54 protein-coding genes (1 of these 54 cut by a window edge) are annotated in these 55198 nt (G+C 72.4%); 24 read left to right on the top strand and 30 right to left on the bottom strand.

Annotation, left to right across the window (positions count from 1 at the left end; genetic code table 11):
• A protein-coding gene (locus BGO15_RS12970) for a sugar phosphate isomerase/epimerase family protein (protein ID WP_056206381.1) crosses the window boundary here: on the top strand, positions 1 to 621 show its 3' portion. 234 nt of this gene lie to the left of the window's left edge; only the last 621 of its 855 coding nucleotides appear in the window; its start codon lies beyond the left edge, outside the window; its stop codon occupies positions 619 to 621.
• Positions 618 to 2366 carry an FAD-dependent oxidoreductase gene (locus BGO15_RS12965; protein WP_056518863.1) on the top strand — a complete coding sequence of 583 codons (1749 nt, stop codon included), beginning with the start codon at positions 618 to 620 and terminating at the stop codon, positions 2364 to 2366. Before BGO15_RS12970 ends, BGO15_RS12965 begins: the two co-directional genes overlap by 4 nt.
• Here BGO15_RS12965 and BGO15_RS12960 read toward each other — a convergent pair.
• Positions 2288 to 2779 carry a VOC family protein gene (locus tag BGO15_RS12960; RefSeq protein ID WP_056206374.1) on the bottom strand — a complete coding sequence of 164 codons (492 nt, stop codon included), beginning with the start codon at positions 2777 to 2779 and terminating at the stop codon, positions 2288 to 2290. The two genes, BGO15_RS12965 and BGO15_RS12960, sit on opposite strands and share 79 nt — an antisense overlap.
• Before the next feature lie 130 nt (positions 2780 to 2909).
• On the opposite strand from BGO15_RS12960, the gene BGO15_RS12955 reads away from it, so the two are divergent.
• The 3 genes from BGO15_RS12955 (at position 2910) to BGO15_RS12945 (ending at position 6321) form a co-directional block, all read left to right on the top strand.
• On the top strand, positions 2910 to 3821 hold the full coding sequence (locus tag BGO15_RS12955) for a LysR substrate-binding domain-containing protein (protein WP_056206372.1): 912 nt from the start codon (positions 2910 to 2912) through the stop codon (positions 3819 to 3821).
• Positions 3822 to 3980: 159 nt separating this feature from the next.
• Positions 3981 to 5366, top strand: a complete 1386-nt coding sequence (locus BGO15_RS12950) for an MFS transporter (protein WP_056206370.1) — start codon at positions 3981 to 3983, stop codon at positions 5364 to 5366.
• Positions 5367 to 5439: 73 nt separating this feature from the next.
• Entirely contained in the window at positions 5440 to 6321 is an 882-nt protein-coding gene (locus BGO15_RS12945) for a shikimate dehydrogenase (RefSeq protein ID WP_056518865.1), read from the top strand.
• A 44-nt stretch (positions 6322 to 6365) separates the two neighbouring features.
• On the opposite strand, the gene BGO15_RS12940 is transcribed toward BGO15_RS12945, so the two are convergent.
• Complete coding sequence (locus BGO15_RS12940) at positions 6366 to 7103, bottom strand: SDR family NAD(P)-dependent oxidoreductase (RefSeq protein WP_200930826.1); 738 nt, start codon at positions 7101 to 7103, stop codon at positions 6366 to 6368.
• Positions 7104 to 7249: 146 nt separating this feature from the next.
• Here BGO15_RS12940 and BGO15_RS12935 point away from each other — a divergent pair, with 146 nt between their 5' ends.
• The 4 genes from BGO15_RS12935 to BGO15_RS12920 are packed head-to-tail and all read left to right on the top strand — an operon-like array spanning position 7250 to position 11275.
• On the top strand, positions 7250 to 7546 hold the full coding sequence (locus BGO15_RS12935; protein WP_056518867.1) for a YciI family protein: 297 nt from the start codon (positions 7250 to 7252) through the stop codon (positions 7544 to 7546).
• Complete coding sequence (locus BGO15_RS12930; protein WP_056518868.1) at positions 7543 to 8592, top strand: alcohol dehydrogenase catalytic domain-containing protein; 1050 nt, start codon at positions 7543 to 7545, stop codon at positions 8590 to 8592. The genes BGO15_RS12935 and BGO15_RS12930 overlap by 4 nt, the downstream gene beginning before the upstream one ends.
• Complete coding sequence (locus BGO15_RS12925; protein ID WP_056206363.1) at positions 8589 to 10238, top strand: FAD-dependent oxidoreductase; 1650 nt, start codon at positions 8589 to 8591, stop codon at positions 10236 to 10238. The genes BGO15_RS12930 and BGO15_RS12925 overlap by 4 nt, the downstream gene beginning before the upstream one ends.
• Positions 10235 to 11275, top strand: coding sequence for a Gfo/Idh/MocA family protein (locus tag BGO15_RS12920; protein ID WP_056206360.1), 1041 nt, complete (start codon positions 10235 to 10237; stop codon positions 11273 to 11275). The genes BGO15_RS12925 and BGO15_RS12920 overlap by 4 nt, the downstream gene beginning before the upstream one ends.
• 4 nt (positions 11276 to 11279) lie before the next feature.
• Here BGO15_RS12920 and pcaC read toward each other — a convergent pair whose 3' ends face one another.
• The 7 genes from pcaC to BGO15_RS12885 all read right to left on the bottom strand — a co-directional run bounded on the left by pcaC (position 11280) and on the right by BGO15_RS12885 (position 17013).
• Positions 11280 to 11669, bottom strand: coding sequence for a 4-carboxymuconolactone decarboxylase (pcaC, locus tag BGO15_RS12915; RefSeq protein ID WP_056206358.1), 390 nt, complete (start codon positions 11667 to 11669; stop codon positions 11280 to 11282).
• Positions 11666 to 12454: an alpha/beta fold hydrolase gene (locus BGO15_RS12910; RefSeq protein ID WP_056206356.1), complete on the bottom strand. Its 789-nt coding sequence runs from the start codon at positions 12452 to 12454 to the stop codon at positions 11666 to 11668. The genes pcaC and BGO15_RS12910 overlap by 4 nt, the downstream gene beginning before the upstream one ends.
• Positions 12451 to 13785: a lyase family protein gene (locus BGO15_RS12905; protein WP_235557387.1), complete on the bottom strand. Its 1335-nt coding sequence runs from the start codon at positions 13783 to 13785 to the stop codon at positions 12451 to 12453. Before BGO15_RS12905 ends, BGO15_RS12910 begins: the two co-directional genes overlap by 4 nt.
• Entirely contained in the window at positions 13775 to 14335 is a 561-nt protein-coding gene (gene pcaG / locus BGO15_RS12900; RefSeq protein WP_056518873.1) for a protocatechuate 3,4-dioxygenase subunit alpha, read from the bottom strand. The genes BGO15_RS12905 and pcaG overlap by 11 nt, the downstream gene beginning before the upstream one ends.
• Positions 14335 to 15147 (bottom strand): protocatechuate 3,4-dioxygenase subunit beta, encoded by an 813-nt coding sequence (gene pcaH, locus BGO15_RS12895; RefSeq protein WP_056206352.1) that lies wholly within the window; start codon positions 15145 to 15147, stop codon positions 14335 to 14337. Before pcaH ends, pcaG begins: the two co-directional genes overlap by 1 nt.
• Before the next feature lie 83 nt (positions 15148 to 15230).
• Positions 15231 to 15989, bottom strand: a complete 759-nt coding sequence (locus BGO15_RS12890; protein ID WP_056518875.1) for an IclR family transcriptional regulator — start codon at positions 15987 to 15989, stop codon at positions 15231 to 15233.
• Between the two features lie 4 nt (positions 15990 to 15993).
• Positions 15994 to 17013: an acyl-CoA thioesterase gene (locus BGO15_RS12885; RefSeq protein WP_056518877.1), complete on the bottom strand. Its 1020-nt coding sequence runs from the start codon at positions 17011 to 17013 to the stop codon at positions 15994 to 15996.
• 104 nt (positions 17014 to 17117) lie between these two features.
• Here BGO15_RS12885 and purU point away from each other — a divergent pair, with 104 nt between their 5' ends.
• Positions 17118 to 18002 carry a formyltetrahydrofolate deformylase gene (purU, locus tag BGO15_RS12880; protein WP_045246362.1) on the top strand — a complete coding sequence of 295 codons (885 nt, stop codon included), beginning with the start codon at positions 17118 to 17120 and terminating at the stop codon, positions 18000 to 18002.
• Between the two features lie 40 nt (positions 18003 to 18042).
• Here purU and BGO15_RS12875 read toward each other — a convergent pair whose 3' ends face one another.
• Together BGO15_RS12875 and BGO15_RS12870 are read right to left on the bottom strand one after the other, a co-directional pair.
• Positions 18043 to 18963 carry a serine hydrolase gene (locus BGO15_RS12875; RefSeq protein WP_045246363.1) on the bottom strand — a complete coding sequence of 307 codons (921 nt, stop codon included), beginning with the start codon at positions 18961 to 18963 and terminating at the stop codon, positions 18043 to 18045.
• Positions 18964 to 19048: 85 nt separating this feature from the next.
• Complete coding sequence (locus tag BGO15_RS12870; protein WP_056518878.1) at positions 19049 to 21013, bottom strand: M13 family metallopeptidase; 1965 nt, start codon at positions 21011 to 21013, stop codon at positions 19049 to 19051.
• A gap of 132 nt (positions 21014 to 21145) precedes the next feature.
• On the opposite strand from BGO15_RS12870, the gene BGO15_RS12865 reads away from it, so the two are divergent.
• A complete protein-coding gene (locus BGO15_RS12865) occupies positions 21146 to 21706 on the top strand; it encodes a cysteine hydrolase family protein (protein ID WP_056518881.1) in 561 nt (186 codons plus the stop codon).
• Between the two features lie 39 nt (positions 21707 to 21745).
• Entirely contained in the window at positions 21746 to 23071 is a 1326-nt protein-coding gene (locus tag BGO15_RS12860) for an MATE family efflux transporter (RefSeq protein WP_056206346.1), read from the top strand.
• A gap of 37 nt (positions 23072 to 23108) precedes the next feature.
• Here BGO15_RS12860 and BGO15_RS12855 read toward each other — a convergent pair whose 3' ends face one another.
• Both BGO15_RS12855 and BGO15_RS12850 read right to left on the bottom strand, forming a co-directional pair.
• Positions 23109 to 24548: an MFS transporter gene (locus BGO15_RS12855; protein WP_056518883.1), complete on the bottom strand. Its 1440-nt coding sequence runs from the start codon at positions 24546 to 24548 to the stop codon at positions 23109 to 23111.
• A gap of 73 nt (positions 24549 to 24621) precedes the next feature.
• Positions 24622 to 25263: a TrmH family RNA methyltransferase gene (locus BGO15_RS12850; protein WP_056206345.1), complete on the bottom strand. Its 642-nt coding sequence runs from the start codon at positions 25261 to 25263 to the stop codon at positions 24622 to 24624.
• Between the two features lie 71 nt (positions 25264 to 25334).
• Between BGO15_RS12850 and BGO15_RS12845 the strand changes: the two genes are divergently transcribed.
• Complete coding sequence (locus tag BGO15_RS12845) at positions 25335 to 26642, top strand: Nramp family divalent metal transporter (protein WP_171006115.1); 1308 nt, start codon at positions 25335 to 25337, stop codon at positions 26640 to 26642.
• Between the two features lie 10 nt (positions 26643 to 26652).
• On the top strand, positions 26653 to 27312 hold the full coding sequence (locus BGO15_RS12840) for a metal-dependent transcriptional regulator (RefSeq protein ID WP_056206340.1): 660 nt from the start codon (positions 26653 to 26655) through the stop codon (positions 27310 to 27312).
• A gap of 54 nt (positions 27313 to 27366) precedes the next feature.
• Here BGO15_RS12840 and BGO15_RS12835 read toward each other — a convergent pair whose 3' ends face one another.
• Positions 27367 to 28326, bottom strand: a complete 960-nt coding sequence (locus BGO15_RS12835) for an SDR family NAD(P)-dependent oxidoreductase (RefSeq protein ID WP_045246371.1) — start codon at positions 28324 to 28326, stop codon at positions 27367 to 27369.
• Positions 28327 to 28390: 64 nt separating this feature from the next.
• Between BGO15_RS12835 and BGO15_RS12830 the strand changes: the two genes are divergently transcribed.
• The gene (locus tag BGO15_RS12830) at positions 28391 to 29200 is read left to right on the top strand and encodes an HAD-IIA family hydrolase (protein WP_045246372.1); all 810 of its coding nucleotides are present in this window, start codon (positions 28391 to 28393) and stop codon (positions 29198 to 29200) included.
• Between the two features lie 60 nt (positions 29201 to 29260).
• Here BGO15_RS12830 and BGO15_RS14830 read toward each other — a convergent pair whose 3' ends face one another.
• From BGO15_RS14830 to pyrE, 7 genes are all read right to left on the bottom strand, one after another.
• Complete coding sequence (locus tag BGO15_RS14830) at positions 29261 to 29413, bottom strand: DUF8730 family Cys-rich protein (RefSeq protein ID WP_048809382.1); 153 nt, start codon at positions 29411 to 29413, stop codon at positions 29261 to 29263.
• Between the two features lie 48 nt (positions 29414 to 29461).
• Positions 29462 to 29731 carry a metal-sensitive transcriptional regulator gene (locus BGO15_RS12825; protein ID WP_045246373.1) on the bottom strand — a complete coding sequence of 90 codons (270 nt, stop codon included), beginning with the start codon at positions 29729 to 29731 and terminating at the stop codon, positions 29462 to 29464.
• Positions 29721 to 30017, bottom strand: coding sequence for a YgaP family membrane protein (locus tag BGO15_RS12820; protein ID WP_056206336.1), 297 nt, complete (start codon positions 30015 to 30017; stop codon positions 29721 to 29723). The genes BGO15_RS12825 and BGO15_RS12820 overlap by 11 nt, the downstream gene beginning before the upstream one ends.
• Positions 30010 to 31722, bottom strand: a complete 1713-nt coding sequence (locus BGO15_RS12815) for an FAD-dependent oxidoreductase (protein WP_056518886.1) — start codon at positions 31720 to 31722, stop codon at positions 30010 to 30012. The genes BGO15_RS12820 and BGO15_RS12815 overlap by 8 nt, the downstream gene beginning before the upstream one ends.
• Positions 31715 to 31840, bottom strand: coding sequence for a DUF8730 family Cys-rich protein (locus tag BGO15_RS14825; RefSeq protein WP_489433926.1), 126 nt, complete (start codon positions 31838 to 31840; stop codon positions 31715 to 31717). Before BGO15_RS14825 ends, BGO15_RS12815 begins: the two co-directional genes overlap by 8 nt.
• 119 nt (positions 31841 to 31959) lie before the next feature.
• A complete protein-coding gene (locus BGO15_RS12810; RefSeq protein WP_056206334.1) occupies positions 31960 to 32865 on the bottom strand; it encodes an ROK family protein in 906 nt (301 codons plus the stop codon).
• A 17-nt stretch (positions 32866 to 32882) separates the two neighbouring features.
• On the bottom strand, positions 32883 to 33461 hold the full coding sequence (gene pyrE / locus BGO15_RS12805; RefSeq protein ID WP_056206332.1) for an orotate phosphoribosyltransferase: 579 nt from the start codon (positions 33459 to 33461) through the stop codon (positions 32883 to 32885).
• A 95-nt stretch (positions 33462 to 33556) separates the two neighbouring features.
• Between pyrE and BGO15_RS12800 the strand changes: the two genes are divergently transcribed.
• Positions 33557 to 34396 (top strand): exodeoxyribonuclease III, encoded by an 840-nt coding sequence (locus BGO15_RS12800; protein ID WP_045246378.1) that lies wholly within the window; start codon positions 33557 to 33559, stop codon positions 34394 to 34396.
• A gap of 58 nt (positions 34397 to 34454) precedes the next feature.
• On the opposite strand, the gene BGO15_RS12795 is transcribed toward BGO15_RS12800, so the two are convergent.
• Positions 34455 to 34895 (bottom strand): VOC family protein, encoded by a 441-nt coding sequence (locus tag BGO15_RS12795; RefSeq protein ID WP_137877765.1) that lies wholly within the window; start codon positions 34893 to 34895, stop codon positions 34455 to 34457.
• Positions 34896 to 35032: 137 nt separating this feature from the next.
• Here BGO15_RS12795 and BGO15_RS12790 point away from each other — a divergent pair, with 137 nt between their 5' ends.
• The 4 genes from BGO15_RS12790 (at position 35033) to BGO15_RS12775 (ending at position 39128) form a co-directional block, all read left to right on the top strand.
• A complete protein-coding gene (locus tag BGO15_RS12790) occupies positions 35033 to 36298 on the top strand; it encodes a sensor histidine kinase (RefSeq protein ID WP_056206331.1) in 1266 nt (421 codons plus the stop codon).
• Between the two features lie 35 nt (positions 36299 to 36333).
• Positions 36334 to 37014 (top strand): response regulator, encoded by a 681-nt coding sequence (locus BGO15_RS12785; RefSeq protein ID WP_056206432.1) that lies wholly within the window; start codon positions 36334 to 36336, stop codon positions 37012 to 37014.
• Positions 37015 to 37122: 108 nt separating this feature from the next.
• Positions 37123 to 38007, top strand: a complete 885-nt coding sequence (locus tag BGO15_RS12780) for an ABC transporter ATP-binding protein (protein WP_056518889.1) — start codon at positions 37123 to 37125, stop codon at positions 38005 to 38007.
• Positions 38004 to 39128: an ABC transporter permease gene (locus tag BGO15_RS12775; protein ID WP_056518891.1), complete on the top strand. Its 1125-nt coding sequence runs from the start codon at positions 38004 to 38006 to the stop codon at positions 39126 to 39128. The genes BGO15_RS12780 and BGO15_RS12775 overlap by 4 nt, the downstream gene beginning before the upstream one ends.
• A gap of 3 nt (positions 39129 to 39131) precedes the next feature.
• On the opposite strand, the gene BGO15_RS12770 is transcribed toward BGO15_RS12775, so the two are convergent.
• A complete protein-coding gene (locus BGO15_RS12770) occupies positions 39132 to 40898 on the bottom strand; it encodes a glycoside hydrolase family 15 protein (protein WP_056518894.1) in 1767 nt (588 codons plus the stop codon).
• 75 nt (positions 40899 to 40973) lie between these two features.
• On the opposite strand from BGO15_RS12770, the gene BGO15_RS12765 reads away from it, so the two are divergent.
• Positions 40974 to 42341: a glucose-6-phosphate dehydrogenase gene (locus BGO15_RS12765; RefSeq protein WP_056518903.1), complete on the top strand. Its 1368-nt coding sequence runs from the start codon at positions 40974 to 40976 to the stop codon at positions 42339 to 42341.
• A gap of 502 nt (positions 42342 to 42843) precedes the next feature.
• Here BGO15_RS12765 and BGO15_RS12760 read toward each other — a convergent pair.
• Together BGO15_RS12760 and rraA are read right to left on the bottom strand one after the other, a co-directional pair.
• Positions 42844 to 43224, bottom strand: coding sequence for a VOC family protein (locus BGO15_RS12760; protein ID WP_056206618.1), 381 nt, complete (start codon positions 43222 to 43224; stop codon positions 42844 to 42846).
• Between the two features lie 90 nt (positions 43225 to 43314).
• Positions 43315 to 43782, bottom strand: coding sequence for a ribonuclease E activity regulator RraA (gene rraA / locus BGO15_RS12755; protein WP_056206621.1), 468 nt, complete (start codon positions 43780 to 43782; stop codon positions 43315 to 43317).
• A 176-nt stretch (positions 43783 to 43958) separates the two neighbouring features.
• Here rraA and BGO15_RS12750 point away from each other — a divergent pair, with 176 nt between their 5' ends.
• On the top strand, positions 43959 to 44540 hold the full coding sequence (locus tag BGO15_RS12750; RefSeq protein WP_045246690.1) for a nitroreductase family protein: 582 nt from the start codon (positions 43959 to 43961) through the stop codon (positions 44538 to 44540).
• 75 nt (positions 44541 to 44615) lie between these two features.
• Here BGO15_RS12750 and BGO15_RS12745 read toward each other — a convergent pair whose 3' ends face one another.
• Complete coding sequence (locus BGO15_RS12745) at positions 44616 to 46814, bottom strand: ATP-dependent Clp protease ATP-binding subunit (protein ID WP_082486290.1); 2199 nt, start codon at positions 46812 to 46814, stop codon at positions 44616 to 44618.
• A 159-nt stretch (positions 46815 to 46973) separates the two neighbouring features.
• Between BGO15_RS12745 and BGO15_RS12740 the strand changes: the two genes are divergently transcribed.
• Entirely contained in the window at positions 46974 to 48002 is a 1029-nt protein-coding gene (locus tag BGO15_RS12740) for an agmatine deiminase family protein (RefSeq protein WP_162237842.1), read from the top strand.
• Positions 47999 to 49702: an amidase gene (locus BGO15_RS12735; RefSeq protein ID WP_056518948.1), complete on the top strand. Its 1704-nt coding sequence runs from the start codon at positions 47999 to 48001 to the stop codon at positions 49700 to 49702. Before BGO15_RS12740 ends, BGO15_RS12735 begins: the two co-directional genes overlap by 4 nt.
• A gap of 60 nt (positions 49703 to 49762) precedes the next feature.
• Here BGO15_RS12735 and BGO15_RS12730 read toward each other — a convergent pair whose 3' ends face one another.
• The 4 genes from BGO15_RS12730 to BGO15_RS12715 are packed head-to-tail and all read right to left on the bottom strand — an operon-like array spanning position 49763 to position 54973.
• Positions 49763 to 50395 carry a DUF1989 domain-containing protein gene (locus tag BGO15_RS12730; protein WP_056206624.1) on the bottom strand — a complete coding sequence of 211 codons (633 nt, stop codon included), beginning with the start codon at positions 50393 to 50395 and terminating at the stop codon, positions 49763 to 49765.
• A 35-nt stretch (positions 50396 to 50430) separates the two neighbouring features.
• Positions 50431 to 51969 (bottom strand): hydantoinase B/oxoprolinase family protein, encoded by a 1539-nt coding sequence (locus BGO15_RS12725; protein ID WP_056518950.1) that lies wholly within the window; start codon positions 51967 to 51969, stop codon positions 50431 to 50433.
• An 11-nt stretch (positions 51970 to 51980) separates the two neighbouring features.
• Complete coding sequence (locus BGO15_RS12720; RefSeq protein ID WP_056206628.1) at positions 51981 to 52883, bottom strand: hypothetical protein; 903 nt, start codon at positions 52881 to 52883, stop codon at positions 51981 to 51983.
• The gene (locus tag BGO15_RS12715; RefSeq protein ID WP_056518951.1) at positions 52880 to 54973 is read right to left on the bottom strand and encodes a hydantoinase/oxoprolinase family protein; all 2094 of its coding nucleotides are present in this window, start codon (positions 54971 to 54973) and stop codon (positions 52880 to 52882) included. Before BGO15_RS12715 ends, BGO15_RS12720 begins: the two co-directional genes overlap by 4 nt.
• Positions 54974 to 55198: the final 225 nt, after the last annotated feature.

The following is a 55198-nucleotide window of genomic DNA, read 5'->3' as shown; positions in this document are numbered from 1 at the left end:
GCCGAGGTGACCGCCGATGACTGGCTGCCCGTGCTCGAATCGGGGGCCGCCCTCGGCGCCACCGGCCTCACCGTCGCCGGCGCGGACCCCGATCGCGGACGCCTCACCGACACGCTCGCGCGTCTGACGGCGGATGCCGCGGCCCACGGCATCCGCCCCCTGATCGAGCCGATCAGCTACCAGCCGCTGTCGTCGATCCCGGATGCCGCGGCCCTCGCCCGCGCGACCGGCGCCGCCGTGCTCATCGACCCCCTGCACCTGCAGCGGGGTCCGAGCAGCGTCGACGACGTCGCCGCGCTCGAGCCGTCGCTGCTGCCGGTCGCCCAGCTGTGCGACGGGGCCGCCCTCCCGCCGGGGCCGACCGTCGAGGACCGTCTCACCGAGGCCCGCCGCGCCCGCCGCGTCATCGGTCAGGGCGACTTCCCCCTCGACCGGCTCATCGCGGCGCTGCCCGCGCACATCCCGCTGAGCGTGGAGGTGCCCGACGCGGCACTGCAGGCGCAGCTCACCCCCCGCGAATGGGCCGTGCTCAACGCGCGGGCCCTGCGCGAACTGCTCGCACGCGCCGACGCGCGCGCCGCGGCATCCGACCCCCGACACGAGAGCGAGATCACCCGATGAGCACCACCGACACCTGGGACGAGACCGTCGATCTGCTGGTCGTCGGCGCGGGAGCGGGCGGCCTCGCCGCCGCGCTGACCGGCGCCGACCACGGCCTCGACGTGCTCGTCGCCGAACGCACCGAGTTCCTCGGCGGCACCACGGCGTACTCGGCGGGCACCTGCTGGATGCCCGACCACCGCCATCAGCGCGCCCTCGGCCTCACCGGTGAGCGCGAGGCGGCGAGCCGCTACCTCGACACGCTCGTCGGCGACAAGGCCCCCCGCGAGCTGCGCGAGGCCTACCTCGAGCGCGGTCCCGAGATGATCGACTACCTCGACCGGCTCGGTGTGCGGTTCTACCACTCGACGACGGTGGTCGACTATCACCCCGAGATCGAGGGCGCCGGCATCGGGCGGGCGCTCGAGCCCGAGGTGTTCGACGCCCGCGTGCTCGGCCCCGAGGGGCTGCGGCGGGTGCGTCGCCCCGTGCCGGAGTTCGCCCTGTTCGGCGGCACCCTGATGGTGCGCCGCGCGGAGGTGGGACAGCTGCTGCGTCTGTTCGAGTGGTCGCCGAAGGCGGCGGCGCTCGCGCTGCGTCTCGGCGTGCGGTGGTTCTTCGACCTGTGGCGGTTCCCGCGCGGCACCCGGCTCGCGATGGGCAACGCGCTCGTCGCCCGGCTCTCGCACGAGCTCACCCGGCGCGGCGGGCGGCTGAGCTTCGACACCTCGGTGCGGGAGCTCGTGGTCGAGGATGGCCGCGTCGTGGGCGCCGTGCTCGCCGCGGGCGGCGTCGAGCGGCGGGTGCGCGCCCGTCGCGGCGTCGTGCTCGCCGGCGGCGGCTTCTCGGCCGGGGGCGCCTGGCGTGCCGAGCGGATGCCGCATCCCACCCCCCAATTCACCCGCGCCTCCGAGGGATCCACCGGGTCGACGCTCGAGGTCGGGGTCGCCGCCGGCGGCACCCTCGGACCCGACCACGGCGACAACACGTTCTGGTTCCCGAGCTCGATCGGCGTGCGCCGCGACGGGTCGCGGGTCGTGTTCCCCCACATCTGGGACCGCGCGAAGCCCGGCATCGTCGCCGTCGGACGCAGCGGCACGCGGTTCGTCGACGAATCGGTCTCGTACCACCGCTTCACCCGGGCGATGTACGCGTCGCTCGGCGCCCAGGATGCGATCCCGGCCTGGCTCGTGATCGATGCGCGCGCCCTGCACGCGTACGGGCTCGGGATGATCCGCCCGCACACCCCGCGGCGGGTGCTCGACCGCTACGTGCGCCAGGGCTACATCCATCGCGCGGACTCGATCGCGGCGCTCGCCGCCCGCATCGGGGTCGACCCGTCGGGGCTCGAGGCGACGGTCGCCGCCAACAACCGCTTCGCCCAGACCGGCGTCGACGAGGAGTTCCACAAGGGCGAGAGCAGCTTCGGCCGCCAGTACGGCGACCCGACGCACACGCCGAACGTGAACCTCGGTCCGATCGCGCAGGCGCCGTACTACGCACTCCCGCTCGTGCCGACGCCGCTCGGCACGGCGCTGGGCCTGCGCACCGACACCCGCGCCCACGTGCTCGACGCCGACGATGCCCCGATCATGGGGCTCTACGCCGTCGGCAACGACGCGGACTCGGTCATGGCCGCCGAGTACCCGGGCGCCGGCTGCCAGGTCGGCGCCGGCCTCACGTTCGGCTACGTCGCCGGGCGGGATGCCGCGGGGCTCGACAGCGTCTCGACGAAGAACCCGAGCGCGGCGGTGGTGTCGAAGTAGGCGTAGCGCACCCCGTTGCCTCGCACCGACGATCCCTCCTGGCGCACCGCGATCCCGCGCTGCGCCAGGGCGTCGACGACGGCGGCGTGGTCGTCGACGGCGAAGCGCACGTGGTGGAGCCCCGGGCCGCGCTCGTCGAGGAACTCCTGCCAGATGTCGTCGCCGCCACGAGGCGAGAGGAACTCGAGCTCGAGTCCGAACAGGTGGTAGAAGAGCGCCCCGACGCGCGTGTCGGTCGCGCGGCCGCGGTGCGTGGCATCCGGATAGTGGTTCTCCGACCGCGAGGTCGGCTCGACACCGAACACGAGGCGCATGCCCGCCTCGACGGCGTCGAGGTCGGCCACGACGATGCCGACCTGGTCGAGTGCGGAGGCGAGGTCTGCGAGAGCGGGCGGGGTGGGGGATGAGGACATCGGCGTCTCCGGGGATCGTGTGGACTCTGCGCATTGACTATGTGTTGCAGAGTCATAAAGATGTGATCATTGAATTGTCGTGAGGATATAACTCTCGCGACCCCGCCGCACTCCCCCGAAACGAGGAACCGTGGAAGCACGCTGGCTCGAGGCCTTCGTCGCCGTCGCCGAGGAACTGCACTTCGGCCGCGCCGCGCAACGGCTGCACATCGCGCAGTCTCCGCTCAGCCAGACGATCCGCCGGCTGGAATCGAGCATCGGCACCAGCCTGTTCGACCGCAACACGCGCAGCGTCTCGCTCACCCCCGCGGGACGGGCGCTCCTCCCCCTCGCCTACCGGGTGCTGCAGGACATCACCCTGGCGACCGCCGCCGCCCGCGCCGCTTCCGGGCGGGTACACGGCAGCGTGCGCATCGGGTTCTCCGGCGCGTTCAACCACATGACGCTCCCCGTGCTCGCCCGCGCCATCCGCCGCGAGCTGCCCGATGTCGACCTGCAGCTGGTCAGCCGCGTGCGCACCGGCGACGGCATCGCGAAGCTGCGCAACGGCACGCTCGACATCGCCTTCGTGGGCCTTCCCCTCGGCACCGGCGGCGACATCGACTTCCGGCTCATCGCCCGCAGCGAGATGGGCGCCGTGCTGCCGGTCGACCACCCGCTCGCCGACGAGCCCGAGATCGCGGTGCGCCAGCTCGCCGACGACGACTTCCTCTCGATGCCCATGGACGGCTCCTCGACCATGGCCGAGGGCCTCGTGCGCTGCTGCACCGCCGCGGGGTTCCGTCCCCGGGTGACCCAGGAGGTCACCGACCCGTACATGATGCTGACCTTCGTGGCCACCGGCATGGGGGTCACGATCGCCGCCGAGGACCTCGCGTCGATCATGCCCCGCGGCGCCCGCTGGGTGCGGCTCAGTGACGCCCCCTCCTACATGCACCACGGCATCGCGTGGGTGCCGTCGGAGCAGACCGCGGCGGTCTCCGCGGTGCTCGAGCTGTCCCAGCGCATCCTGCCGACGCCCCTGATCCCGGCCGGGACGTGACATCCGAATTGTGCCGAACGGGCGCACAGTCATTGACCTTTTCGATCGTGGACGCGCAAGATCGCCGGTGTCAGGCTGACACGCATCGATCGCAACCGCGGTCGATTGTCAATGACGACGGCACCTGATTCCGGCGTCACCCGAATCGAAAGCGCAGACATGTCAGCGAAGACAGTTCCGCCTCAGCCCCCCAAGAACAACGCCCGCATCGCCGCCGTCTCCGGCTTCGTCGGGAGCGCCCTCGAGTACTACGACTTCTTCATCTACGCCTCCGCCGCGGCGCTCATCTTCCCCCACATCTTCTTCCCCTCCGGCCAGCCCGGCGTCACCACCCTGCTCTCGTTCGCCACGGTCGGCGTCGCCTACGTCGCCCGCCCGTTCGGCGCGATCCTCTGGGGCCACATCGGCGACCGTTTCGGCCGCAAGCGCGCCCTCCTCGCGTGCCTCGTGATCATGGGCGTCGCGACCTTCCTGGTCGGCTGCATGCCCACCTGGGATGCCATCGGCATCGCCGCGCCGATCATCATCGTGGTGCTGCGCCTCATCCAGGGCATCTCCGCCGGCGGTGAGTCGCCCGGGTCGAGCTCGCTCACCCTCGAGCATGCCCCCGACCGCCGTCGCGCGTTCTTCACCAGCTGGACCATGGGCGGGATCATGTTCGGCATCGTGATCTCGAGCCTCGTGTTCATCCCGATCGCGGCCCTTCCCGAAGACGCCCTGCTCAGCTGGGGCTGGCGCATCCCGTTCTGGGCGTCGGCGATCGTCACGGTCGTGGCGATCATCCTGCGGCGCATGCTCGACGAGCCCGAGATCTTCGAGGACATCAAGAAGTCCGACGAGGTGTCGGCGGTGCCGATCGCGTCGCTGTTCGGTCACAACGGGCTCACTGTCGTGCGCATCACCCTGATGTCGCTGTTCACCGTGATCAACACGATGTTCAACGTGTTCCTTCTCGCGTACGGCACGACCGTCGGCGGGATGCCACGCGAGTCGCTGCTGTGGGTCATCACTGTCGCGAACTTCACCGCCGTGGTCGTCGGCCCGTTCGTGGGCATGCTCGCCGACCGCATCGGCCGCAAGCCCGTCTTCCTCACCGGGCTCGTGCTGCAGTCGCTCACGATCTACGCGCTGCTCGCCGCGGTCGACGCCGGCAACCTCGCCCTCACCTGGGTGCTCGGCGTGTTCCTCATCGGCGTCGCGTACACGCTCTCGAACGCGGTCTACCCGGCCTACTTCCCCGAGCAGTTCCCGGCCCGCGTGCGCTACACCGGCATGGCGGTGAGCCTGATGCTCGGTCTCGTGCTCGCCGGCTTCACGCCGACGATCGCCCAGGGCTTCGTGACCGGTGAGGGCAACACGCAGAACTGGCCCGCTGTCGCCTGGTTCACCATCGCGATCGTCGTGATCTCGGGCATCGCGACACTGTTCGCCCCCGAGACCGCGCGCACGCCCACGGCGAAGCTCGGACTCACGCGGGCCGAGCTCAAGGAGGCCGAGGCGGCCCAGGCGCAGCCCGCGACCGAGCGGGTCTCCGCATCGGCGTGACCGACACACCACGCCGGAAGGGATCGGATGCGCGGCATCCGGTCCCTTTCGGCACGACCGAGAGGACGTCACCATGACGACACCGGCCCCCTCCTACCTCGTCGGCCTCATCGGCGCCGGCATCGGATCGTCGGTCACCCCGGCGCTGCACGAGTCCGAGGCGGATGCCGCGGGCCTGCGCTACCTCTATCGCACGATCGACATCGACGTGCTCGGCTACGGCGTCGACGCCACGGTGGAGCTCATCCGCCGGGCCGGCGACCTCGGATACGACGCGCTGAACATCACCCATCCGTGCAAGCTCGCGGCGATCGACGCCCTCGACGAGGTGTCGCCCGACGTCGCACTGCTCGGCTCGGTGAACACGGTGCTGTTCCGGGACGGACGCGCGATCGGGCACAACACCGACCACTCCGGGTTCGCGCGGGGGCTGCGCGACGGGCTCGCCGGTCGCCCGCGTGACGCCGTGCTGCTGGTCGGGGCAGGCGGCGCCGGCGCCGCGATCGCGTACGCGCTGCTGAGCGCGGGCGTGCGCCGCCTCGAGATCGCGGATGCCGCCCCCACCCGCACGGGAGCGGTGATGCGCGCGCTCGCACCGGCCTTCCCCGACGCCGAGCTGCGCGCGCTCGCGCTCGACGAGGTCGCCGACGCCGCCGCCCGGGTCGACGGACTGGTGAACGCGACCCCGGTGGGGATGGTCGGTCACGACGGCATCCCGGTGGATGCCGCGCTGCTCCGCCCGCCGCTGTGGGTCGCCGACGCGGTCTACCGTCCGGTGCGCACGCAGCTGATCGCCGCGGCCGATGACGCGGGCTGCGCGGTGCTCGACGGTGGGCGGATGGTGGTCAACCAAGCGGCCGACACGTTCCGGCTGATCACGGGCATCGAGCCCGACCGGGAGCGCATGCGCGCCGTCTTCCTCGACCGGCTGGGGGCCGCGACGCTCGCCGGATGAGGCGGGCGCACGGGTGGGCGGCGCGATCCGCCCACCCGTGAGGGTCAGAAGTCGGCGCGGCCGCCGGACAGGTCGAATGCCGTGCCGGTGGTGAAGCTGCACGCATCGCTCGAGATCCACATGACGGTCGAGGCGACCTCGTCGATCTGCAGGAAGCGCCCCATCGGGATGAGCGCCCGCGTCCGTTCGATGAAGGCCGGCGGGAGTTGCGCGAACAGGTCGGTCTGCACCATGACGGGCGTGACCGCGTTGACGGTGACGCCGTCGTGGATGAGCTCGCGGGCGAGCGACTTCGTCAGCCCGACGACGCCGTGCTTCGCGGCCGAGTAGGCGGCGAGCTCGGGGTTTCCCTCCTTGCCCGCGATCGACGCGACGAACACGATCCGGCCCCACTGCTGCGCACGCATCGCGGGCGCGACGGCGCGGGCGGCGAGGAACGTGCCCGTGAGGTCGATCTCCAGCACCCGGCGCCACGCCTCCGGGTCGTAGTCCCACACGGGCGCGACGGGCCCGGTGATGCCGGCGCAGGCGACCAGCACGTCGATGCGGCCCGCCAGCGCGAGGGTCTCCTCCGCCGCAGCGGCGACGGAGGCGGCATCCGTCACGTCGACCCGCAGCGCGAGGGCGGGGGTCCAGCCGTCGACGGCCGTGGGATCGAGGTCCCAGACGACCACGCGGGCGCCCGCCGCGGCGAAGCGGGCACCGATACCGGCGCCGATGCCGCGGGCGCCGCCGGTGATGACGACCACAGCGTCGTCGAAGTCGAAAGTCACATGAGTCACGCCTGCACGTTAGTGCCGCCACTGCGGAGAATTACCCGCCTGGGGCTACATGAACATAGACGGATTTGGTCGTTCCCTGTCTTGATCATCCCTCGCATACTGGCCACCGGCGCACGCGCGCCGATCGTTCTGACGAAGGAGTCCCGATGGCGACGTTCGCGGTCACTTACGACTACGCGACCGACAGCGACCAGGTGCGCGACGCGCACCGACCCGAGCACGTGGCGTTCCTGCGCGGGCTGCACGAGGAGGGCGCGCTGTACATGAGCGGCCCCCTCGCGCAGGACCCGCCCCGGGCCCTGCTCATCTTCGAGGCGCCCGACGCCGACGCCCTCGCGGCCCGGCTCGACGCCGACCCGTTCCACCGGGTCGGCGCGATCGGCGTGCGCACCATCACGCCGTGGAACGTGTTCTTCGACCCGCGCGCGGCGGTGGTCGCATGACCATGCGCGTCGCCCGCACCGTCGCCCGCGAGCAGCTCGCGTTCGTCGAACTCCCCCGCCCCGAGCGCGCCCCCGGCGAGGTGCTCGTGCGCATCCTCGCGGTGACGCTGTGCGGCACCGACCTGCACATCTTCGAGGACGACTACCCCACCGAGCTGCCCCTGGTGCAGGGGCACGAGCTCGCGGGCGTCGTCGTCGAGACCGACCCCGACCGCGCCGACCTGCGCGGCGCGCGCGTCGTGATCGACCCGGTCGTCGCGTGCGGCGTCTGTCACGCCTGCCGGGCCGGACGGCCGAACGTGTGCGCGTCGCTGTCGGTGCTCGGCTGCTACGAGGACGGCGGCTTCGCCGAGTTCGTCGCCGTGCCGGCGACCCGGGTGCACCGGGTGCCCGCGGGCCTCCCGACGGAGGTCGCCGCTCTCGCCGAGCCGACCTCCATCGCCCTGCAGGCCGTGACCCGGTCGCGCCCGCAGCCGGGGGAGATCGCGCTCGTGCTCGGCTGCGGCCCGATCGGCCTCCTCGCCGCCCTGGCCCTCGCCGACCGCGGCGTCATCGTGCTCGCCGCCGACACCGATGCGGTGCGGGCCGCCACCGCGCGGGGCTTCGGGGCATCCGAGACCTTCGTGGTGGCCCCCGGGTTCCCGGATGCCGCGCAGCAGCGGACGATCGACGAGCTCACCGATCACGCGGGGCCGATCATCGTGATCGAGGCGACCGGCGTGCCGGCGTCGCTGCAGAACGCGGTGCGCCTCGTTGCGAGCGGCGGACGCGTCGTGCAGGTGGGCATCTCGACCCGCACCGTGGAGCTGTCGATGACCGACCTGCCGTACAAGGAGCTCGACCTGCTCGGCAGCCGCAACAGCCTCGGGCTCATCCCGCAGGGCCTCGACCTGCTGTCGCGTCACCGCGGCGCCGCCGAGCAGCTGCTCACCCACGCGTTCGCGTTCGACGACCTCGCCGACGCGTTCGCCGCGATGGCGGACCCGGCCGTGCCGACGGGCAAGATCGTGATCCGGATGCCGCTGGCCGAGGCGGTGCCGGCATGAGCGCCGTCGTGGCGCACGGCGCGGCGGCGCTCCCCCGCGACGTCGACGTGCTCGTGGTCGGCTCCGGTGCCGCCGGGCTCGTCAGCGCGCTGCGGGCGGCCGATGCCGGAGCGCGGGTGGCGGTCGTCGAGAAGGCGTCGACGATCGGCGGCACGACCGCCGCGGGCGGCGGCGTGATCTGGGCGCCGGCGACGGCGGTCGCCCGCGAACAGGGCTGGCACGACGACGCCGAAGCGGGCATCGCCTACCTGTCCGCGAGCTCGGGCCACGTCATGACCCCCGCGGCGATCGAGGGCTACGTGCGCACGATCGGCGCGGCCATCGACTACCTCGCCACCCGCACGCGGGTGCGCTTCACCGCTCTCGCCCGGCCCGACTACCGCGTCGAATGGCCCGGGGCGGCCCTCGGCGGGCGCAGCCTCGACAACGACGCGTTCGACCCGTCGAGCCACCCGGGACTCGCCGACGAGATCCGTCCGTCGTCGTACTTCCCCCTGCTCACGATGGCCGAGCGCGACAGGCTCGACGGCGCCGCCCCCGACCCGGCGCTGATCGCCGACCGCCACGCGCAGGGCGTGCGCACCATGGGCGGGGCGCTCATCGGGGCGCTCGCGGCCTCGGCGGCGGACCGCGGCATCCCGATCATCGCCGACGCCCCCATCGAGGGGCTCCGGCGCACGGAGGACGGGTGGGAGGCGACGTTCGGCGCGGTGGCCGTCATCGCCCGCGCCGTCGTGCTCGCCTCGGGCGGATTCGAGTGGAACCCCCGACTGCGGGACGCCTTCCTGTCGTTCCCGATCACGCCGATCAGCGCCCCCTCGAACGAGGGCGACGGGCTCGAGCTGGGCCTCGCCGCCGGTGCCGCCGTCGCCGACATGACGGCGATCTGGGGCGTGCCGGTGCTCACCCCGCCGGCCCAGCGCTACGACGGTCTGCCGTCGGGGCGCATGGGCAACGTCGAGATGACCCTTCCCGGGTCGATCGTGGTCAACCACGCCGGCGAGAGGTTCGTGAACGAGGCGCTCGCCTATCAGGACACGTCGCGGATGTTCGGCGACACCGACCCGACGACCGGGCGCCCGCGCAACATCCCGGCGTGGCTCGTCTTCGACGCCCGCTTCGCCCGGCGCTACGCGATCGGCGGGTCGGCCACCGGCGCCGCCCCCGACTGGGCCACGACCGCGCCGTCGCTCCCCGAGCTCGCCGTCGCCCTCGGCATCGACCCCGACGGGCTCGCCGCCACCGTGACGGCCTTCAACGCCGCGGCCGCCGACGGGCTCGACCCGGCGTTCGGGCGCGGCCAGAGCGCGCAGGACCGCTTCCTCGGCGACTCGACGCACGAGCCGAACCCGTGCCTCGCACCCCTCACTGAGGCGCCGTTCGCCGCCGTGCCGCTGTCCCCCGGAGTGCTCGGCACCTCGGGCGGCCTCGCCGTCGACGAGGACGCGCACGTGCTCGACTGGTCGGGCGCGCCGCTGCCGGGGCTGTTCGCGGCGGGGAACGTGGCGGCGGGAGTCTTCCGCAACACGTATCCGGGCGGCGGGGCGACCCTCGGGTCGGCCGTCGCACGCGCCTACGCGGCGGGCGACGCCGCCGGCCGGGAAGCCGTCGCGGCCACGTCGGCGCGGGCGGGCGTGCCCGCGTGAGCGCGGCGCCCGTACGGGTGGGGCTCGTCGGCGCCGGGGCGATCGGTCTCACCCACGCGGAGACGCTCGCCCGATCGGCGACGGCGACCCTCGTCGGCGTCGCCGACCCGACGCCCGCGGCGGCTCGGCTCGGCGACGCGCACGGGGTGCCGTCGTTCCCCGACCTCGACGCGCTGCTCGGCGCGACGGCCCCCGACGCCGTCATCATCGCCACCCCCAACGAGCTGCACGTGCCGCTCGCGCACGAGCTCGTGCGTCGCGGCATCCCGATGCTCGTCGAGAAGCCGCTCGGCGCGACCGCCGACGAGGCGACGCTGCTCGCCGACGCGGCGGCCCGTGCCGGGGTGCCGGTGCTCGTCGGGCACCACCGGCGGCACCACCCGGCCGTGCGTGCCGCGTCCGCGGCGATCGCCGAGGGGGCCCTCGGACGCATCGTCGCGGCGTCGGTCACCTCGTTCCTGCGCAAGCCCGACGACTACTTCGACGTGCCCTGGCACCGCACGGCCGGCACCGGGGGCACGTTCCTCATCAACCTCATCCACGACGTCGACCTGCTGCGGCACCTGTGCGGCGAGGTCGTCGCGGTGTCGGCCGTCGCCTCCCGCGCGGCCCGGGGGCTCGACGTCGAGGACACCGGAGCGCTCGTGCTGACATTCGCCTCCGGCGCGGTCGCGACGATCGTCGTCTCGGACATCGCCGCTGCGCCGTGGTGCTGGGATCTCACCGCGGGCGACGCGCCCCGCTTCCCCGTGCACGCTGTCGACTCGCATCGCATCGTCGGCACGGATGCCTCGGTGTCACTGCCCGACGCGACGGTGTGGTCGCATGCGGGCGAGGCCGTGTGGACGACGCCGCTGCGTGGCATCCCGTTGCCCCTCGACGCGGCGAACGCGTTCGACCGTCAGCTCGATCACTTCGCCGCCGTCGCGCGCGGCGAGGCGGAGCCGGTCGTCGGCGCCGCCGACGGCGCGCGCAACGTCGCGATCGTCGAGGCGGTGGCGCGGGCGGCGCGCACCGGGCGGAGCGTCGCGGTCTGAGCGCTCAGGCGTCGCCGAGCACGTCCTTCGCGATGCGGAAGGCCGTGTTCGCCGCCGGCACGCCGCAGTAGATCGCCGACTGCAGGATGACCTCGGCGATCTCGTCGTGCGTGAGCCCGTTGGTGACGGCCGCCCGCAGGTGCATCGCGAGCTCCTCGTGGTGGCCGAGCGCGATGAGCGCTGTCAGCACCGCGACCGAGCGCGACCGCCGGTCGAGCCCGGGACGCGACCACACGTCGCCCCAGGCGTACCGGGTGATGAAGTCCTGGAAGTCCGCTGTCAACGGCGTCGTGCCGGCGACGGCCCGGTCGACGTGCGCGTCGCCGAGCACCGCGCGGCGCACGGTCATGCCCTGGCTGCGGCGGGTCTCGTCGTCGAGGGGATCGGTCGTCATGGCTGCGCCTTCCGGGCGTGGGGGGTGAGGAATGCGATCAGCGCCGCGGCGGTCGCGGCCGGCTGCTCGGCGGGCGGGAGGTGCGCGGCATCCTCGATCACCGCGGCGCGACCGTCAGCGACGCCCTCGGCGATCTGGCGGGCCTTCGCCTCCGGGGCGACCTGATCGTGCCGACCCCACAGCGCGAGCACCGGGGTGTCGATCTCGCCGAGGCGGGCGGACACGTCGTAGGCGGCGAGCGCCTCGCAGCAGGCGGCGTAGCCCTCGTCGTCGGCGTCCTGCAGGGCGTGCAGCAGGCGGCCCGACAGCTCGGGCTCGCGCGCCATCGACTCGGGGGCGAACCAGCGCTGGGCCGACCCGATGATGAGCGCCGACGTCGACTGCGCGCGCACGGTCGCGGCGCGCTCGTGCCAGCTCTCGGGGGTGGCGAGCAAGGCCCCGGAGGCGACGATAGCGGCCGCGTCGACGAGACCCGGATGCCGCAGCAGCAGCTCGAGCCCGGTGGCGCCTCCGAGGGACACGCCCGCGTAGAGGGCGTGTCCGCCGTGCGCACGGATGAGGTCGGCGACCGCGTCGGCGAGCTCGCCCACCGTGAACGGGGCGGCCGGGGAGGGAGCGTCACCGTGACCCGGCAGATCCCACGCGATCACGCGGAAGCGCTCCGCGAGCGCCGGGAGGGTGTTCTCCCACAGGATCGTCGAGGTGCCGAGGGACGGCCCGAGCACGAGCAGCGGCGCATCGGCGGGCCCGACCGGATTGGTCGCCGCGATCACGGGCGCGGTCATGCGTCCTCCTCGGCGAGGGTCTCGTCGACGAATGCCGCGGCCAGCCCGAGATAGCGCGCGGGGTCGAGCAGGTCGTCGAGGTCGACGCGCAGGCCGCGGGCCGCGAGCGGTGCCTCGAGCAGTGTGCGCAGGTCTCCGCCCGTCGTCGCGCCGGCGATCGCGGCAGCCACCGTGTCGGCGCCGATGAGCGGGGCGAGCTCGGCCGAGAGCCGTTCGGCGACGATCAGCCCGTCGCTGAGCGCGAGGGTGCGCGCCACGGCGTCGAGGTCGACGACAAGACCGGCGGTGAGCGCCGCCGCCGTGCGTGCGGCCCCCAGCGCGACGCGCAGCAGCTCGCGCAGCGCGGGCCATTCGGCGTGCCAGGCGCCGTCGGGGCGCTCGTCGACGGCGCCGGCCGCCGCGAGGTGCAGGGTGGCCGCGAGCTGCGGTGCGCGCAGCGCCGCCGATCTGACGAGCACGGATGCCGCGGGGTTCCGCTTCTGCGGCATGGCGCTCGAGCCACCGCCGACCCCCTCGGACAGCTCGCCGATCTCGGTGCGCGACGCGGTCGCGACGTCGGCGGCGATCACGCCGAGCGCGTCGGTGACGGCCACGAGCGCATCGCCGAGGCGGGTCACGGGGCGGCGTTCCACGTGCCAGGGGGCGGCGGGAGCGGCGAGAGCGAGCTGCGCGGCGAAGGCGGCGGGCAGCTCGCGGGCCGTCGCGGGATCACTGAGCACGACCGCGGACGCGAGGGTGCCGCCGGCGCCGCCGAGCTGCGCGGGCAGGGCGGCGAGCGCCGCGGCGAGATCGGCGCGCGCCGCGCGCACACCGCGCAGCCACGACGCGAACCGGGCGCCGAGCGTCGTCGGCACGGCGTGCTGGGTGAGCGTGCGGGCCGCTGCGGGCACGTCGCGGTGAGCGCGGGCGAGGGCCGCGAGGGAACGGGCGGTCGCCCGCAGGTCGAGGTCGATCTGCTCCCCCGCGCGGCGCGCGACGAGCGCGAGCGCGGTGTCGACGATGTCCTGGCTGGTCGCGCCGCGGTGCACCCACCCGCGGTCGGCGGGCGCGACGGCGGCCCGCAGGTCGCCGACGAGCGGGATCACCGGGTTTCCACCAGACACCGCGCGACGCGCGAGGTCGGCGGCATCCACGGGCACGTCGGCGATCGCCGCGGCGACCGCGTCGACCACGTCGGCGGGGACGGATCCGACGGCCCCCCACGCGCGAGTGAGAGCGACCTCGACGTCGACGAGGGCGGCGAGCACCGCGGCATCCGACACGATCGCGTCGGCGCCGACGGTCACCGGGGAGAGCAGGCCGACATCGAAGACGGGGGGATCAGAAGGCAAGGAACACGGTCTCCTCATCGCCCTGCAGATGGATGTCGTGATGCAGATCGCCGCCGGGCGTGCGCGTCGCGATGAGAGTAGCGCGCTCGGCCGGGCTCAGCGACGCCAGCAGCGGGTCGGCGGCGAGCGCGGCCTCGTCGTCGGGCAGGTAGAGGCGGGTGTGGAGCTTGTTCGGAAGGCCCCGCGCGTAGACGATCACCGCGAGGAAGGGGGCGCGTCCGGGCTCGGCGCCGGGGTTGCGGGTCCAGAACTCGAAGTGGCCCTCGTCGGTCGTGAACGCGCGGCCGAAGCCGGTGAACGTGTGGTCGTCGCGACGGAACGCCCCGCGCGCCCGCGGCACGGTGCCGTCGGTGTCGGCGCCGAAGATCTCGACCATCGAGTCGGGGATGGGGTTGCCGGCGCCGTCGTAGACGGTTCCGGAGACGACGATCGCGCCCGGCGAGTGCGGGAAGGCGACCTGGTGCATGCGCGGGTACTCGGTGCCGTAGGCGAAGAACGGGCCGACGGTCTGCCCGGCGGTGGCGTCGAGGGTGCGGGGCGGGGTGGGCATCAGTGCTCCTCCTGCTCGGTCCAGGTGGCGTCGGGGCCGTCCACGACGATGTCGAAGCGGTAGCCCATCGAGAACTCCGGCACGGTGAGGTCGTGGTCGTAGACGCTGATGAGCGCCTCACGGTCCTTCGCGCGACGGATCGTGTTGTAGATCGGGTCGAGCGCGAACAGCGGGTCGCCGGGGAAGTACATCTGCGTCACGATGCGCTGGGTGAACGCGTTGCCGAAGACCGAGAAGTGGATGTGGGCGGGTCGCCACGCGTTCACGTGGTTCTTCCACGGGTACGGCCCGGGCTTGATGGTCGTGAAGCGGTAGGCGCCGTCGTCGTCGGTGACGATGCGGCCGGCGCCGGTGAAGTTGGGGTCGAGCGGCGCGGGGTGCTGGTCGCGCTGGTGGATGTAGCGACCCGCGGCGTTGGCCTGCCAGATCTCGACGAGCTGGTTGCGCACGGGGCGCCCCCAGGAGTCCAGCACCCGGCCGTGCACGGTGATGCGCTCACCGAGGGGCTCGCCCGCGTGCTGCAGGGTGAGGTCGGACTCGATCGCCGCGACATCCCGCTGGCCGAAGGCCGGGGAGAACAGCTCGATGGTCTCGGGGTCGACGAGCTTCGGGTTCTTGGTCGGATGCCGCAGCACACTCGACCGGTAGGGCGGGAAGTCGTACAGAGTGGCGGGCACGTGCTCGCCGGCGGCCTCGCGCGCATCCCACTCGGCGTGGAGGGCGGTGATCTCGGCGGTGATGGCCGCCTGGGTGGCCTGGTCGGGGGCCGCGAGCAGCGATTCGGGCGCCGCCGCGGTGCGTTCGCTCGTCATGGTGTCTCCTTCGACGATCCGTGGGGATGCCAGCGTCGCACCGCGCGCTGGCGCGCCGAGGAGATGTTCTCATTGAGTGAGAATCATGCGTCGGGGCGGAGCGCCCGCGACAGCTCTCGCGCCGCCTGCGTCACCATCGGCGCAAGGCGCTTCTCGAGGGCGTCGCCCGCGTGCGCGACCACCCCGATCGCGGCGGGGGGCAGCCCGGTGAGGGGTGCGAGCGGCGCCGCGACCGAGATGTTGCCGAGCGTCATCTCCCCGTGGGTCGACGCCCACCCGCGTGCGCGGGCCCGCGCGAGGTCGGCGCGCAGCGCCTCGGGGTCGGTGATCGACCGGGACGTCTCGGGCAGCAGGGGCACCGCCAGGTAGCGGTCGAGCCACGCCTCGTCGCGCCCCAGCAGGATGGCCTTGCCGACCCCGGTCGTATGCAGCGGATGCCGCCCGCCCTCCCGGCCGAGCGTGGGCACCGAGGCGCGTCCGGTGATGCGTCCGGCGAACACGATCTCGGCCCGCTCGGGCGGCACGTCGACGTCGAGCACCGCGAGGTGCACGTTCTCCCCCGTCGCCTCGTAGAGGCGCACCATGTGGGGCAGCGCGACCTCCCGCAGCCGCACGGCGACCGGCGACAGCTCGCCGAGCTCCCACAGCCGCGTGCCGATGGCGTAACGCGCCTCGCCGACGGCGACGAGCCATCCTTCGGCGACGAGGGAGGCGACCAGTCGGTGCGCGCTCGAGAGCGGGATGCCCGCACGCGCGGCGAGCACCGCGACCGGCAGCGACGGCTCGTCCTCGTCGAACGCCGCGAGCAGCCGGGTCACGCGACCGAACACCGTCTCTGTCATGGCCTCACGCCTCGAGGGTGAGCCCCGCCGGGATCGGCTCGATGCGCTCGCGCAGCTCGAGGATGCGTCGCGCGTGGGTGTGCAGGCGCACGTCCTCGGCGAGCTCGGGCAGCCACTGCGGCACCGGAAGCGCCTCGCCGTCCGGTGAGGGCACGACGAACACGCTCATGCAGAGCGTCGCGAGGCGTCGCTCGTGGGGCGTGCGCGGGTCGCCGGTGAGCACGCGGCTGACGACGTGCGCGCTGCGCGCGCTGGTGTAGACGATGCGGGCGTCGATCTCGACGAGGTCGCCGATCGAGATCGGCGTGAAGAAGTGGATGCCGCCCGAGTAGGCCCCGACCGCGGCGCTGGCCTCGGCGCCGTCGCGCACCCATGCCGCGGTGACCGCGTAGGCGGCCTCGTCCATCCACCGCATCACCGTGCCGCCGTGGGCTTTGCCTCCCCAGTTGACGACGCCGGGCGGCACGAGGAAACGCAGCGTCGTGCGGGGGGCGGCCGAGGCATCCGTGTATTCCTCGTCGAGCATGAGCGACTTGATCTCGGTGCGCGAGGCGATGCGGTCGAGCGCGAGGCGCTGCAGCTCGGCGTCGGCAGCCGACACGGGGCTCCACGCCGCCACGGGGGCCGGCCGGCCGTCGGCACCCTTCGCGACGAAGACCAGGATGCACGTGGTCGCCGGGGTGTACTCGCGGGTGCTCACGTCGGCCGAGGCGACCGTGGCGACGATGTGCATGCTCGTGGTGCCGGTGTGCACGATGCGGGCGCTCACCTCGATGAGACTGCCCGGCGGGATCGGACGCCGGTGGCGCATGTTGCCGACGTACGCGGTGACGCAGTAGCCGCCGGCCCAGCCGACCGCACACGCATAGGCGGCCTTGTCGATCCACTCCATGACGCTGCCGGCGGCGACCGAGCGTCCGCCGGCGGCGGTGTCGCCGGGGGTGGCGAGGAAGCGCAGCGTGATCCGGTCATCACGACCGGCGGCGGGATGGGCGAGCGCAGCGGGCTCCGCGTCGGGGGTCACGCACGACAGCGTAGTGAGTCGGATGCCGCGGCCCGCGGCATCCGCGCCCTCTCACCGCCCGCACAGCGCCGAGCCCGAGGCCTGGCGCTCCTAGACTGACGGGTGTGACCGGCCCTCTCACCGCCCCCATCCGCACGTCCCGCGACCACGCGTGCCTCATCGTGTACGGGCCGGACAAGGCCGGGGTCGTGGCGGCCATCACGGCGCTCATCACCCGCCACGAGGGCAACATCGTCTCCCTCGATCAGTACTCCGACAACCCGCAGGGCGGGGCGTTCTTCCAGCGGGTGGTGTTCCACCGGCCGAACCTGACGGCGGCGCTGCCGAGCATCGAGGAGGACCTCGCAGAGACCCTCGCCCCCTACGCGATGGAGTGGCGGCTGACCGACCAGTCGATCCCGAAGCGCATGGCGATCCTCGCGTCGACCTCCGACCACTGCCTGCTCGACCTGCTGTGGCGTCACCGCCGCGGCGAGCTGCCGGTGTCGATCCCGATGGTCGTCTCGAACCACACCAACACGGCCGACGACGTGCGCTCGTTCGGGGTGCCGTTCTTCCACGTGCCCTCGCAGGGCGCCGACAAGTCGGCGGCCGAGGCCGAGATCCTGAAGCTACTGAAGGGCAACGTCGACTTCGTCGTGCTCGCCCGCTACATGCAGATCCTGTCGGGCGACTTCCTCGCCGAGCTCGGGGTGCCGGTCATCAACATCCACCACTCGTTCCTCCCCGCCTTCATCGGCGCCGACCCGTACCGCAAGGCCAAGGAGCGCGGTGTGAAGCTCATCGGCGCGACCTCGCACTACGTGACCGAGGACCTCGACGAGGGGCCGATCATCGAGCAGGACGTCGTGCGCGTCACCCACGCCGACACCCGCACCGACCTGCAGCGCCACGGCGCCGACGTCGAGCGCGCCGTGCTCTCCCGCGCGGTGCTGTGGCACGCGCAGGACCGCGTGATCCGCCACGGCAACCAGACGATCGTCTTCTGAGGCGGGCGCGGCGTGGGCCGCGGCATCCGCCCCGAAGTGGTCAGAACACGTACTCCATGAGCTCGAGCCCGAGCACCCGGAACGCGTCGTGCGCCCGCAGCCGGTGCGCGATCGACAGGTCGTCGAAGCAGACCGTCAGCGCGTAGGACACCCCCGCGCGGGGACCGGCGAGCACCCCCGCCTCGGCGCGTACGCCGTCGCCCCGGCCGGTCTTGTTCAGGAACAGCAGACCATGCTCGTCGCCCTCGTGAGCGAACGGGTCGAGCCCGGTGACGGATGCCGCGAGGCTCAGGTCGTGCCCATGGCTCAGCCACTCCGACACCTGCGCACTGACGGCGGGTGTCACGACGCGGGAGTTCACGAGGTCGGCGAACAGCCGCGCGTACTCGCGGGTCGCGCCGAGCGCGACGTGCGGGGCGTCGTCGGGGCCGCGCCGGTCGCGGAAGGCGTCCATCATGGCCGAGCGCGACAGCCCGAGCTGCTCGAGCCGCACCCGCACGGCGGGGAGTCCGATGCGGGCGAGCAGCGCGTTCGCCGCGAGGGCGTCGCCGGTGGATGCCGCCAGCACCGCGAGGTCGACGACAGGCAGCGACGGCGCGGCGAGATGCTGCCAGGTTCCCGGCCCCGCGACCGCGGGGAGGCTCGTGCGGTCGACCACCTCGTAAGGGTCGAGGCGGTTCTGGTCGATCTGCGCCGCCACCTCCACCAGAAGAGGCACGACGCCGAGCCCCGCGATCGGCAGGCTCACGTAGTCGTCACCGACGAGCACCGCGCTGCCGCGGTCGAGGTCGTCGACGTGCACCGACACCTGGGCGCCCGCGACGGCGAGGGCGTCGAGCGCCGCCATGGTCGACGTGAACGAGCGTCGCCCCACGGCGACACGGCGGCCCGACCGGCTCGCCGCACGGCGGCGCCCGGGCGACGCCTCGGCGCCCCGCGCACGATCAGGAGTCGGTGCCACGGTGGGCTCCCTCCCGTCGGGTGCGGTGCGCGCGCACGGCGACTGTCAGCATCCGTTCGCGTGAGGCCATGCCAGCACGGCCGGGTTACCAGATGGTGACGCGCTCGCTCTCGGGGAGCCAGAGCGCATCGGTCTCGGTCACGCCGAACGCCGCGTAGAAGGCGTCGACGTTGCGCACGATCTGGTTGCAGCGGAACTCGTTGGGCGAGTGCGGGTCGATCGTCAGCAGCCGGATGGTCTCGGCGTCGCGACCCTTCTGCTGCCAGATCTGCCCCCAGCTCAGCAGCAGCCGCTGGATGCCGGTGAACCCGTCGATCTCGGGAGCGGGCTCGCCGCCGAGCGAGATCTCGTAGGCGCGGATCGCGATGCCGAGGCCCCCGAGGTCACCGATGTTCTCGCCGATCGTGAGAGCGCCGTTGACGTGGTTCTCGGGAGCGAGACCCTGCGGCACGAGCTCGTCGTACTGGGCGATGAGACTCGCCGTGCGCTGCTCGAACGCCGCACGGTCGGCGTCGGTCCACCAGTCCCGCAGCGACCCGTCGCCGTCGTACCGGCTGCCCTGGTCGTCGAACCCGTGGCCGATCTCGTGGCCGATCACGGCGCCGATGCCGCCGTAGTTGGCCGCCGCGTCGCGATCGGCGTCGAAGAACGGGTACTGCAGGATCGCCGCCGGGAACACGATCTCGTTCATGAGCGGGTTGTAGTAGGCGTTGACGGTCTGCGGGGTCATGAACCACTCGTCGCGGTCGATGGGCCCACCGACCTTTCCGAGCTGCCGGTCGTGCTCGACGACGTGCGCGCGGCGCACGTTGCCGACCACGTCGGCGGGGTCGACGACGAGTGCCGAGTAGTCCTTCCACCGCACCGGGTAGCCGATCTTCGGTGTGAAGGCGTCGAGCTTGGCGAGCGCGCGCTCACGGGTCTCGGGGCTCATCCACTCGAGGGTCGTGATCGACTGACGGTAGGCCTCGATGAGGTTCGCGACCAGCTCGTCCATGGCGACCTTCGCCTGCGGCGGGAAGTGCCGCTCGACGTAGACGCGGCCGACGGCCTCGCCGAGCGCCGCCTCGACGAGGCTCACGCCCCGCTTCCAGCGCTCGCGGTTCACCGGCACGCCGGTGAGCTGAGTGCCGTAGAACGAGAAGTTCTCGGCGACGATCTCCTCGGTGAGGAACGGCGCCGAGCCGTGGACGATCGCGTAGCGCAGCCACGACTTCCAGCCCTCGAGGTGCGCGTCGACGAGCAGTGCGCCCAGACCCTCCAGGAAGCTCGGCTGCTGCACGACGACCTCGGCGAACGCATCGGGATGCCCCGGTGCGAGCGCCGAGCGCCACGGCTCCAGGTCGACGCCCACGAGCGACTGCACCTCGTCCCAGGTCTTCAGGTTGTAGGTGGCGACCGCATCGCGGCTGCGCACGTTGTCCCAGTGCGCGGCGGCGATCTCGGTCTCGAGCGCGACGATGCGGTCGGCCTGGGCCGCGGCATCCGTCACGTCGACGAGGCCGAGCAGACGCTCGATGTGCTCGCGGTACGCGATGCGGGTCTCGCCGAAGTTCTCGAGCCGGTAGTAGCTCTCGTCGGGGAGGAACAGCCCGCCCTGCACGAGGAAGGGGACGTAGCGGGTCGGGTTGCCGGGGTCGGGCTCGACGTAGAGGTCGATGAGTCCGCGCACGCCGTCGCGCTCGAGCTCGCCGATCGCGATCAGGAGGTCCTCGACCGAGCCGATCGCGTCGATGCGGGCGAGCTGCGCCGAGATCGGCGCGAGGGATGCCGCGGCGATGCGCTCGGTGTCCATGAAGCTGGCGTAGAGGTCACCGATCTTGCGGGCCTCGGTGCCGGGCTCGGCCTGCTGCGACTCGGTGATGATCGCGGCGACGTCCTTCTCGGCCTGCTCGGCGATGAGGTGGAACGAGCCCCAGCGGGCCTTGTCGTCGGGGATCGCGGTGCGGTCGAGCCAGGCGCCGTTGACGTGGCGGAACAGGTCGTCCTGCGGGCGGATCTCGGTGCTCAGTTCGCCGAGCTCGAGACCGGAGCGGAGGTCTGCAGACATGGGCTCCACCCTACGCCGCGCACTCATGGGTCGGCCGGGAGTTGCGCACATCCGCGCACCCGCGTCCGCCGTGTCGGCGCCGCGCGGTACTGTCGCGTCGGGCCCGCACCGGCGGGCGGAGAAGAGGTCAGGATGTCGACACTCACCGCACGCGACGGCGCCACGGCGCTGCTCGTGGTCGACGTGCAGAACGGCGTCGTCGACGGCGCCCATGACCGCGACGGCGTGGTCACCCGCATCGCCGGGCTGGTCGCCCGCGCGAGACACGACGGCGTGCCCGTCGTGTGGGTGCAGCACTCCGAGGACGGCGAGCTCGAGCAGGGCACGGAAGCGTGGGAACTGGTGCCCGAGCTCGTGCCGGTCGACGGCGACGCGCACGTGCACAAGCGCTACGGCGACTCGTTCGAGGGCACCGACCTCGACGACCTGCTCGCCCGGCTCGGTGTCGACCGTCTGGTCGTCGCGGGCGCCGAGACCGACGCCTGCATCCGCTCGACCATCCACGGCGCGTTCGCGCGCGGCTACGACACGGTGCTCGTGAGCGACGCCCACACCGCCGGCGACAAGACCGCGTGGGGCGCCCCGAGCGTTCCCGACGTCATCGCGCACACGAACCTCTACTGGTCGTTCCAATCGGCTCCCGGCAAGTCGGCCGGCACCGCCACGGCCGGCGAGGTCGCCCTGGGTCGGTGAACGACCCCGTCGCCCCCGGACTCTCCCTACGCTGAGCGCATGACCGCACGCGGGGCCACGCTCAACCGGCAGATCCTCGCGCTCGCGGTGCCCGCACTCGGCGCGCTCGTCGCCGAGCCGCTGTTCCTCATCGTCGACGCGGCGCTCGTCGGCCACCTCGGCCTCGACGCCCTCGCGGGTCTCGGCATCGCCTCAGCGGTGCTGCAGACGATCGTCGGGCTCATGGTGTTCCTCGCCTACGCGACGACGCCGGCGGTGGCGCGGCGGTTCGGCGCGGGCGACCCGGGCGCCGCCGTGTCGGCGGGCATCGACGGCATGTGGCTCGCGGTGAGCCTGGGCGCGGTGCTCGCGCTCGCGGCATCCGTCGCGTCGCCGGGCATCGTGGCCCTCTTCGGCGCCTCGCCCGAGGTGACCGCCGCGGCCGACACCTACCTCGCGATCTCGGTGTGGGGGCTGCCGGCGATGCTCGTCGTGTTCGCGGCGACCGGCCTGCTGCGCGGCATGCAGAACACGGTGGTGCCGCTGTGGGTCGCCGGGTTCGGCTTCGCCGCGAACGCCGGACTCAACGCCCTGCTCATCTACGGGCTCGGGTTCGGCATCGCGGGCTCGGCGCTCGGCACCGTGCTCGCGCAGTGGGGCATGGTGGGCGTGTACGTCGCCGTCGTCGCGCGGCTCGCCCGCCGGCATGCGGCATCCGTCCGACCGCAGCGCGCCGGCATCACCGGATCGGCACGGCTCGGCGGGTGGTTGTTCCTGCGCACGGTGTCGTTGCGCGCGGCCCTGCTCGCGACCGTCGCGGCGGCGACCGCGCTCGGCACCGCGGAGCTCGCCGCCTGGCAGGTCGCGTTCACGATCTTCTCGACAGCCGCATTCGCGCTCGATGCCCTGGCGATCGCCGCGCAGGCGCTCGTCGGCAAGAGCCTCGGCGCGGGCGATCGGGTGCTCGTGCGCCACGTGCTGCGGCGCACGGTCGCGTGGGGCGCGTGGTTCGGTGTCGTCGTGGGCGCCGTGATCGCGGCCCTGTCGGGTGTGCTGGGCGGCCTGTTCACCGGGGACGCCTCGCTCTCGCCGCTCGCACAGCCGGCACTGATCGTGCTCGCGATCGCGCAGCCGCTGTGCGGGGTGGTGTTCGTGCTCGACGGCGTCCTGATGGGAGCCGGCGACGGCCGCTACCTCGCGGTGGTCGGGGTGCTCAACCTCGTGCCGTTCGTGCCGCTGCTCGTCGTGCTGGCGCTCGTCGGCGCGTCGGGGGCCGCTGGTCTCGCATGGCTGGCCGTCGCGTTCTTCGGGGTCTACATGCTCGCCCGGCTGGTGACGCTCTCCCGCCGTGTACGCGGCACGGCGTGGATGACCGTCGGGGTCTAGATCGGATGCCGCAGGCCCGCTGACCCGCAGACCGTGATCAGTCGCCGGCGGCGGGCTGCGGGATGGGCGTCACGTCGGCGCGCACCGCGGGCATCGCGACGGCGACCAGCATCATCGCCGCGACCGTGACGAGCACCGCCACGAACACCGCGGTGCCGGCCGCGGCGGCGCCCGCGGCATCCGTCTCGGCCCGTCCGGCGAGGGCGGCCGTGCTGATGGCCCCGAAGATCGCCGCGCCCACGGCGCTGCCGATCGAGCGTGCGAACATGTTGGCGCCGGTGACGACGCCGCGCTGGCTCCACTCGACGCTCGCCTGCGCGGCGATCAGGCTCGGGGTGGCGACGAGGCCGAACCCGAAGCCGGTGACGATGCAGCACAGCGCCACGAGGGCGACCGAGGGCCACGCCGAGGTGATCGCGAGCGCGGCGGTTCCGACGATGGCGATCGTGAGCCCGATGAGAACCGTGGGCTTGAAGCCGATGCGCAGGTAGAACACCCGCCCCGACATGCTCGCCGCGATCGGCCAGCCGATCGTGAGGGCGGCGACGGCGAAGCCCGCGATCAGCGGGATCGCACCCGCCGCGTGCTGCAGGTAGCCGGGCACGAACGAGGTCAGGCCGATGAGGCCGGCGCCGATGCCGAGCGAGATGAGCGAACTGCTCCAGATGAGGCGTCGCCCCATGAGCGCGAGCGGCAGCACGGGCTCGGCCGCGCGTCGTTCGACGAACACGAACACGATCAGCAGCACCGCCGCGGCGACGAACACGCCGATGCTCGCGGGCGAGTCCCATGCCCACGCGACGCCGCCTTCGAGCACACCGAGGATCGCGAGGCCCGCGCCGCCCATGATCAGCAGCGACCCGGCGACGTCGATGCGGTGCCGCGGCGCGTCGGCGCGCCGCACCCCGGGTTCGTGGAAGTTGCGGGCGATGAGCCAGAGCGCCGCGATGCACAGCGGCAGGTTGACCCAGAAGATCCAGCGCCAGATGCCCAGCTGTGCGAAGATCCCGCCGAGCGCCGGGCCGACCACGCTCGCCGCCGCCCACACGCCGGCGATGTAGCCCTGCACCTTGGCCCGCTCGGCGATCGTGTAGATATCACCGGCGATCGTGATCGCCATGGGCTGCACCGCCCCCGCGCCGAGACCCTGGATCGCGCGGAAGACGATCAGCGCTGGCATCGACCAGGCCACCGCGCACAGCACCGAGCCGAGCAGGAAGAGGGCGATGCCGATGATCATGACGGGCTTGCGCCCGATCGTGTCGGCGAGCTTCGAGTAGATCGGCACGGTGATCGCCTGCGCGAGCAGGTAGATGGAGAACAGCCACGGGAACTGGCTGTAGCCGCCGAGGTCCTCGACGACGCTCGGCACGGCGGTCGCGAGGATGGTCGCGTCGATCGCGACGATGCCGGTCGCCACCATGAGCGCGAGCAGGATGGGTCCGCGTTCCGACCTGAGACCGACGCCGTCACTCATGCGCACTCCGTTCCGCGGCATCGCCGCCGGTGAGCACAAGCCGCGAGGAGCCCGGGGTATTCCGCGGCATCCCTCAGCCGGCGTGACGCCGGCACCACTCGTACATGATGATCGCGGCGGCGGCCCCGGCGTTGATCGAGCGGGTCGACCCGTACTGGGTGATCTCGACCGTGGCGGATGCCGCGGCGAGCGCCTCGGGCGAGAGCCCCGGCCCTTCCTGGCCGAACAGCAGCACGCAGCGCTCGGGAAGGTCGGCCCGGTCGACGGGCACCGACCCGTCGACATTGTCGATCGCGATGACCGGCAGCTGCGCGGCGGCGGCCCAGGCGGTGAAGGCGGCGATGTCGTCGTGGTGCACGACGTGCTGGTAGCGGTCGGTGACCATGGCGCCGCGGCGGTTCCACCGCCGGCGCCCGATGATGTGCACGGTGTCGGCGAGGAACGCGTTGGCGCTGCGCACGATGGAGCCGATGTTGAGGTCGTGCTGCCAGTTCTCGATGGCGACGTGGAACGGATGCCGCCTCTCATCGAGGTCTGCGACGATCGCCGCCATGCGCCAGTACCGGTAGCGGTCGATGACGTTGCGGCGGTCGCCGTCGGCGAGCAGCTCGGGGTCGTAACGGTCGTCGTCGGGCCAGGCGGCGCCGCCTCCCGGCCAGGGACCGACGCCGTGCGCGAGTTCGGGCTCGTCAGGGTCGGCGGGGCTGTCGGTCACGGCTTTCACGGTAGTCGTCGCCCCGGGCGCTGAGGGTTTTCGGCGTACCGAAAAATGGGTAAGGTTTCGGCATGCCGAAAAATATGCGCAGCACGGCCGAGGTCGCCCTCGACCCGGCGCCGGCGCGCACCGCGCAGCCGCGGCTCGTGCTGCTGCTCGGCCCGGCGCTCGTCGCGGGGGTCGCCTACCTCGACCCGGGCAACGTCGCGAGCAACATGTCGGCCGGCGCCGCCTACGGCTACCTGCTCGTGTGGGTCATCGTCGCGGCGAACCTCACCGCCTGGCTCGTGCAGTACCTGTCGGCGAAGCTCGGCGTCGTCACCGGCGCGAGCCTGCCCGAGGTGCTCGGCAGCCGCATCCGCTCACCGTGGGGACGGCGCGCCTACTGGCTGCAGGCCGAGGTCGTCGCCATGGCCACCGACATCGCCGAGGTCATCGGCGGCGCGGTGGCGCTGCATCTGCTGTTCGGCCTCCCGCTCGTGCTCGGCGGGGCCATCACCGGCGCGATCTCCCTCGGCGTGCTCATCGTGCACAGCCGCGGCGGCGCCCGACGGTTCGAGCTCACGATCGCCGCGTTCCTCGTCGTCATCGTGGTGGGCTTCTCGGCGGGCGTGCTCATCGCCCCGCCCGATGCGGCCGGGGTGCTCGGCGGTCTCGTGCCGCGCTTCCAGGGCACCGACTCGGTGCTGCTGGCCGCGTCGATCCTCGGGGCGACGGTCATGCCGCATGCGATCTACGCGCACTCGGCGCTCACCCGCGACCGCTTCCACGGCACGCCGACGACGTCGCTCCCGCGCCGGGCGTCGACGCTGACGGATGCCGCCACCCGCCGCATCCTCGTCGCCACGCGCTGGGACGTCTCGATCGCGATGATCGTGGCCGGGTCGGTCAACCTCGTGATGCTGCTGATCGCGGCCGTCACCCTTCCGGGCGCGGCCGGAACCGACACCCTGGAGGGCGCGTACGCGGCGATCCGCGACAGCCTCGGCCCGATCATCGCGGTGCTCTTCGCGGTCGGGCTCCTCGCCAGCGGCCTCGCCAGCACGTCGGTCGGAGCGTATGCGGGCTCGGAGATCATGCACGGCCTCCTGCGCGTGCGGGTGCCGCTCGTCGCCCGCCGCATCGTCACCCTCGTTCCGGCGCTCGCGATCCTCGGGGCGGGTGTCGACCCGACCTGGGCGCTCGTGCTCAGTCAGGTCGTGCTGTCATTCGGCATCCCGTTCGCGATCGTCCCGCTCGTGTGGCTGACCTCCCGCCGGTCTGTGCTCGGCACCCACCGCAACCGGGGAGTGACGATCGCGCTGGGGGCCGTGGCATCCGTCCTTCTGGTGGCGTTGAACGCCGTGCTGCTCGTGCTGGTCACGACGGGCGCCGGATAACCTGGATGCCGTGTCCCCCGCGTCCTCGTCGAGTCCGGCCGTCGACGACTACCTGAAGACGATCTACCAGCACACCGAGTGGCAGCCGGACCGCATCACTCCCTCGCAGCTGGCGACCGTGCTCGGCCTCGCCCCGTCGAGCGTGACCGAGATGGTGCAGAAGCTCGCCGCTGCGGGTCTCGTGCGGCACCGCCCGTACGGCCCGATCGAGCTGACCAACGGCGGACTGCACCGCGCCGCGCAGATGGTGCGCCGCCACCGTCTCATCGAGACGTGGCTCGTGCAGGAGTTCGGCTACAGCTGGGACGAGGTGCACGACGAGGCCGAGGTGCTCGAGCACTCGCTGAGCGACCGGCTGCTCGAACGCATCGACGCCCGGCTCGGGCGGCCCCGGTTCGATCCGCACGGCGACGCGATCCCCGATGCCGACGGCGAGGTGGAGCGCGAGCCGTTCGTGCTGCTCGCCGAGGCCGAGACCGGGCATCGCGGACGGGTGCTGCGCGTGAGCGACTACGACCCGGCGCTGCTGCGCGCCCTCGAGCAGGCGGGGGTCGATGTGGGGCACACCGTCACGGTCGTGACCGCGGGCGCGAGCCCGGTGGTGACGCTCGACGGAGCCGCGGCGGCACTTCCCGACGGCGCGGCGACGGCGGTCTGGCTCAGCGCCTAGCGCCGCGCCGCACGGCGGCCCGCACCGACATCGCACCGCCGCGACCGGGCGCCCTCAGCGGCGCGCGGCCTCGAACGGCCAGCGCAGACGCGTCGCGTTCTCGCACGTCACCCAGTACCGCTCCGCGACGGCCGGATCCTGGGTGACCTTGGCGGGAGCCGCGAGCCGCGGCGGTCCGCTCGTCACCCGCGCCGGTCCCCAGAACTGCCCGCCGACGACGTCGGGATCGACGAGCGCGCGCACGAGCGGCCAGGCGCCGTGCTCCTTCGACTGGGTGAGGGGCGACTGGAGGTTGTCGACGAACCGGCCCAGGCGACTCGGCTCATTGACGCCCTGGATGCCGGCGGTGCGCCCGCTGACCGAATAGCCCGGGTGGGCGATGACGCTCGCGACCGGCACGCGCTCGGCGCGCAGGCGACGATCGGCCTCGAGGCCGAGCGCGGTGGTCGCGATCTTCGACTGCACGTAGGCGCGCCAGCCGGAGTAGCCCGAGGCGAGCTGCGGATCGACGGGATCGATGCGCCCGAGCGAGGTCGACATGCTGCCGAGCCACACCATGCGGCCGCGCGCGGCCGCGAGCGTGCGCAGCAGGGCGCCGGCGAGCGCGAAGTGACCGAGCGCGTTCGTCGCGAACACCAGCTCGTTGCCGTCGAAGGTCGTCTGCCGGTGCCGCGGCGGGTGCACCATGCCGGCGTTGAGCAGCAGTCCGTGCAGGCGCCCGCGATGCCGCACCGTCGCGGCGGCCGCACGCACCGAGCCCAGATTGGAGGTGTCGAGCAGCAGCGTCTCGATCGTGCCGCGATGCGGGGCATCCGCCGTGCGACCGAGCACGGCAGCCTTCGCCGCCGACAGCCGATGCGGGTTGCGGCCGGTCATGATGACGTGGGCGCCGCCGCGCACGAGCTGCTCGCACGAGAAATAGCCGAGCCCCGCGTTGGCACCCGTCACGAGATAGCTGCGCCCGCGCAGATCGGGCAGGTGCAGGGGGTTCCACTCAGCCGCTCTCGCGCTCACGGCTACGACCTTACGCCCGGGCCGTTTCACGGCGATGACGGATGCCGCACCCTAGGCTGAACACATGCGTACACGTGCCGACGTCGAGTGCTGGCTGACCGACATGGACGGGGTTCTCGTGCATGAGAACCAGGCGATCCCCGGAGCCGCCGAACTGCTCGCCCAGTGGACCGACACGGGCACGCCGTTCCTCGTGCTGACGAACAACTCGATCTTCACGCCGCGCGACCTGAGTGCGCGCCTGCGGGCATCGGGGCTCATCGTGCCCGAGACCGCGATCTGGACGTCGGCGCTCGCGACCGCCGACTTCCTGAAGGCGCAGGCGCCGGGCGGATCGGCGTTCGTGATCGGCGAGGCCGGCCTCACCACGGCGCTGCACGAGGCGGGCTTCATCCTCACCGAGACGATGCCCGACTACGTCGTGGTCGGCGAGACCCGCAACTACTCGTTCGAGGCGATCACGAAGGCGATCCGCTACATCGCCGCGGGTGCCCGCTTCATCGCCACGAACCCCGACGCGACCGGCCCGTCGGTCGACGGCATCCTGCCCGCGACCGGCGCGATCACCGCCCTCATCACGAAGGCGACCGGCCGCGAGCCGTACGTCGTGGGCAAGCCGAATCCGATGATGTTCCGCTCGGCGCTCAACCGCATCGGCGCGCACTCCGAGTCGACCGGGATGATCGGCGACCGCATGGACACCGACGTGGTCGCCGGCATCGAGGCGGGACTGCACACGGTGCTCGTCATGACCGGCATCAGCGACCCCGCCGAGATCGAGCGGTTCCCGTTCCGTCCCGACGAGGTCCTCACCTCGGTCGCCGACCTCATCCAGCGCGCCCCCGTCGAGTCGGACCTGCCCGAGGTCGACTGAGCCGCGGCATCCGCCCGTCGTCACCGAGAGCGGATGCCTCGCCTCAGCGCAGCACGAGGGTCAGCGCGCGAAGAGCCGCGAGAACAGACTCGTCTTCTCGTGTCCCTGGCATCGCTGGGACTGGGGAATGCCCCGCATGACCTGGTCGACGTGCTGCCCGCAGCCTCGCCAGGTGGTTTTGCCGCAGGTGCGGCAGGTGACGGTCGTGCACATGATGCTCTCCGTAGGTGTTCGTGGGTGTGGTGCTGTTCGCCGAGCCCGTCAGGCGAGCATCAGGAAGAGCTTCTCGAGTTCGTCGGTGCTCAGCCCCGGCTCGGCGCTCTCGGGATCGGCGAGGCACTCCTTCATCGCCGTCGAGACGATCGCGAATCCCGCACGGTCGAGCGCGCTCGAGACGGCGGCGAGCTGGGTGACGATGTCACGGCACGGCTTGTCCTGCTCCACGGCGGCGATCACCGCATCGAGTTGTCCTCGCGCGCGACGCAGGCGGTGCAGGATGCGCTTCTGCGCTTCGGGGTCATCAGTCTTCATGGACATCCTCTCGGGGGTGATCGGTCGACGGCGCCGCCGCCGGATTCGACTCGCGCCCGGCTTCGTCGGAACGCCGGCGTCGGCGCGAGATCGGGGAGTCGACGCAGCGACCGGTGATGGCGGAGAAGGCGAGCAGCAGCCCGCCGATTGCGGCCGGAATCGCCGCCCAGGGCTGGTCCGACAGGCCGGCGGCGGCCGACAGGAGGACGACGGCACCTGCGATGTACACAGCGCGCTCGCCGGGCGGCGCGGCGCAGACCGGGAGCCGCGGCACCCGGTCACGCATGCTGCATCGCCTCGGGCCGCTCGAGGATCTCGCTGGCCTCGCCGCCCCACCATGCACGGAGGGTGAGCATTCCGCCCGAAAGCGATGCCGAGTCGAACCCCTCTTGCGCGAGGACCCGATGAGCAATCGCCGAACGCACCCCGGATTGGCACATCACGCGGATCGGACGGCCGCCCGCGGCCGACCGAACCTCCTCGATGCGCCCCCGCAGCTCGGTGTGCGGGATGTGCATCGCGCCACGTACTGCGCCTGCGGCGACCTCTGCCGCCGTGCGGACGTCCAGGAGAAGCGCCCGGTCGAGTACCGCGGCGAGCTCGTCGGCGTACCAGAGGCGCAGCGCACCGGTGCGCACGTTCTCACCCAGCATCCCGGTGAGGTTGACGGGGTCCTTCGCCTGCCCGAACGGCGGCGAGTATGCGAGGTCGAGGTCGATGAGGTCCTCGACCGAGAGCCCGGCGCGAATCGCTGTCGCAAGCACGTCGATCCGCTTATCGACGCCGTCCCGTCCTACGGCTTGGGCCCCCAGAAGACGACCGTTCGATGTCGCCGCGTGCACGACGAGGTGCACCTGTGTGGCGCCGGGGAAGTATCCGGCGTGCTGGTTCGGGTGGAGGTGCAGGGTGACGTAGTCGACCTCAGCCGCGTCGAGCGCCTGTCGGTTCGCCCCGGTCAGCGCGGCGACCTGGTCGCCGACGCGAACGATCGCCGTGCCCGTCGGCGCCGGCAGCATGCGGGCGTGCTCGGGCCGGAAGATGGCGTCGGCGACGAGGCGTCCGACGCGATTGGCGGGGCCGGCGAGGGCGATCGGCCGCCGTGCGCCGGTCACCCCGTCGACACTGAGCACAGCGTCACCGACGGCCCAGACGTTCGGGACTGTCGTTCGACCGTGCCCGTCGACGATGATCGCTCCGCGCTCGCAGCCCACGCCTGCCGCCTCGAACACTTCGGTGTCCGGCCGCACGCCGACAGAGAGAACGACGAGATCGGCGGCGAGTCTGGCTCCGTCGCCGAGGATGACGACGTCCTCCTCATCGTGTTGCTCGATGGCGTCGGCTGCGACGCCGAGGTGCAGATCGACGCCCAGGGCACGAAGCTCGGCAGTGACCACAGCCGCGAGCTCTCGCTCGAGCGGCGGGAGGGGGTGGGAGGCGACGTCCACCAGGCTGACCGCGAGTCCGCGACGAGCGATGACTTCCGCGGCCTCGATCCCGATGAAACCGGCACCGAGCACCACCGCGCGGCGGATGCCGCGGTCGACGGTGCGACGCAGCGACGTTGCATCGTCGACGGATCGGAGCGTGCGTACTCGCGGGGAGTCGAGACCGGGGATCGGGGGGCGCACCGGCCGAGCGCCCGGGGCGAGGATCAGGTCGTCGTAGGCGATCTCATAGTCGCCGTCGATCGTGCGAACGCTGACGACGCGACGTGTGATGTCGAGACCGAGCACGTCATGTCCGGTGCGCACATCTAGTGCGAGCGCGGCCCGCAGCGAGCTCGGTGTCTGCACGAGGAGCGAGTTCTCGTCGGCGATCTCTCCTCCCACGAAGTAGGGCAATCCGCAGTTGGCGAAGGAGACATAGGCCCCACGCTCGAGCACGACGATCTCCGCGCGCTCGTCCAGTCGGCGGGCGCGAGCCGCTGCGCTCATGCCTCCGGCAACGCCCCCCACGATGACCAGGCGATGAGGTGCTCCGCTCTCACGCATCGGGGTGCCCCGGGCAGCGCTCCGACGGGTCCACGCCGCGCAGGGCGTCCTCGACGTGCTGGCCGCACCCCGTCCAGGTGGCTTTGCCGCATTCAGGGCAGGTGATTCGACTGCACATGGCATTCCTCTCGACGGAGCGAAGCTATACCCCCTGGGGTACTTGGGTCAAATACGGGTGGGGGTATCCATCGATCCAAGAGCGATCCGCCCGTCGTCACCGAGAGCGGATGCCTCGCCTCAGCGCAGCACGAGGGCGGCGGCGCCGATCAGCGGGCCGTCGCCGGCGAGTCCGCTCGGCACGACCCGCGTCGCCCGCGAGAACGGCAGAGCCGCGCTCTCGCGCAGCGAGGCCTGCACGAGGTCGATGTAGTCGGGCGTGACGGTCGAGAAGCCCCCGCCGATCGCGACGGCCTCGAGGTCGATGAGGGTCGCGGCGTCGGCGAGCACGATGCCCACCGCCCGCGCCGAGCGCTCGATCGCGGCGCGCGCGACCGGGTCGCCCGCGGCGGCGTCGCGGGCGAGGTCCTCACCACGCTCGCCGCCCCACCCCTGGGCCTGCGCCCAGCGCACGCTCGAGGGGCCGGATGCCACGTGCTCGAGGGTCGGGCCGAATCCCTCGAACCCGGCGGGAGCCGACACCTGCCCGATGTGGCCGGCGTTGCCGGTGCCGCCGCCGACGAGCGCGCCGTCGACGACGAGTCCACCGCCGACGCCCGTCGAGACCACGATCGACATCGACGCGCGGGTTCCGGCGGTCGCGCCGATCCAGTTCTCGGCGAGCGCGATGCAGCCGCCGTCGTGGCGCAGTCGCACCGGCACGCCGCGGCCGACCACGCGCCGCACCGCATCGGCGAGCGCGAACCCGTGTACGCCGGGCATGTTCACCGGGTCGATCGTCTCGCGCACCGCATCGATCGGGCCGGCCGCGCCGATGCCGACGCCCACGAGCTCGTCGTCGGGGCCGAGCGCGGCGACGGCAGCGCTCACGACCGCGGCGGCCGCGGCATCCAATCGGGCAGGATCGGTGTCAGGCCCGGTAGGTCGCCGGGTGCGGCCGACAGCGCGCACGAGACCGGATGCCTCGACGAGCGCGGCTTCGATCTTCGTGCCGCCGAGGTCGACGGCGAGAGCGACGGTGCTCATGCGGGGTACTCCCGGGGCTACTGGGGGTCGAGACCGAGGTCGTCGAGGTCGATCGCCGCGAGCCACTGCAGGCCCTCGGCCTCGATCGCCGCCTGGGCGCCCGTGCGACGGTCGACGATCACCGCGACCGCGACTGGCTCGGCGCCTTCGCGGCGCAGCGCCTCGACCGCCTTCAGGGCGGACTGGCCGGTGGTCGAGGTGTCCTCGAGCACGACGACGCGCTTGCCCGCGACATCCGCTCCCTCGATCTGACGGCCGCGGCCGTGGTCCTTGGGCTCCTTGCGCACGACGAAGGCGTCGAGCGGGCGACCGGCGTGCACCGACTCGTGCAGCACGGCATTGGCGATCGGGTCGGCGCCGAGGGTGAGCCCGCCGACGGCGACGATGCCGTCGACGTCGCGAATGAGGTCGAGCATGATGCGACCGATCGCGGGGGCGGCCCGATGGTCGAGCGTGAGCTTGCGCATGTCGACGTAGTACGTCGCCCGCTTGCCGCTGGAGAGGATGAAGTCGCCGTGGAACACGGCCTCGTCCTTGATGAGCGCGATGAGCGCCTGACGGTCGGATTCGAGCTCGGGCGCGGAGGCAGCGGTCACGCCTCCGAGTGTAGGGCGGGGCGCGGCATCCGCCCGTCACGCCGGACCCGCCGCGACCCGGACTCGGCGTCGGGGGTGCGCCCTAGGCTGGGGCCATGCGGCTTGCGACCTGGAACGTCAACTCCATCCGCGCACGGGTCGTGCGCACCGTCGAGTTCTGCGTGCGAGAGAACATCGATGTGCTCGCCATGCAGGAGATCAAGTGCAAGCCCGAGCAGTTCCCCTACGCCGAGTTCGAGGCGGCGGGCTACCAGGTCGTCGCGCACGGGCACAACCAGTGGAACGGCGTCGCGATCGCGAGCCGTGAGCCCATCGAGGACGTCTCGTTCGCCTTCGACGGCATGCCGGGCTTCCAGAAGGGCTACGACGGACCGGATGCCCCGCAGGAGGCGCGTGCGCTCGGCGCGACGATCGACGGCGTGCGGGTGTGGAGCCTGTACGTTCCCAACGGCCGTGGGCTCGACGACCCGCACTACCGCTACAAGCTCGAGTGGCTCGCCGCGCTGCAGGGCTACACGCGCGGGGCGCTCGGCGCCGACCCCGACCTGCCTCTCGCGCTCGTCGGAGACTTCAACATCGCGCCCCTCGACGCCGACAACGGCGACCCGACCGTCGTCGAGGGCGTGACGACGCACGTGTCCCCGCCCGAGCGAGAGGCGTTCCAGGCGCTCCTCGATGCGGGGCTCAGCGACGTCGTGCGGCCGCTCGTGCCGACCGGCTACACCTACTGGGACTACAAGCAGCTGCGCTTCCCCCGCAACGAGGGCCTGCGCATCGACTTCGTGCTCGGTTCGCACGCGTTCGCCGACGCGGTCGCGGGAGCCTCGATCGCGCGCGACGAGCGCAAGGGAGAGATCCCGAGCGATCACGTGCCCGTCGTCGTCGACCTCGATCTCGAGGGTCCCGATGACGACGACCGCCCGATGATCTTCTGACCCGCGCCCCGCGCGCGCCCGGGATCGACGATCCGCTCGCGCGCGGGAACCGCCGCGATCAGCCCTGTTCGGCGGTGTACGCCTCGGGACCTTGGGCCGCGGCCGCCGGATCCATCCACAGGAACGACAGGATGTTGCCATCCGGGTCCTCGAGGTCGCGCGAGTACATGAAGCCGAGGTCCTGAGCCGGGCGCGGCTCGACGCCGCCGGCATCCAGACCCTTCGTGAGCGTCGCATCGACGTGCTCGCGCGAGTCGCGGGTGAGCGCGATCATCGTCTGCACCTCGGCGCGCGGGTCGCCGATGGGCTTGTCGGTGAAGGTCGCGAAGAAGTCGCGGCGCAGCACCATGAAGAACACGGTGTCGCTCCACACCACACACGCCGCGTTCTCGTCCGTGAACAGCGGGTTGATCTGGCAGCCGAGCGCCTCATAGAACGCGATGCTGCGGGTGAGGTCTTCGGTGGTGACGTTGACGAACACCATCTGCGGAACGGACATGGCGACTCCTCGGCCTCGGGCGCGCGGGCTGCGCGCAGGATGAGCCTCGGTCCGCGTCGGCGCCGTGTCAAGTGCGCGCGCTCCTCTCCTCCGCAGGGGGGATGCCGCGGCGCATCGCCCGCCCATAGGTTGGAGGGATGTCCCCCCTTCCCCCGCCGCTGCGCCCGCTGCCGCTCGGGCGGCGCGAGCAGCGCGTCGATCTGGTGATCGCCGCCGGGGTCTTCGTGCTCGCGCTCGTGAGCGTGGCGCTGTCGGCGATCGGCGGTCTGTGGGGTGCGGCGCAGGCGCCGCTCGCGGTGGGCATCGCCTACGCCGCGGTGCTGGCGGCGCCCCTCGCCCTGCGACGCCGGTGGCCGGGGATCGTGACGGCGATCGTGTCGGCCGCGTACTTCGTGGCGGTGACCGCCCACATCCCCGAGGTGCTCGTCGGCAACATCGCGGTGTTCCTCGCGTTCTACTCGATCGGCGCGTGGACGCCGAACCGCCGCCGCGCGAACCTCGTGCGCGCGGCGATCGTCGTCGCGATGTTCGCGTGGCTCGTGGTGTCGATGTTCGAGGCCGCGACGACCGCGACCTCGACCGACGTGCCCCAGGGTGTCGCACTGTCACCCGCGATCGCGCAGGTGCTGCTGAGCGTGCTGATCAACGTGCTCTACTTCGGCGCCGCATGGGGCTTCGGAGACAGGGCGTGGACCGCGGGGGTGCAGCGCCGGGTTCTCGAGGAGCGCACCGCCGAGCTCGAGCGCGAGCGCGAGGTGACGGCCTCACAGGCGGTCGCGCTCGAGCGGGTGCGCATCGCCCGCGAGCTGCACGATGTCGTCGCCCACCACGTGTCGCTCATGGGCGTGCAGGCGGGGGTCGCGCGCACAGTGATGGCCTCCGACCCGGCGCTCGCGACCACCTCCCTCACGCAGGTCGAGGGGTCGGCCCGCTCGGCTCTCGCCGAGCTGCGGCAGCTGCTCGAGACGCTGCGCACCTCTCCCGACGCGGATGCCGCACCCCAGCCGTCGCTGTCGCTCGACGCGATCGAGACGCTGGTGACGAATGCCGCGGCCGCCGGCCTCCCGACGACCCTCACGACGGTCGGCGCACCGTGCGAGGTGCCCGATCTCGTGCAGGTGAACCTCGTGCGCATCGCCCAGGAGGCGCTCACCAACGCGCGCCGTCACGGCGGCCACGACGCGACCGCCGACGTGCGTCTGCGCTTCGAGGCCGACGCGGTCGAGCTGGAGGTCGCGAACACCGGGCGGGTGGCGGCATCCGTCACCCCCGGCCTCGGGATGGTCGGCATGCGCGAGCGCGTGACGGTGTCGGGCGGAACCCTGGAGCTCATCCCCCGCACCGGCGGCGGCTTCATCGTGCGGGCGCGGGTGCCGCTGGCCCGGGTGGAGCAGACCCCGTGAGCGCCGTGCGGGTGGTGCTGGTCGATGACCACGCGATGATGCGGGCCGGGTTCCGGGCGATCCTCGACGCGCAAACCGGGATCGAGGTCGTCGGGGAGGCGCCCACCGGACGCCGCGCGCTCGAGGTGGTGCGTGAGACGCGCCCCGACGTCGTGTGCATGGACGTGCAGATGCCCGACATGGACGGCCTCGAAGCGACCCGCCTGCTGACGGCGGATCCCGTCGTCGAGGCACGCGTGCTGGTGGTCACGACGTTCGACCGCGACGACTACTTGTTCCAGGCGCTCGATGCCGGAGCCAGCGGCTTCCTGCTGAAGAACGCCGGCCCCGAGGAGATCGTGCGCGCGGTGCGGGCGGTCGCGGCCGGCGACGCCCTGCTCGCGCCCGAGGTCACCCGTCGCGTGATCGAGCGGTTCGCCGCGGCATCCGCCGGTCACCCGCCGGTCACCGCTGCCCGCCCGGCCGGCGCGGCCGTGGTGGTCGCGCCGGCCGAGCCGGCGACGACGGATGACGCGCACCTCGAGCCCGCCCTCACCGACCGCGAGCGCGACGTGCTGCGGCTGATGACCGACGCGCTCTCGAACGCCGAGATCGCCGCGCGGCTCTACATCGGGGAGGCGACGGTGAAGACGCACGTGTCGAACGTGCTGCGCGCTCTCGGCGCCCGCGACCGGGTGCAGGCGATCGTGCTCGCCTACCGGCGCGGGCTCGTCTGAGGGCCCGCCCGCCGCGCGGCGGAGGGGCACGCCCACACGATCCACCCGTGGGGGGAGGCGCGGGGGCTGCGGCATCCGTAGGTTCGAGACGACCCCCGAGGAGGATCCATGCTCGAACTGCAGGGTGTGACCAAGAGCTACGGCGGACGCCGGGTGCTCGACGGCGTCGGCTTCCGCGTGACCGGCGGCGCGCTCACCGGCTTCGTCGGCGGCAACGGCGCCGGCAAGACGACCACGATGCGCATCGCGCTGGGCGTGCTCGCCGCCGACGGCGGCAGCGTGCTGCTCGACGGCGCCCCGGTGAGCCGCGACGACCGTCGCCGCTTCGGCTACATGCCCGAGGAGCGCGGGCTCTACCCGAAGATGAAGGTCGGCGAGCACATCGCCTATCTCGCCCGCCTGCACGGTTACGGCAAGACGGATGCCGCGCGACAGGCGAACGACCTGCTCGAGCGTCTCGGGCTCGGCGAGCGCCTCGGCGACAACATCGAGACGCTCTCGCTCGGCAACCAGCAGCGGGCCCAGATCGCGGCGGCGCTCGTGCACGACCCCGAGGTGCTGATCCTCGACGAGCCGTTCTCCGGACTCGACCCGCTCGCCGTCGACGTCGTCGCCGGTGTGCTGCACGAGCGAGCGCAGCGCGGCGCCGCGGTGCTGTTCTCGTCGCACCAGCTCGACGTCGTCGAGCGCCTCTGCGACGAGCTCGTGATCATCGCCGGCGGCACGATCCGCGCGGCCGGCACTCGCGCCGAGCTGCGAGCGCAGCACGAAGCGCACCGGTTCGAGCTCGTCTCGGCGACGGATGCCGGGTGGCTCCGCGGCGAGCCGGGCGTCACCGTCGTCGAGTTCGCCGGCGGCCACGCCGTGTTCGACGTCGACGACGACCAGACCGCGCAGCGGGTGCTGCGCCGCGCGGTCGAGCTCGGTGACGTGGCGACGTTCACCGCGCAGCATCCTTCCCTCGCCCAGATCTTCAAGGAGGTCGTGAAATGACCCGTCTGCACCCCGCCGCCCCCTCGGCGGCCCAGGGCGTCTGGCTCGTCGCCGAGCGCGAGATCGGCTCGCGTCTGCGCAGCAAGGCGTTCGTGATCTCGACCCTGATCCTCTTCGCGATCGCGCTCGGCGGTGTCATCTGGGGCGGTTTCGCGGCGAAGAACGTCTCCGACACCAAGGTCGCGGTGACCGCCGAGACGGCGACCGTCGTCGCCGGGCTCCCGGGGCTCGAGGTCACCACCGCCGCCACGACGGAGGCCGCGCTCGCCGCCGTGCGCGACGGCGACGTGAAAGCCGCGATCGTGCCGTCTGCGGACGTGCCGGGGGCCGCGGCATCCACCTCGCCCTTCCCCTACACGGTCGTCGGCGACCAGGACGTGCCACAGAGCCTCGTCGCGCAGCTGAGCGCGACCCCGCAGGTGCATCTGCTCGACCCGCCGTCGACCGACGGGATGCTGCGCTACTTCGCCGCGATCGGCTTCGGCGTCGTCTTCCTCATGGCCGCCTCGACCTTCGGCGGCACGATCGCCCAGTCGGTCGTCGAGGAGAAGCAGACCCGCGTGGTCGAGCTGCTGATCTCGGCGATCCCGGTGCGGGTGCTGCTGGCGGGCAAGGTGATCGGCAACACGATCCTCGCGATGGCGCAGATCCTCGTGCTCGCGGCGATCGCGATCGTCGGGCTCTCGATCACCGGCCAGGACGCCGTGCTCACCGGCCTCGGCGCCCCGATCGTGTGGTTCGCGGTGTTCTTCCTGTTCGGCTTCATCCTGCTCGCGTCGCTGTTCGCCGCGGCCGGCAGCATGGTGTCCCGCCAGGAGGACATCGGGTCGACGACCTTCCCGCTCACGATGCTCGTGATGCTGCCCTACTTCCTCGTGATCTTCTTCAACGACAACCCCGTCGTACTCGCGGTCATGTCGTACGTGCCGTTCTCGGCGCCGGTCGCGATGCCGCTGCGGCTCTACCTCGGCACCGCGCAGGTGTGGGAGCCGATCGTGGCGCTGATCGTGCTCATCGCGACATGCGTCGGCGCCGTGCTCGTCGGGGCGCGCATCTACCAGAACACGCTGCTGCGCATGGGCGCGCGCGTGAAGCTGAGCGAGGCGCTCAGCCGCGCATAGCGCTCAGGATGCCGCGGCCAGCGCGTCGGCGGCACGCACGAGCGCCAGGTGGGAGAACGCCTGCGGGGTGTTCCCGGCCTGGCGCTCGTGCGCGGGGTCGTACTCCTCCGACAGCAGCCCGAGATCGTTCGCCGCCCCCGCGGCGGCCGCCATCAGACGCTCCGCGTCGGCGCACCGGCCGGTGTGGGCGTACTGCTCGACGAGCCAGAAGCTGCACGCCAGGAACGGGTTCTCCGCACCGGCGAGCCCGTCCACCCCGCTCGAGGTGCGGTAGCGCCGCACGAAGCCGTCGGGCATGAGGTCGCGTTCGATGCGGGCGACGGTGGCGACCATGCGCGGATCGTCGTACGCGCAGAATCCGACCTGAGCGAGGATCAGCAGCGAGGCATCCACCTCGTCGGTGCCGTAGTACTGGGTGAAATGACCGTCGGATGCCACGCCCTGCGCGGCGATCTCCGCGGCCAGGTCGTCGCGCAGCCGGCGCCAGTGCGCGACGGGGCCGCGCAGCCCCGTGCTCTCGGCCGCGGTCACCGCCCGATCGAACGCCGCCCACAGCATCGCGCGGGAGTGGGTGAAGCGGCGCGGTTCGCCGCGGATCTCCCAGATGCCGTTGTCGGGCCGGTCGAGGCTCACCTCGGCGCGGCGCACGAGCGCGAGCTGCAGCGGCCACGAGTACTCGGTCTCGGCGAGGCCCGCCTCCCGGGCCAGCTGCAGCGCGACCATCACCTCGCCGACGACGTCGGCCTGGAACTGGGTGACGGCGCCGTTGCCGATGCGCACGGGCGCCGCCCCCTTGTAGCCCGGGAGACTCGCGAGCTCGCGCTCGGCGAGGTCGCGCTCGCCCGCGATGCCGTACATGATCTGCATCTGCGCGGGGTCGCCGGCGATGGCGCGCAGCAGCCACAGCCGCCAGTGGTCGGCGGCCTCGACGAACCCGTGCGCGACGAGCGTCTGCAACGTCAGCGACGCGTCGCGCAGCCACACGTAGCGGTAGTCCCAGTTGCGGGCGCCGCCGAACTGCTCCGGCAGCGACGTGGTCGCGGCGGCCACGATGCCGCCGGTGTCGGCGTGGCTGAGGGCGCGCAGCACGAGCAGCGAGCGGATCACCTCGGCCCGGTACGGACCGTCGTGCGCGATGTGGTCCGCCCAGTCCTGCCAGCCGGTGCGGGTCGCGACGAGCGCCGCGTCGACGTCGACCGGCTCGGGACGGTCGCGGAACGAATGCGACCACGTCAGCGTGAGGTCATGCGTGCCGCCCGCGTCGATCGATACGGTGCCGCGATGCACGTGGTCGCGCGCCTCGAGACGGATGCCCCGCACGGTCACCCGGTCGGGGCCGGCCGTCGCGTGCAGCTCGGGCACCGCACCGTCGAGCTGGCGCACCCACGGGATCGCCCGGGCATAGTCGAAACGCAGCCGCAGCGCGGTCTCGAACGGCACCCGGCCCGACAGGCCGACGATGCGCCGCACGATGTCGACGCGATGTGGCCACACCGGCATGAACTCGTGCACCTCGGCGACACCCGTCGCCGTCTCCCACCGGGTGACGAGCACGAAGGTGTCGCCGTCGTAGCGGCGGGTGACGGTCGCCGCGCGGTCGACGGGACGCAGGGTCCAGTGGCCGTGCTCCTCAGTGCCCAGCAGAGCGCCGAACACCGACGGGGCATCCCATCGCGGTGGACAGAACCAGTCGATCGACCCGTGCCGCGACACGAGCGCCCCCGTGCGGCAGTCGCTGAGCAGCGCGTATTCCCCGATCGATGCGGACACACCCCGATTCTGCCCCGCGCCGGCGTCGCCGCGGCATCCGCGTCGTCGCGCGTGTCGAGGGCGTAGCGTGTGAGCGTGACCGACGAACGCACCCTCGTCATCCTCGGCGCCACCGGGGACCTGACCTCCCGCCTGCTGCTGCCGGCCCTCGCCCAGCTGCTCGACGCGGAACCCGACACGAAGGTGCGCCTGGTCGGCGCCGGCATGGATGCCGAGACGGATCGCGCGTGGCGCAGCCGCGTGAAGGCGGCGTTCGGCGAGGGCGTGGGGGCCGCGGCATCCGCCGTCGTCAAGGCGACCCGTTACGTGCAGTGCGACATCACCGCGACGAAGGACCTCACTGCCCTCCTCGCCGACGCGGGCGAACGCCCCGTGCTCTACTTCGCCGTGCCGCCCGCCGTCGCGGCCGCCGCGTGCCGCGCGCTCACCGGCGTGACGCTGCCGGCCGAGACGATCCTGGCGCTCGAGAAGCCGTTCGGCACCGACCAGCACAGCGCCGAGCAGCTGAACGCCGTGCTCGCGCAGCTGCTGCCCGAGCAGCAGATCTTCCGCGTCGACCACTTCCTCGGCCGGTCGATGGTGCTCAACATGCTCGGCGTGCGGTTCGCGAACCGCGTGTTCGAGCCGGTGTGGTCGTCGGAGAACGTCGCGTCGGTCACCATCCGCTACGACGAGTCGCTCGGCCTCGAGGGCCGCGCCGGCTACTACGACAAGGCCGGCGCGCTCGAGGACATGATCCAGAGCCACCTGCTGCAGGTGCTCGCCTTCGTCGCCATGGAGCCGCCCGCGACGCTCGACGAGCGCGACCTGCGCGACGCGACCGGGGCGGCGCTGCGCGCCACCCACGTGTGGGACGACAACGCCGTGCACAGCTCGCGTCGCGCCCGCTACACCGCCGGCACGATCGACGGCACGGCGCTGCCGAACTACGTCGACGAGCCGGGCGTCGACCCGTCGCGGGGCACCGAGACGCTCGCCGAGGCTGTGTTCGAGGTGCGTACCGCCCGCTGGGAGGGTGTGCCGTTCACGCTGCGCTCGGGCAAGGCGATGTCGGCCCGGCTCGCCGAGGTCGTGCTGCGCTTCAAGCCCGTGCACCACCTGCCGACCGGCTTCTCCGGCGAGGAACAGGGCAGCGTGCTGCGGTTCTCGCTCGGCCCCGACGTGTTCTGCCTCGACCTCAACGTCAACGGCGCCGCCGACCCGTTCTCGCTCTCCCGCGCCACGATGCACGCCGAGCTCGGCGAGGGCGCGCTGAAGGCCTACGCGGAAGTGCTGTCGTCGATCCTCTCGGGGGATGCGGCCCTCGCCGTGCGCGGCGACGCCGCCGAGGAGTGCTGGCGCATCGTGCAGCCCGTGCTCGACGCCTGGCGGCGCGGCGACGTGCCGCTCGACGAGTACCCCGCAGGCTCGACCGGCCCCGACGGGTGGCCCCCGCTCGGCTGACGGCCGCGGCGCGGCATCCGCTCGCTCACTCGCCCCCCGCGCGCGCTCTCACGCGCTCTCTTCACTGCCGCCGAATCCACTCGTCGCCGCCGAATCCACCTCGTGCACACGGCGGCGCGGAGTGGAATCGGCGCGCAGATGTTGATTCGCGAGGGAGCGGGAAGCGGGGTGGGCCAAGTGTGCGGACGAGGGAGGGGCGCGGACAAGCGGGCGCGCGAGCCGGCGGCGCGCGTGCGGGCGACGGCAGCGCCGCGCAGCTGCGGCGCGTGGCGCGAGTGAGCGAGGGCACGGCGAGAGAGTCGTCAACACGTCACTCCTCTGCCTCCCCTGTTCGCCGAATCCCCACGTCGCCGCCGAATCCACCTCGTGCACACGTCGGCGCGGAGTGGAATGGGCGCGCAGATGTTGATTCGGCGGGAAGAGGGTGGGGGAGGGTAAGGAAGCGGGAAGAGGCGGAGCGAGTGGGGCGATCGCTCGCAGAGCGCCGAAGCGCCAGCGAGCGCTAGCTGCGCGAGAGCACGGCCAGCACGTTGCCGGCGGGGTCGCGGAACCAGGCGATGTCGGGGCCCCAGCCCCGCACGATGCCCTTCGCATCGGACGGCACCTGGTCGTCGGGATAGATCTTCGTCTCGACGCCGCGGGCACGCAGGTCGTCGACCGCGGCATCCACGTCGTCGACCGGGAAGTTCATGATCGTGAAGCTCGCCGGCTCGTGGTTGGGTTTCGAGTACGCGAGCACCCGGCCGCCGGAGGGCAGTGTGATGTCGAGGAAGCCCATCGCGTTCACCTCGACGTCGAGCCCCAGCGTGTCGCCGTAGAAGACCCGAGCCGCCTCGACGTCGTCGACGCTGAATCCGCTGAACGCCCCTTCGGTCGTGAACATGGCCGCCTCCTTCGCGCGCGGGGAACTCGAACGCCTCCACACTGCTCCGCGCGGGTCGCGCTGTAAAGGGCGAGGGATGCCGCGGCCCCCTCAGCGCTCGACGAGCACCCCGTCGGCATCGGCCCAGACGTGCAGTCCCGGCGCGAACACGACCCCGCCGATCACGATCGGCACGTCGACCTCGCCGACGCCCTCCTTCGCGGACTTTCGCGGGTTCGAGCCGAGCGCCTTCACGCCCAGGTCGAGGCCGCCGATCGCCTCACGGTCACGGATCGCGCCGAACACGATGATGCCCGCCCACCCGTTCGCGACGGCGGATGCCGCAATGAGGTCGCCGACGAGCGCCGACTCCAGCGACCCTCCCCCGTCGACGACGAGCACCGCCCCGTCGCCGGGCGTCGCGAGCGTCGCCTTCACGAGGGCGTTGTCGCGGTGGCAGCGGATCGTTCGCACCGGCCCGTCGAACGCGGTGCGCCCGCCGATGTCCTGGAACGGCACCGACAGCGAATCCAGGTCGTCGCCGCGCTCGTCGTAGAGGTCGGCCGTCGCGATGGTCATGACCCCACGGTACGGGCCGGATGCCGCGGCATCCGCTCTGTTGCGCGGGGAAGATCGCCGATCCTTCTGTATCGGTCAATGACAACCTGTGCGTACCTGGGAACACCTCATCGCGTCATGCTGTTGGATGCACTGGGCCGACGACGTCCCGCGCCATCCGATTCCGAGGAGCAGACATGTCTCAGTCCATCGCGCATCCCGCGCTCATCGAGGCCCCCGTGCTCGACGTCTTCGCCGAGCGCTGGAGCACCCGTATCTTCGACGCCACCGCCGTCATCGACGAGGACGCCCTGCGCAGCGTGCTCGAGGCCGCGCGCTGGGCGCCGTCCGCGTCGAACACGCAGCCGTGGCACTTCATCGTGGGCCGCCGCGGCACCGACACCCACGCCAAGCTCTTCGACGGGTTGCTCGACTTCAACCAGGCCTGGGCGGGCACCGCCTCGGTGCTGATCGCGTTCGTCACCGAGACCGAGCGCGACGGCAGGGCGCTGCCGTGGAGCGAGTACGACCTCGGCCAGTCCGCCGCGTTCCTCACCGTGCAGGCCCACGCCGAGGGACTCGCCACCCACCAGATGGGCGGCATCGACCGCGCCAAGTTGCGGGCGGCGTTCGACCTGCCCGCGACCTACGAGCCCGTCTCGATCATGGCGGTCGGCACGCTCGGCGACCCGCAGCTCGCCTCCGAGCAGCTGCGCGAGCGCGAGGCCGCGCCGCGTGTGCGCAACTCGCTCGAGGGCATCCTCATCGCGAACGACTGAGCCGCGGCATCCGTCGCACGACACCCGAGACCCCCGGCGCCGACGCGGCGCGCGGGGGCGTCGGAGGCGGGGCGCTCAGTCCTCGATGATCGCCTCGATGACGTCGCCCTCGTCGTCGGCGGCGGGCGCCTGGCCGTCGCTCGTCAGCACGAGCTGCGAGCCCGCGGCATCCACGTCGACACGTACCACGTCACCGTCGTGCACGCGTCCGGAGAGGATCGCCATCGCGAGGCGGTCCTGGATCTCCGACTGGATGAGGCGGCGCAGCGGACGCGCGCCGAACACCGGGTCGTATCCGCGCTCGGCCAGCCAGGTGCGGGCGTCGGGGGTCACGGCGAGGGTGAGGCGCCGCTCCTTCAGCCTGCGCTGCAGGGCGTCGACCGACAGTTCGACGATCTGGGCGAGGTCGTCCTCGGTGAGCGCCTGGAAGATCACGACGTCGTCGAGACGGTTGACGAACTCGGGACGGAATGCCTGGCGCACGAGCGCCTGCACCTGCTCCCGCTTCTCGTCGGGGGTGAGCAGCGGGTCGATCAGGATCGGCGAGCCGAGGTTCGACGTCAGGATCAGGATCACGTTCGTGAAGTCGACGGTGCGGCCCTGGCCGTCGGTGAGGCGGCCGTCGTCCATGACCTGCAGCAGCACGTCGAACACCTCGGGGTGCGCCTTCTCGACCTCGTCGAGCAGCACGACGCTGTAGGGGCGCCGACGCACGGCTTCGGTGAGCTGACCGCCCTGCTCGTAGCCGACGTATCCCGGAGGGGCGCCGACCAGGCGCGACACCGAGTGCTTCTCGCCGTACTCCGACATGTCGATGCGCACCATGGCGCGCTCGTCGTCGAAGAGGAACTCGGCGAGCGCCTTCGCGAGCTCGGTCTTGCCGACACCGGTCGGCCCGAGGAACAGGAACGATCCGGTCGGGCGGTTCGGGTCGCTGATGCCGGCGCGCGAGCGGCGCACCGCGTCGGACACCGTGCGCACGGCCGGCTTCTGGCCGATGAGCCGCCGGCCGAGCTCGGCCTCGAGGTGCACGAGCTTCTCGGTCTCGCCCTGCAGCAGGCGCCCCACCGGGATGCCCGTCCACGCGGCGATCACGGCAGCGATGTCCTCGTCGGTCACCTGGTCGCCGACCATGCGCTCATCGGTCGACTCGGCCTGCTCGGCGGCGACGAGCTCGCGCTCGAGCGCCGGGATCTCGGCGTACAGTAGCCGCGACGCCTTCTCGAGGTTGCCCTCGCGCTGGGCGCGCTCCGCCTCGACGCGGGCGGCGTCGAGGCGGGTCTTGAGGTCGCCGACGCGGTTGAGCGAGGCGCGCTCGCGCTCCCACCGGGCCTGCAGCTCGGTGAGTCGGGACTCCTCGGCGGCGAGGTCGGTGCGCAGCTTCTCGAGACGCTCCTTCGAGGCCGCGTCCTTCTCCTTCTTGAGGGCGAGCTCTTCGAGCTTGAGCCGGTCGACGTGGCGGCGCAGCTCGTCGATCTCGAGCGGAGCGGAGTCGATCTCCATGCGCAACCGCGACGCGGCCTCGTCGATCAGGTCGATGGCCTTGTCGGGCAGCTGGCGCGAGGGCAGGTAGCGGTTCGAGAGGGATGCCGCGGCCACCAGCGCCCCGTCGGCGATGGCCACCTTGTGGTGGGCCTCGTAGCGCTCCTTGAGTCCGCGCAGGATCGCGATCGTGTCCTCGACGCTCGGCTCGCCGACGTAGACCTGCTGGAAGCGGCGCTCGAGTGCGGCATCCTTCTCGATGAACTCGCGGTACTCGTCGAGGGTGGTGGCGCCGATGAGGCGCAGCTCACCGCGGGCGAGCATGGGCTTGAGCATGTTGGATGCCGCGACCGACCCTTCGCCGCCGCCGGCACCCATCAGCACATGCAGCTCGTCGATGAAGGTGATGACGCGGCCCTCGGACTCGGTGATCTCCTTCAGCACGCTCTTGAGGCGCTCCTCGAACTGGCCGCGGTACATCGCGCCGGCGACGAGGGCGGAGATGTCGAGGGAGACGAGCTCCTTGTTCTTGAGCGACTCGGCGACGTCGCCCGCGACGATGCGCTGGGCGAGGCCTTCGACGACGGCGGTCTTGCCGACGCCGGGCTCGCCGATGAGGACGGGGTTGTTCTTGGTGCGTCGGGTGAGCACCTGGCTGACGCGGCGGATCTCGCTGTCGCGTCCGATGACGGGGTCGAGCTTGCCCTGGCGGGCGCGCTCGGTGAGGTTGATGCCGAACTGCTCGAGGGCGCTCTGCGCCTCCTCCTGGCCCGGCTGCGGTGTGGCGTTCATGATGCTCCTGAAGTTCGCTGCTCAAAGTTGAGTCTTACGCGCTCAAGTTTAGCACTCGCGGATGTCGAGCGCTACGGGGTGGGCCGGAGGTATCGTGCCCCGAGAGGCGCATCCACCCGCGCGCCCCACGCGAACGAACGGACGCCCATGGCCTGGCGCATGCCCTCCGAGACCGCCCCGCACGACCGCACCTGGATGGCCTTCCCGGTCGAGGGCGTCACCCTGGGCGACACCGACGCGCTGCGCGAGGAGGGCTACCGCGCGTGGACCGACGTCGCACTCGCCGTCGCCGAGTTCGAGCCGGTCACGATGGTCGTCGACCCGTCCGAGACCGCGCGGGCGCGGCGCCTGCTGGGCGGCGCGGTCGAGATCGTCGAGGCCCCGCTCGACGAGTTCTGGATCCGCGACTTCGGCCCCACCTTCGTCGTCGACGCCGACCGACCCGGCGCGCTCGGCGCCGTCGACTGGGTGTTCAACGGCTGGGGCTCCCCCGACTGGGCGAACGCGGCGCTCTCGAACGAGATCGCCGGCATCGTCGCCGCCCTCGTCGGCGCCGAGCGCATCCCGTCGCTGCTCGTGAACGAGGGCGGTGGCATCCACGTCGACGGCGAGGGCACCGTGCTCGCGACCGACACCGTGCAGCTCGGCGCGGAGCGAAACCCGTTCGCGACCCGCGAGCGCGTCGAGGCGGAGTTCGCGCGCACCCTCGGCACCACCCGCACGGTGTGGCTGCCCCGCGGCCTCACCCGCGACTACGACCGCTTCGGCACGAAGGGCCACGTCGACATCGTCGCCACGATCCCCTCGCCCGGTCGCCTGCTGCTGCACGACCAGCGGGATGCGGGGCATCCCGACCACGCGGTCACCCGCGACCTCGTCGACCTGCTGTCGCACGAGACGGATGCCGCGGGCCGCCCCTTCGAGATCGTGCGCCTTCCCGCCCCGTCGACGCTCCGCGACGCGCACGGCGTCGTCGACTGGAGCTACGTCAACCACCTCGTCGTCAACGGCGGCGTGATCGCGTGCGGCTTCGGCGACGAGCGCGCGGACGCCGACGCGCGGGCGATCCTCGCCGAGGCCTACCCGGGCCGCCGCGTCGTGTCGGTCGAGTCGCGTCCGATCTTCGATCGGGGCGGCGGCATCCACTGCATCACTCAGCAGCAGCCCTCCCTCGGCGCGTCGGCATGATCGACGTCGTCGAGGCGTCGATCGCCGAGCTGCGGTCGGCCCTCGAGGACGGCCGCACGACGAGCGTCGCGCTCGTCGACGCCTACCTCGCGCGCATCGCCGCCTACGACGCCCCCGGCACCCCCACCGCACTCAACGCCGTCATCGTGGCGAACCCCGATGCGCGGGCGGAGGCCGCGGCATCCGATGCCCGACGCGCCCGCGGCGAGGGACGCGGGCCGCTCGAGGGCATCCCGTACACCGCGAAGGACAGCTACCTGGTGCGCGGCCTCACCGCGGCGGCAGGCAGCCCCGCGTTCGCCGACCTCGTCGCCCAGCGTGACGCGTTCACGATCGAGCGGCTGCGGGCTGCGGGCGCGATCTGCCTCGGCCTCACCAACATGCCGCCGATGGCCAACGGCGGCATGCAGCGCGGGGTCTACGGGCGGGCCGAGAGCCCGTATGACGCCGACCACCTGACGGCGCCGTTCGGCTCCGGCTCGTCGAACGGCTCCGGCACGGCGACCGCCGCGAGCTTCGCCGCGTTCGGGCTCGGCGAGGAGACCTGGTCGAGCGGGCGCGGCCCGGCCTCCCACAACGCGCTCTGCGCCTACACGCCCTCGCGCGGGGTGATCTCGGTGCGCGGCAACTGGCCGCTCGTGCCCACGATGGACGTCGTCGTCCCCCACACCCGCACGATGGCCGACCTGCTCGAGGTGCTCGACGTCATCGTCGCCGACGACCCCGAGACGCGCGGCGACCTGTGGCGCACCCAGACGTGGGTGACGATCCCCGCGGCGTCCGCCGTGCGCCCCGCCTCCTACCCCGCTCTCGCCCACGGCACCGACGTCCTGCGGGGAGTGACCGTCGGCGTGCCCCGCATGTACATCAACGCCGACCCCGACGCCGGCACCGCGGCATCCCCGGGGATCGGCGGCCCCACCGGGCGCCGCATCGTCACCCGCGACAGCGTCATCGCGCTGTGGCAGGCGGCGCGCGCCGACCTCGAGGCGCGCGGCGCGCGGGTCGTCGAGGTCGACCTGCCCGTCGTCAGCAACTACGAGGGCGACCGGCCCGGGGCATCCACCATCGCCACCCGCGGACTCGTGTCGCCCGCCTATCTGCGGCGCGAGATCGTCGACCTGTCGGCGTGGGCGATGGAGGAGTTCCTCGCGGCGAACGGCGACCCGGCGCTGCACTCGCTCGCCGGCGTCGACGGCCACCGCATCTTCCCGGCCCCGCCCGGCGCGCTGCCCGACCGCTACGACGGGTTCGAGGACGACCTCGTCACCTACCCCGACTGGGTGCGCGCGCACCCCGGCGCCGGGTGGGAGGGCATGCCCGAGCTCGAGGACGGCCTGCGCGGACTCGAGGAGACCCGACGCATCGACCTCGAGCAGTGGATGGACGCCCAGGGCCTCGACGTGCTCGCCTTCCCCGCCGTCGCCGACATCGCACGCGCCGACATGGACGTGAACCCCGCCTCGGCCGACGCCGGCTGGGCCAACGGCGTCTGGGTCGCGAACGGCAACCTGGCGATCCGGCACCTCGGCATCCCGACCGTCACCGTGCCGATGGGGCTGCTCGCCGACATCCGCATGCCCGTCGGACTCACGTTCGCCGGCCGCGCCTACGACGACGAGCGGATGCTGCGCCTCGCCGCCGCGTTCGAGGCGATCCGGCCGCGGCGCGTGGCGCCGCCGCGCACGCCCGCGCTCTGACGCGGATGGGGCGGGCGCGCCGGTCACCCGGCACGGCCCGCCCCATCGGCGTGCGGCGCGTCAGGCCACCGTCACCTGCATCGGCGTCACGTGGAACGCGTTGCACGGGTTGTGCTCCTCCGGGCAGTTCGACAGACCCACGTAGAGGTCGTCGAGCGCTTCGAGCACGATGCAGTCGCCGGCCTTCGTCGTCGGCTCGACGATCTCCATGCGTCCGTCGGCGTGATGGATGATGTTCATGAAGAGCGAGATGCACTGGTCGGGGTTGATCTTCGTCTCGTCCAGACCCAGCTCGCGCCAGTCGCCGACGAGGTTGTCGAGGCATCCCCAGGTCTCCTCGACCCCGTAGCGGATCGAGTTCGAGTACTTCGAGCAGTAGCCGCCGGTCATGTTGTGGATGCCGTTGTCGTCGCGCACTACGCGGAACATCGGGCGGCAGCGGTCGGAGTAGATCGTGTACCCCTCGTTGAGGTCCCACTTGCCCGAGCTCACGCGCGTGAACATCGCCGACAGGCGCTCGTCGGGGTCGGAGACCATCGAGGCGATGAAGTCCATGACCTGCTGCCCCTCGAGGTCGGTGATCGTGAGAGTCTGCCCCTTGCGGAGGGCCAGCGCGAGGCGCCCCTTGGGAGCGAGCACGGTGGATCCCGGCTCCGCCCAGGCGATCGTGGTCGTGTCGTGTGCGTCAGTCATGTGTGTTCCTTCGTCCGTCGTCGTCAGCAGGTCTGTCATCGGGCGCCGTATCCGCCGCCGCCCGGAGTGCGCATGAGGATGCGGGATCCCGGCGCCCAGCGGATGCGCCCCTTGGGTTCGGCGACATCGCTGCCGTCGACCCGCAGCACTCCCGGGGCGCCGTCGCCGCCGCCGGCGAGACCCGGCGCGGCGTGCTCGATGCGCTCCGTGAGGAAGATCACGTCGAGCGGGGCGTCGTGCCGAGACACGAGCGCGACCTCCTGGCCGTCGCCGCCGCGCCACGCGCCCTCGCCGCCCGAGCCGCGCACGATCGACTTCGACTCGACGAGCACGGGAGCCTGGCTCTCGACGATCTCGACGGGCGTGTTCGACACGTTGCTCGGCGTCGACAGCGTCGCGTAGCCGGCCTGGCCGCGCGCGGCGCCCTGACCGCCGTTGAAGCACAGCAGCGAGGCGAACGGACCGGTCTCCTTCTCGCCGCGGATGCCGACCACCCAGAAGGGCGTGCCGGCGGCCGCCGAGACCCGGTCGGGCAGCACGTCGGCGAGCGCGCGGGAGAGCACCGAGGGGATGGCGTGCGCGGGGAAGTTGGCGCTCACCGCCGCGTTCGTTCGCGGGTTCAGCAGCGACCCTTCCGGCACGCGGATCGCGATGGGGCGCAGGGCGCCCTCGTTGTTCGGCAGCTCGGGTGCCAGCAGGCACGCGAGCCCGTACCGGGTGTAGCCGAAGGTCGGCGAGGCGGAGTTGATGCCGAACGTCGACTGGCGCGAGGTGCCCTCGTAGTCGACGGTCATCGAATCGCCGTGCACCTCGACCGAGACCACGATCGTCTTCGGCTCCTCGAAGCCGTCGAGATCGATCGAGGCCGCGTAGTGGCCGTCGGGGATCTCGGCGATCGAGGCCCGCACCGCGCGCTCGGTGGCGTCGCAGATGTGGGCCGCGGCCTCGTCGAGATCGAGCCCCGCGTCGCTGTCGAGCAGCGCCGTCACGCGGCGCTCGCCCAGCGCGTTCGCAGCGATGAGCGCGTCGACGTCGCCGAGCACCTGCGCGGGAACCCGCACGTTCGCGGCGAGGATGCGGCGCACGAGGGCGTTCGGCACGCCCGCTTCCACAAGCTTCACGGGCGGCAGGCAGAAGCCCTCTTCGAACGCATCCTGCGCGAACGCGCCCTCGGAGGTGCCGCCGATGTCGGAGAGATGGCAGATCGAGGCGACGTAAGCCACGATGCGACCGTCGCGGAAGACGGGGGTGGCCGCGGTCAGGTCGGGCAGGTGCGTGTTGCCGTAGCGCGGCGAGTTGGTGGCGATCACGTCGCCCGGCCGCAGGTTGTGCTCGCCGAGCTCCGCCACCATCGCGCGCACGGTGCCCGCGACGGTTCCGGTGAACACGGGCACCGAGCGCCCGTACTCGACGAGCAGGTCGCCGCGCGCGGTGAGCACGGCGCAGGCCAGGTCGTTCGACTCCCGCACCACCGAGCTGAAGGCGGTGCGCAGCAGCACCGCCGCCATCTCATCGGCGACGGAGATGAGTCGCTGCCAGACGATCTGCAGCGTCGCTGCATCCCACTGGGTCATGGTGTGTACTCCTAGAACTCAGGCGTGTCGGAGGCTGTCGCCTCGGGGAAATGGCGCTCGAGCAGCTGGCGATCGAGCAGGATCTGTCGGACGATGCCCGCGACGACCGCCGGGGTGGGCGCGTCATCCGAGAAGTCCTGGGCGGCGTTACCGGCCTTCAGGTAGACCGGGGCGGCGACCCGCACGAACTCGGGCACGTCGTAGCCGCGCACGAAGCCGCCGGTCGAGCGGGGGTTGTCGGTGTGCAGGTCGAGTGCGACCGCGGTCGTCGCGCGCACGGCGGCGAGCATCGCGACATCCAGATCGCGCTGCAGGTTGACCGAGTCGGCACCCGCATCGGCAAGCAGGAGCGCATGGGCGGGGTTGGCGGCACCCATGTTCGAGGACGCCTTCAGCCGCACCTCGGCGGGAAGCTCCCCCGCCGCGCGCAGCCGTGCCAGGACGAGCAGCAGCCCCTCGTCGAACACGAGGAACCCGCGCACGCCCAGCCCGACCGCGTGCAGCACGTCCTCGAGGCCCTGCGCAAGCTGTTCCCCGCCGCGCAGGCGGTAGGCGCTGGCCGCCGCCACCGGACCGGCGGCGAACTTCTGGCCGCCGATGTCGTAGGTGCCGCGCGGCCCCACGGCCATCCGCAGTTGGATGCCGCGCCCCGCCGCCTCGTTCACGAGGTCGACGATCTCGTGGTCGAGGTAGCGCATCGTGCCGACGGTGTTCGTCGCCTGGTGGAGACGCGCCCCGTCGCGGCGCAGCGCGTCGTCGATCGCGGCGACGGCAGCGGCATCGAGCGCGCCCGCGACCTCCCACTTGTACCAGCCGCCGTCGGCGAAGCGTTCGGTGCTCGTGGCCGGCTCACCACCGCGACCGGTGGAGATCCCGAGTCCGGCGAGCAGGCCCTCGGCCCGCTCGAGGCTCATGAGCGCGCCCCGCTCAGCGCCGCGGCATCCGCCGTCTCGGGGCGTCGCACCGCGATCTCGACGTGCAGGTTGCCGTGCTGATCGAGCCAGGCGATGTCGTCGGGGCCGACGACCGCGGTGCTCTCGGGCAGCTGGAGGATCGCGGGACCCGTCACCCGCTCCTCGGGCGGGAGTGAGAGCATGCGCCGCACCGGCACCTCGACCAGACCCGTCTCGGCGAACCAGGCGGTGCGGGTGCGGGTGCGCTCCTCGCTGGCGTCGGGGCTCACCGTGCGGGTGAGGGTCGGTACGGTGAACGGCCCGTAGACCCGCACGCGCCAGGTGACGATCTCGATGCGTTCGTAGTCGGGTGTGACGCCGTAGATGTGCTCGTACTCGCGCACGAAGCGATCCCGGTAGCCCGCGGGGTCGTCGCCGTCGCCGACGGCCACCTCGATCTCGAAGCCCTGCCCGAGGAAGCGCATCTCGACGAACCGGTCGATGCGGGCGACGTCGGTGCCGAGTTCGCGCTGGGCCTGGGCGACGAGGTCGGCGTAGATCGCCTCGACCGCCGCGGCGTCCCAGTCGCGCAGCTCGAGCAGGCGCGTGCGTGACTCCTCGACCATCGGCGGGGCCACGAGGAGACCGGTCGCCGAGAGCACGCCCGCGGCGGCCGGGATCACCACGTGGGACACCCCGAGGATGCGGGCGATGCGCGCCGCATGCACCGGGGCGGCACCGCCGAAGGCGACCATCGGGAAGGTGCGCGGGTCGTGCCCGTGCTCGGTCGCGTGCACCTGCACGGCGAGAGCCATGTGCTCGTCGACGACCCGGGCGATGCCGGCCGCCGCGGCAACCGGGTCGTGACCGAACGCGGAGCCGAGTCGCGACACCATCGCCTGACGGGATGCCGCGGCATCCAGTGTCATGCGACCGCCGAGGAAGTAGTCGGGGTCGAGGTAGCCGAGCACGATGTCGGCGTCTGTGACGGTGGGTTCCTCGCCGCCGAGTCCGTAGCCGGCGGGTCCGGGGCGTGAGCCTGCCGAGTGGGGGCCGACCTTCAGCAGGCCGAGGCCGTCGAGCGCGGCGATCGAGCCGCCACCCGCGCCGATCTCGATCATGTCGACGACGGGCATCGACACCGGGAGCCCCGAGCCCTGCTTCAGCCGGTGCACGCGCCCGACCTCGAAGCCGTTGCGCACGGTCGGCTCGCCGCCCTCCACGATGCAGACCTTCGCGGTGGTGCCGCCCATGTCGAAGGCGATGAGGCGGTCCATGCCGAGCTGGGCGCCGACATAGGCGGCGCCGATCGCTCCGGCCGCCGGGCCCGATTCGAGCAGGCGGATCGGGTAGGCGCGGGCGGTCGCGGTGGTGACGACACCGCCGTTGGACTGCATGAGCATGAGCGATTGGTCGATGCCGAGCGTCGTGAGCGCACGCTCGATGTCCTCGAAGTGCTCGCCGGCGATCGGGCGCACGTAGGCGTTGGCGAGCGTCGTGACGGTGCGCTCGTACTCGCGGATCACGGGCACGAGATGTCCCGAGAGCGTGACGGGGACATCGGGGAGCCGCTCGGCGAGGATCTCGGCGATCGTCTCCTCATGGGCGGCGTCGACGTAGGAGTGCAGCAGGCACACCGCGATCGACTCCACGCCGGCCGCCGCGAGCTCGTCGGCGATGCGCTCGACGTCGGCGCGGTCGAGCGGGGTGAGCACCTCGCCGCGGGGGCCGCGACGCTCGGTGACCTCGAACCGCTCGGTCGGCGCCACGAGGGGGTCGGGCAGCTGCAGGCGCGGGTCGTAGAGGTCGTAGCGCCATTCGCGTCCGATCTCGAGCACGTCGCCGAAGCCCCGGGTCGTCACGAGCGCCGTCTTCGCGCCGCGACGCTCGATGAGCGCGTTGGTCACGAGGGTGGTGGCACCCACGACGGCGGAGTCGATCGCGTCGGTGTGGTGGTCGGCGTCGGCGAGCACCTGGGAGATGCCCGCGGCGATGGCGCGGCTGAAGTCGTCGTAGGTGGTGAGGGCCTTGCCGAGCCAGGTGCGCCCGGTGGTCTCGTCGAGCAGGACGATGTCGGTGAACGTCCCGCCGATGTCGAAGCTGGCTTTCATGAGTGTCTTTCGGTCGGAGAGGGGTCGATGTGTCGGGGGCGCATCGACGCTGTCGGGGGTCGCGCGGGGATGAGGATCGTCGCGATCTCGATCACGGATGTCACAGGGTCACCGCCGCGGTCATGAGCACCGGCGGCACGACCAGGCCGAGCTGTCCGGCGCGCTGCACGGTGACGAGGGCGCCCACGGCGGCGCTGCGCCGCACGGCGAGGTCGTACACGAGTC

Origin of the sequence: Microbacterium sp. 71-23 (assembly GCF_001897265.1) — a bacterium.
GTDB classification, from domain to species: domain Bacteria; phylum Actinomycetota; class Actinomycetes; order Actinomycetales; family Microbacteriaceae; genus Microbacterium; species Microbacterium ginsengisoli.
Note: the sequence above shows the minus strand (reverse complement) of the source record. Positions and strands in the feature narration are given on the sequence as shown.

Coding starts and splice junctions, on each gene's coding strand:
- BGO15_RS12785 (WP_056206432.1), top strand. CDS start 36,334: ATGATGCGGGCCGGGTTCCGGGCGATCCTCGACGCGCAAACCGGGATC.
- BGO15_RS12725 (WP_056518950.1), bottom strand. CDS start 51,969: ATGACCCAGTGGGATGCAGCGACGCTGCAGATCGTCTGGCAGCGACTC.
- BGO15_RS12935 (WP_056518867.1), top strand. CDS start 7,250: ATGGCGACGTTCGCGGTCACTTACGACTACGCGACCGACAGCGACCAG.
- BGO15_RS12930 (WP_056518868.1), top strand. CDS start 7,543: ATGACCATGCGCGTCGCCCGCACCGTCGCCCGCGAGCAGCTCGCGTTC.
- BGO15_RS12865 (WP_056518881.1), top strand. CDS start 21,146: ATGTCGACACTCACCGCACGCGACGGCGCCACGGCGCTGCTCGTGGTC.
- pcaC (WP_056206358.1), bottom strand. CDS start 11,669: ATGACGACCGATCCCCTCGACGACGAGACCCGCCGCAGCCAGGGCATG.
- BGO15_RS12720 (WP_056206628.1), bottom strand. CDS start 52,883: ATGAGCCTCGAGCGGGCCGAGGGCCTGCTCGCCGGACTCGGGATCTCC.
- BGO15_RS12855 (WP_056518883.1), bottom strand. CDS start 24,548: ATGAGTGACGGCGTCGGTCTCAGGTCGGAACGCGGACCCATCCTGCTC.
- BGO15_RS12910 (WP_056206356.1), bottom strand. CDS start 12,454: ATGACCGCGCCCGTGATCGCGGCGACCAATCCGGTCGGGCCCGCCGAT.
- BGO15_RS12795 (WP_137877765.1), bottom strand. CDS start 34,895: ATGTCCGTTCCGCAGATGGTGTTCGTCAACGTCACCACCGAAGACCTC.
- pcaG (WP_056518873.1), bottom strand. CDS start 14,335: ATGCCCACCCCGCCCCGCACCCTCGACGCCACCGCCGGGCAGACCGTC.
- BGO15_RS12760 (WP_056206618.1), bottom strand. CDS start 43,224: ATGTTCACGACCGAAGGGGCGTTCAGCGGATTCAGCGTCGACGACGTC.
- BGO15_RS12820 (WP_056206336.1), bottom strand. CDS start 30,017: ATGCGTGACCGGGTGCCGCGGCTCCCGGTCTGCGCCGCGCCGCCCGGC.
- BGO15_RS12815 (WP_056518886.1), bottom strand. CDS start 31,722: ATGCGTGAGAGCGGAGCACCTCATCGCCTGGTCATCGTGGGGGGCGTT.
- BGO15_RS12925 (WP_056206363.1), top strand. CDS start 8,589: ATGAGCGCCGTCGTGGCGCACGGCGCGGCGGCGCTCCCCCGCGACGTC.
- BGO15_RS14830 (WP_048809382.1), bottom strand. CDS start 29,413: ATGTGCACGACCGTCACCTGCCGCACCTGCGGCAAAACCACCTGGCGA.
- BGO15_RS14825 (WP_489433926.1), bottom strand. CDS start 31,840: ATGTGCAGTCGAATCACCTGCCCTGAATGCGGCAAAGCCACCTGGACG.
- BGO15_RS12810 (WP_056206334.1), bottom strand. CDS start 32,865: ATGAGCACCGTCGCTCTCGCCGTCGACCTCGGCGGCACGAAGATCGAA.
- BGO15_RS12965 (WP_056518863.1), top strand. CDS start 618: ATGAGCACCACCGACACCTGGGACGAGACCGTCGATCTGCTGGTCGTC.
- BGO15_RS12800 (WP_045246378.1), top strand. CDS start 33,557: ATGCGGCTTGCGACCTGGAACGTCAACTCCATCCGCGCACGGGTCGTG.
- BGO15_RS12860 (WP_056206346.1), top strand. CDS start 21,746: ATGACCGCACGCGGGGCCACGCTCAACCGGCAGATCCTCGCGCTCGCG.
- BGO15_RS12745 (WP_082486290.1), bottom strand. CDS start 46,814: ATGAACGCCACACCGCAGCCGGGCCAGGAGGAGGCGCAGAGCGCCCTC.
- BGO15_RS12775 (WP_056518891.1), top strand. CDS start 38,004: ATGACCCGTCTGCACCCCGCCGCCCCCTCGGCGGCCCAGGGCGTCTGG.
- pcaH (WP_056206352.1), bottom strand. CDS start 15,147: ATGACGAGCGAACGCACCGCGGCGGCGCCCGAATCGCTGCTCGCGGCC.
- BGO15_RS12780 (WP_056518889.1), top strand. CDS start 37,123: ATGCTCGAACTGCAGGGTGTGACCAAGAGCTACGGCGGACGCCGGGTG.
- BGO15_RS12715 (WP_056518951.1), bottom strand. CDS start 54,973: ATGAAAGCCAGCTTCGACATCGGCGGGACGTTCACCGACATCGTCCTG.
- BGO15_RS12960 (WP_056206374.1), bottom strand. CDS start 2,779: ATGTCCTCATCCCCCACCCCGCCCGCTCTCGCAGACCTCGCCTCCGCA.
- BGO15_RS12730 (WP_056206624.1), bottom strand. CDS start 50,395: ATGACTGACGCACACGACACGACCACGATCGCCTGGGCGGAGCCGGGA.
- BGO15_RS12790 (WP_056206331.1), top strand. CDS start 35,033: ATGTCCCCCCTTCCCCCGCCGCTGCGCCCGCTGCCGCTCGGGCGGCGC.
- BGO15_RS12890 (WP_056518875.1), bottom strand. CDS start 15,989: ATGACAGAGACGGTGTTCGGTCGCGTGACCCGGCTGCTCGCGGCGTTC.
- BGO15_RS12870 (WP_056518878.1), bottom strand. CDS start 21,013: ATGTCTGCAGACCTCCGCTCCGGTCTCGAGCTCGGCGAACTGAGCACC.
- BGO15_RS12825 (WP_045246373.1), bottom strand. CDS start 29,731: ATGAAGACTGATGACCCCGAAGCGCAGAAGCGCATCCTGCACCGCCTG.
- BGO15_RS12830 (WP_045246372.1), top strand. CDS start 28,391: ATGCGTACACGTGCCGACGTCGAGTGCTGGCTGACCGACATGGACGGG.
- BGO15_RS12740 (WP_162237842.1), top strand. CDS start 46,974: ATGCCCTCCGAGACCGCCCCGCACGACCGCACCTGGATGGCCTTCCCG.
- BGO15_RS12945 (WP_056518865.1), top strand. CDS start 5,440: ATGACGACACCGGCCCCCTCCTACCTCGTCGGCCTCATCGGCGCCGGC.
- rraA (WP_056206621.1), bottom strand. CDS start 43,782: ATGACCATCGCGACGGCCGACCTCTACGACGAGCGCGGCGACGACCTG.
- BGO15_RS12750 (WP_045246690.1), top strand. CDS start 43,959: ATGTCTCAGTCCATCGCGCATCCCGCGCTCATCGAGGCCCCCGTGCTC.
- BGO15_RS12735 (WP_056518948.1), top strand. CDS start 47,999: ATGATCGACGTCGTCGAGGCGTCGATCGCCGAGCTGCGGTCGGCCCTC.
- BGO15_RS12950 (WP_056206370.1), top strand. CDS start 3,981: ATGTCAGCGAAGACAGTTCCGCCTCAGCCCCCCAAGAACAACGCCCGC.
- BGO15_RS12845 (WP_171006115.1), top strand. CDS start 25,335: ATGCCGAAAAATATGCGCAGCACGGCCGAGGTCGCCCTCGACCCGGCG.